The 57,671-nt window shown below is 62.4% G+C and carries 48 protein-coding genes, 1 tRNA gene and 1 pseudogene (2 of these 50 running past the window's edge); 8 read left to right on the top strand and 42 right to left on the bottom strand.

Translation table 11 applies throughout. The annotated features are described in order from the left end of the window. The 4 genes from I5R65_RS14725 to I5R65_RS14710 form a co-directional block, all read left to right on the top strand. Positions 1-469: the 3' portion of a branched-chain amino acid ABC transporter permease gene (locus I5R65_RS14725; protein ID WP_180668370.1), read on the top strand. The gene continues 407 nt to the left of window position 1, outside the view; only the last 469 of its 876 coding nucleotides appear in the window; its start codon lies beyond the left edge, outside the window; it ends in the stop codon at positions 467-469. Continuing rightward, positions 469-1,230, top strand: a complete 762-nt coding sequence (locus I5R65_RS14720; RefSeq protein ID WP_006463333.1) for an ABC transporter ATP-binding protein — start codon at positions 469-471, stop codon at positions 1,228-1,230. The genes I5R65_RS14725 and I5R65_RS14720 overlap by 1 nt, the downstream gene beginning before the upstream one ends. Then, positions 1,227-1,967 (top strand): ABC transporter ATP-binding protein, encoded by a 741-nt coding sequence (locus I5R65_RS14715; protein WP_180668369.1) that lies wholly within the window; start codon positions 1,227-1,229, stop codon positions 1,965-1,967. Before I5R65_RS14720 ends, I5R65_RS14715 begins: the two co-directional genes overlap by 4 nt. A gap of 201 nt (positions 1,968-2,168) precedes the next feature. Beyond that, positions 2,169-2,253, top strand: a tRNA-Leu gene (locus I5R65_RS14710). Positions 2,254-2,799: 546 nt separating this feature from the next. Here the strand turns inward: I5R65_RS14710 and I5R65_RS14705 are convergent. The 6 genes and pseudogenes from I5R65_RS14705 to I5R65_RS14680 all read right to left on the bottom strand — a co-directional run bounded on the left by I5R65_RS14705 (position 2,800) and on the right by I5R65_RS14680 (position 13,486). Next, positions 2,800-3,066 carry a hypothetical protein gene (locus I5R65_RS14705; RefSeq protein ID WP_180668368.1) on the bottom strand — a complete coding sequence of 89 codons (267 nt, stop codon included), beginning with the start codon at positions 3,064-3,066 and terminating at the stop codon, positions 2,800-2,802. 321 nt (positions 3,067-3,387) lie between these two features. Next, positions 3,388-3,711, bottom strand: a pseudogene (locus I5R65_RS14700) (penicillin-binding protein 1C); the annotation flags it as partial. 56 nt (positions 3,712-3,767) lie between these two features. Next, the gene (locus I5R65_RS14695; RefSeq protein WP_180668367.1) at positions 3,768-3,992 is read right to left on the bottom strand and encodes a hypothetical protein; all 225 of its coding nucleotides are present in this window, start codon (positions 3,990-3,992) and stop codon (positions 3,768-3,770) included. A 362-nt stretch (positions 3,993-4,354) separates the two neighbouring features. Further along, positions 4,355-6,619 carry a penicillin-binding protein 1C gene (gene pbpC / locus I5R65_RS14690; protein WP_180668366.1) on the bottom strand — a complete coding sequence of 755 codons (2,265 nt, stop codon included), beginning with the start codon at positions 6,617-6,619 and terminating at the stop codon, positions 4,355-4,357. A gap of 11 nt (positions 6,620-6,630) precedes the next feature. After that, positions 6,631-12,459, bottom strand: a complete 5,829-nt coding sequence (locus I5R65_RS14685; RefSeq protein WP_231395183.1) for an MG2 domain-containing protein — start codon at positions 12,457-12,459, stop codon at positions 6,631-6,633. Between the two features lie 145 nt (positions 12,460-12,604). Next, positions 12,605-13,486, bottom strand: a complete 882-nt coding sequence (locus tag I5R65_RS14680) for a LysR family transcriptional regulator (protein ID WP_180668364.1) — start codon at positions 13,484-13,486, stop codon at positions 12,605-12,607. Between the two features lie 134 nt (positions 13,487-13,620). Between I5R65_RS14680 and I5R65_RS14675 the strand changes: the two genes are divergently transcribed. Beyond that, on the top strand, positions 13,621-14,802 hold the full coding sequence (locus I5R65_RS14675; RefSeq protein WP_180668363.1) for an MFS transporter: 1,182 nt from the start codon (positions 13,621-13,623) through the stop codon (positions 14,800-14,802). Positions 14,803-14,909: 107 nt separating this feature from the next. Here the strand turns inward: I5R65_RS14675 and I5R65_RS14670 are convergent, their stop codons facing one another. The 15 genes from I5R65_RS14670 to ndk all read right to left on the bottom strand — a co-directional run bounded on the left by I5R65_RS14670 (position 14,910) and on the right by ndk (position 31,410). After that, complete coding sequence (locus I5R65_RS14670) at positions 14,910-15,440, bottom strand: phosphoribosyltransferase (RefSeq protein ID WP_006463317.1); 531 nt, start codon at positions 15,438-15,440, stop codon at positions 14,910-14,912. A gap of 50 nt (positions 15,441-15,490) precedes the next feature. Beyond that, positions 15,491-16,804 (bottom strand): adenylosuccinate synthase, encoded by a 1,314-nt coding sequence (locus tag I5R65_RS14665; RefSeq protein ID WP_180668362.1) that lies wholly within the window; start codon positions 16,802-16,804, stop codon positions 15,491-15,493. 3 nt (positions 16,805-16,807) lie between these two features. Continuing rightward, the gene (locus tag I5R65_RS14660; RefSeq protein WP_180668361.1) at positions 16,808-17,968 is read right to left on the bottom strand and encodes an ATP phosphoribosyltransferase regulatory subunit; all 1,161 of its coding nucleotides are present in this window, start codon (positions 17,966-17,968) and stop codon (positions 16,808-16,810) included. 292 nt (positions 17,969-18,260) lie between these two features. Continuing rightward, positions 18,261-19,154 carry a protease modulator HflC gene (gene hflC / locus I5R65_RS14655; RefSeq protein WP_180668359.1) on the bottom strand — a complete coding sequence of 298 codons (894 nt, stop codon included), beginning with the start codon at positions 19,152-19,154 and terminating at the stop codon, positions 18,261-18,263. Then, the gene (hflK, locus tag I5R65_RS14650; RefSeq protein ID WP_180668358.1) at positions 19,154-20,512 is read right to left on the bottom strand and encodes an FtsH protease activity modulator HflK; all 1,359 of its coding nucleotides are present in this window, start codon (positions 20,510-20,512) and stop codon (positions 19,154-19,156) included. Before hflK ends, hflC begins: the two co-directional genes overlap by 1 nt. A gap of 89 nt (positions 20,513-20,601) precedes the next feature. Next, positions 20,602-21,726: a GTPase HflX gene (gene hflX / locus I5R65_RS14645; protein ID WP_180668357.1), complete on the bottom strand. Its 1,125-nt coding sequence runs from the start codon at positions 21,724-21,726 to the stop codon at positions 20,602-20,604. A 39-nt stretch (positions 21,727-21,765) separates the two neighbouring features. Further along, entirely contained in the window at positions 21,766-22,005 is a 240-nt protein-coding gene (gene hfq, locus I5R65_RS14640; RefSeq protein ID WP_006463311.1) for an RNA chaperone Hfq, read from the bottom strand. Between the two features lie 139 nt (positions 22,006-22,144). Continuing rightward, a complete protein-coding gene (gene der / locus I5R65_RS14635) occupies positions 22,145-23,488 on the bottom strand; it encodes a ribosome biogenesis GTPase Der (RefSeq protein WP_180668356.1) in 1,344 nt (447 codons plus the stop codon). A 27-nt stretch (positions 23,489-23,515) separates the two neighbouring features. After that, a complete protein-coding gene (bamB, locus tag I5R65_RS14630; RefSeq protein WP_180668355.1) occupies positions 23,516-24,715 on the bottom strand; it encodes an outer membrane protein assembly factor BamB in 1,200 nt (399 codons plus the stop codon). Positions 24,716-24,851: 136 nt separating this feature from the next. Then, entirely contained in the window at positions 24,852-25,496 is a 645-nt protein-coding gene (locus I5R65_RS14625; RefSeq protein WP_180668354.1) for a tetratricopeptide repeat protein, read from the bottom strand. Positions 25,497-25,539: 43 nt separating this feature from the next. Beyond that, the gene (hisS, locus tag I5R65_RS14620) at positions 25,540-26,901 is read right to left on the bottom strand and encodes a histidine--tRNA ligase (protein ID WP_180668353.1); all 1,362 of its coding nucleotides are present in this window, start codon (positions 26,899-26,901) and stop codon (positions 25,540-25,542) included. Between the two features lie 142 nt (positions 26,902-27,043). Further along, positions 27,044-28,306 carry a flavodoxin-dependent (E)-4-hydroxy-3-methylbut-2-enyl-diphosphate synthase gene (ispG, locus tag I5R65_RS14615; RefSeq protein ID WP_180668352.1) on the bottom strand — a complete coding sequence of 421 codons (1,263 nt, stop codon included), beginning with the start codon at positions 28,304-28,306 and terminating at the stop codon, positions 27,044-27,046. A gap of 14 nt (positions 28,307-28,320) precedes the next feature. After that, positions 28,321-29,415, bottom strand: coding sequence for a helix-turn-helix domain-containing protein (locus tag I5R65_RS14610; RefSeq protein WP_180668351.1), 1,095 nt, complete (start codon positions 29,413-29,415; stop codon positions 28,321-28,323). 300 nt (positions 29,416-29,715) lie between these two features. Further along, positions 29,716-30,888 (bottom strand): 23S rRNA (adenine(2503)-C(2))-methyltransferase RlmN, encoded by a 1,173-nt coding sequence (gene rlmN, locus I5R65_RS14605; protein ID WP_180668350.1) that lies wholly within the window; start codon positions 30,886-30,888, stop codon positions 29,716-29,718. A gap of 96 nt (positions 30,889-30,984) precedes the next feature. Then, the gene (gene ndk, locus I5R65_RS14600; RefSeq protein WP_006463303.1) at positions 30,985-31,410 is read right to left on the bottom strand and encodes a nucleoside-diphosphate kinase; all 426 of its coding nucleotides are present in this window, start codon (positions 31,408-31,410) and stop codon (positions 30,985-30,987) included. A 279-nt stretch (positions 31,411-31,689) separates the two neighbouring features. Between ndk and I5R65_RS14595 the strand changes: the two genes are divergently transcribed. Beyond that, positions 31,690-32,379 (top strand): Bax inhibitor-1/YccA family protein, encoded by a 690-nt coding sequence (locus I5R65_RS14595; protein WP_180668349.1) that lies wholly within the window; start codon positions 31,690-31,692, stop codon positions 32,377-32,379. Positions 32,380-32,466: 87 nt separating this feature from the next. On the opposite strand, the gene rlmD is transcribed toward I5R65_RS14595, so the two are convergent. From rlmD to I5R65_RS14490, 21 genes are all read right to left on the bottom strand, one after another. Then, positions 32,467-33,828: a 23S rRNA (uracil(1939)-C(5))-methyltransferase RlmD gene (gene rlmD, locus I5R65_RS14590; protein ID WP_180668348.1), complete on the bottom strand. Its 1,362-nt coding sequence runs from the start codon at positions 33,826-33,828 to the stop codon at positions 32,467-32,469. A gap of 184 nt (positions 33,829-34,012) precedes the next feature. Further along, on the bottom strand, positions 34,013-35,026 hold the full coding sequence (gene rpoS / locus I5R65_RS14585) for an RNA polymerase sigma factor RpoS (RefSeq protein WP_180668347.1): 1,014 nt from the start codon (positions 35,024-35,026) through the stop codon (positions 34,013-34,015). Positions 35,027-35,029: 3 nt separating this feature from the next. Continuing rightward, positions 35,030-36,010 (bottom strand): peptidoglycan DD-metalloendopeptidase family protein, encoded by a 981-nt coding sequence (locus I5R65_RS14580; protein ID WP_180668346.1) that lies wholly within the window; start codon positions 36,008-36,010, stop codon positions 35,030-35,032. 231 nt (positions 36,011-36,241) lie between these two features. Beyond that, positions 36,242-37,207, bottom strand: coding sequence for a protein-L-isoaspartate(D-aspartate) O-methyltransferase (locus I5R65_RS14575; protein WP_180668345.1), 966 nt, complete (start codon positions 37,205-37,207; stop codon positions 36,242-36,244). Continuing rightward, complete coding sequence (gene surE / locus I5R65_RS14570) at positions 37,204-37,941, bottom strand: 5'/3'-nucleotidase SurE (protein ID WP_180668344.1); 738 nt, start codon at positions 37,939-37,941, stop codon at positions 37,204-37,206. The genes I5R65_RS14575 and surE overlap by 4 nt, the downstream gene beginning before the upstream one ends. A 72-nt stretch (positions 37,942-38,013) precedes the next feature. Beyond that, positions 38,014-38,961 carry a flagellar brake protein gene (locus tag I5R65_RS14565; RefSeq protein WP_180668343.1) on the bottom strand — a complete coding sequence of 316 codons (948 nt, stop codon included), beginning with the start codon at positions 38,959-38,961 and terminating at the stop codon, positions 38,014-38,016. 1 nt (position 38,962) lies between these two features. Continuing rightward, a complete protein-coding gene (locus tag I5R65_RS14560; protein ID WP_180668392.1) occupies positions 38,963-41,080 on the bottom strand; it encodes an ATP-dependent DNA helicase in 2,118 nt (705 codons plus the stop codon). A 254-nt stretch (positions 41,081-41,334) separates the two neighbouring features. After that, positions 41,335-41,541, bottom strand: coding sequence for a YdcH family protein (locus tag I5R65_RS14555; RefSeq protein ID WP_006463294.1), 207 nt, complete (start codon positions 41,539-41,541; stop codon positions 41,335-41,337). A gap of 101 nt (positions 41,542-41,642) precedes the next feature. Continuing rightward, positions 41,643-42,533 (bottom strand): hypothetical protein, encoded by an 891-nt coding sequence (locus I5R65_RS14550; RefSeq protein WP_180668342.1) that lies wholly within the window; start codon positions 42,531-42,533, stop codon positions 41,643-41,645. An 11-nt stretch (positions 42,534-42,544) separates the two neighbouring features. Continuing rightward, a complete protein-coding gene (gene zapE, locus I5R65_RS14545; protein WP_180668341.1) occupies positions 42,545-43,642 on the bottom strand; it encodes a cell division protein ZapE in 1,098 nt (365 codons plus the stop codon). Positions 43,643-43,770: 128 nt separating this feature from the next. Continuing rightward, positions 43,771-45,198: a dihydrolipoyl dehydrogenase gene (gene lpdA, locus I5R65_RS14540; protein WP_180668340.1), complete on the bottom strand. Its 1,428-nt coding sequence runs from the start codon at positions 45,196-45,198 to the stop codon at positions 43,771-43,773. A 212-nt stretch (positions 45,199-45,410) separates the two neighbouring features. Continuing rightward, positions 45,411-46,652: a 2-oxoglutarate dehydrogenase complex dihydrolipoyllysine-residue succinyltransferase gene (gene odhB, locus I5R65_RS14535; protein WP_180668339.1), complete on the bottom strand. Its 1,242-nt coding sequence runs from the start codon at positions 46,650-46,652 to the stop codon at positions 45,411-45,413. Positions 46,653-46,736: 84 nt separating this feature from the next. Beyond that, the gene (locus I5R65_RS14530; protein ID WP_180668338.1) at positions 46,737-49,601 is read right to left on the bottom strand and encodes a 2-oxoglutarate dehydrogenase E1 component; all 2,865 of its coding nucleotides are present in this window, start codon (positions 49,599-49,601) and stop codon (positions 46,737-46,739) included. 376 nt (positions 49,602-49,977) lie between these two features. Continuing rightward, the gene (gene gltA / locus I5R65_RS14525) at positions 49,978-51,279 is read right to left on the bottom strand and encodes a citrate synthase (RefSeq protein ID WP_180668337.1); all 1,302 of its coding nucleotides are present in this window, start codon (positions 51,277-51,279) and stop codon (positions 49,978-49,980) included. Between the two features lie 159 nt (positions 51,280-51,438). After that, positions 51,439-51,723 carry a succinate dehydrogenase assembly factor 2 gene (locus I5R65_RS14520; protein ID WP_008329929.1) on the bottom strand — a complete coding sequence of 95 codons (285 nt, stop codon included), beginning with the start codon at positions 51,721-51,723 and terminating at the stop codon, positions 51,439-51,441. A gap of 132 nt (positions 51,724-51,855) precedes the next feature. Continuing rightward, entirely contained in the window at positions 51,856-52,566 is a 711-nt protein-coding gene (locus tag I5R65_RS14515; RefSeq protein ID WP_180668336.1) for a succinate dehydrogenase iron-sulfur subunit, read from the bottom strand. Positions 52,567-52,577: 11 nt separating this feature from the next. Beyond that, complete coding sequence (sdhA, locus tag I5R65_RS14510; protein WP_180668335.1) at positions 52,578-54,356, bottom strand: succinate dehydrogenase flavoprotein subunit; 1,779 nt, start codon at positions 54,354-54,356, stop codon at positions 52,578-52,580. Positions 54,357-54,358: 2 nt separating this feature from the next. Continuing rightward, positions 54,359-54,724, bottom strand: a complete 366-nt coding sequence (gene sdhD / locus I5R65_RS14505) for a succinate dehydrogenase, hydrophobic membrane anchor protein (RefSeq protein ID WP_006463279.1) — start codon at positions 54,722-54,724, stop codon at positions 54,359-54,361. 2 nt (positions 54,725-54,726) lie between these two features. Next, the gene (gene sdhC, locus I5R65_RS14500; protein ID WP_102661865.1) at positions 54,727-55,137 is read right to left on the bottom strand and encodes a succinate dehydrogenase, cytochrome b556 subunit; all 411 of its coding nucleotides are present in this window, start codon (positions 55,135-55,137) and stop codon (positions 54,727-54,729) included. Positions 55,138-55,299: 162 nt separating this feature from the next. Continuing rightward, the gene (locus I5R65_RS14495; RefSeq protein ID WP_180668334.1) at positions 55,300-56,085 is read right to left on the bottom strand and encodes a GntR family transcriptional regulator; all 786 of its coding nucleotides are present in this window, start codon (positions 56,083-56,085) and stop codon (positions 55,300-55,302) included. 188 nt (positions 56,086-56,273) lie between these two features. Further along, positions 56,274-56,528, bottom strand: a complete 255-nt coding sequence (locus tag I5R65_RS14490; RefSeq protein WP_180668333.1) for a hypothetical protein — start codon at positions 56,526-56,528, stop codon at positions 56,274-56,276. A gap of 21 nt (positions 56,529-56,549) precedes the next feature. On the opposite strand from I5R65_RS14490, the gene I5R65_RS14485 reads away from it, so the two are divergent. Both I5R65_RS14485 and I5R65_RS14480 read left to right on the top strand, forming a co-directional pair. Beyond that, entirely contained in the window at positions 56,550-57,539 is a 990-nt protein-coding gene (locus tag I5R65_RS14485) for a malate dehydrogenase (protein ID WP_180668332.1), read from the top strand. Positions 57,540-57,659: 120 nt separating this feature from the next. After that, positions 57,660-57,671, top strand: partial view of a CoA ester lyase gene (locus I5R65_RS14480; RefSeq protein WP_180668331.1) — the start only. It continues 990 nt past the right edge of the window; 12 of the gene's 1,002 nt are visible here — the first part of the coding sequence; the start codon lies at positions 57,660-57,662; the stop codon falls past the right edge of the window.

Below are 57,671 nucleotides of genomic sequence, written 5' to 3'. Positions count from 1 at the left end.
GCTGATCCTGGGCGTGACCATCTACGCGCTGGCGCGCCTGCGCCGCTCCAAGACCGGCCGTGCCTTCGAGGCCATCAAGGAAGATGAAGTGGCTGCCCGCCTGATGGGTGTGAACGTGGCCGGCTACAAGCTGCTGGCCTTCGTCATCGGCGCCGCCATCGCCGGCGTAGCCGGTGGCCTGAACGCCCACTACACCTTCACCATCGGCCCCAACAACTACGGCTTCGAGAATGCGGTGGACATCCTGACCATGGCCGTCTTCGGTGGCACCAGCAACCTGATCGGACCGATGATCGGCTCGACCATCCTGTCGTTGCTGCCCGAAGTGCTGCGCCATTTCAAGGACTTCCGCCTGGCCATCAACGGCCTGATCCTGATCCTGGTGGTGCTGTACCTGCCCAAGGGTATCTGGGACCCGCGCCGCATCCGCGCCTTCCTGGGCCGCAACGCTGAGAAGAAGGTTAAGTAATGCTTTTACAACTGAACGACATCAGCAAGAACTTCGGTGGCCTGCAGGTGCTGCAAGGCGTGAACTTCAACGTCAAGGAAGGCGAGATCTTCGGCCTGATCGGCCCCAACGGCGCCGGCAAGACCACCGTCTTCAACCTCATCACGGGCCTGTTGCGCGCATCATCGGGCAGCATCCGCTTCAACGACGACGACATCGGCGCCGTCGCCCCGCACAAGATCACCGAGCGCGGCATCGCCCGCACCTTCCAGAACATCCGCGTGTTCAAGGAAATGACGCTGCTGGAAAACGTCGTGGTCGGCATGCACGAGCACCTGAATTATGGCGTAGCCAGCATGCTGTTCAACCTGGGTGGCTTCCGCAAGGCAGAGAAGGAAGCCCGCGAGCGTGCGCTGGAACTGCTGTCCTGGGTGCGCCTGGACCACAAGGCACACATGCTGGCCGACAGCCTGTCCTACGGCGAGCAGCGCAAGCTGGAGTTCGCGCGGGCGCTGGCCACCAAGCCCAAGCTGTTGCTGCTGGACGAACCGGTGGCTGGCATGAATCCGGCCGAGAAGACCGAGTTGATGAGCGAGATCGTCAACATCAAGCAACGCGGTTTCACCATCTTCATGATCGAGCACGACATGCGCTTCGTCATGGGCCTGTGCGAACGGATCGCCGTGCTCAACTTCGGCAAGATCATCGCCGAAGGCACCCCGGACCAGATCAAGAACAACCAGGAAGTGATCGAGGCCTATCTCGGCAAGGAAGAAGCATGAGCGCCAGCGGTAACAAGCAACCCATCCTCCAGGTGGAAGACCTGGCCGTGGCGTATGGCCACATCGAAGCCGTCAAGGGCATCAGCCTGTCGCTGAACGAGGGCGAGATCACCGCCCTGGTCGGTGCCAATGGTGCCGGCAAGAGCACCTCGCTGCTGGCCATCTCGGGTCTGGTGAAGGCGCAGCGCGGCCGCGTGCTGCTCAATGGACAGGATGGCCAGGACCTGCTGCAGATGTCGCCGCACCGCATCGTCGAATCCGGCGTGGTACAGGTGGCCGAGGGCCGTGCCACCCTGACCACGCTGACCGTGGAAGAAAACCTTTCCCTGGGCGCCTACACCCGTCGCGACAAGGAGGGCGTGGCGCGTGACCTGGAGTGGGTGTACTCGCTCTTCCCGGTGCTGAAGAACCGTGCCGCCGGGCTGGCCGGCAATCTCTCCGGCGGCGAGCAGCAGATGCTGGCGATCGGCCGCGCCTTGATGGCCAAACCCAAGGTGCTGTTGCTGGACGAACCTTCGATGGGCCTGGCACCGCTGATCATCCAGGAAATCTTCCGCATCGTGCAGGAGATCAACAAGACCGGCATGACGGTCTTGCTGGTGGAGCAGAACGTGCGCCAGGCACTGCGCATCGCGCAGCGTGGTTATGTGCTGGAGACCGGCAAGATCGTCCTGCAGGACAGCGGCGCCAACCTGCTGGGCAATCCCAAGGTGGTGGAAGCCTATCTGGGCGGATGAGCTTCATCGGCCTCTGATGCGGCACTTCAAAACGGCGGCCCGAGGGTCGCCGTTTTTGTTAGTTTTTCGGGACCTGTTGCAGGTGGAGGCAGGCAGGCGAAAAATAATAAAAGATTTTTCAATTAAGTGTTGACCACCTTCCAGATAGGCCTTAATATGCAGCCTCTTTCAAGCACAGCAGCTTACCGCTGATGCCAGAAGGCCCACGTGGCGGAATTGGTAGACGCGCATGGTTCAGGTCCATGTGCCGCGAGGTGTGGGGGTTCGAGTCCCTCCGTGGGCACCAGACATAAAAGGTCGATTGATGAAAATCAATCGGCCTTTTGCGTTTTAGGGTCTACGCGTAAGGCACCTGCACACTTTGCAGGACGGGCGAGAACGCACGTCCCCCCAAGAGGTTCGCTGACAACGCGCCAAGGGCTCGTACAGTGCATGAGAGAGTTCTGGCATGGAGTCCGGGCCGCGGTCGTTGAAAGCGGTCCACACATGACGCGACTGGACTTTGTGCTGGATGACCCGAGAGGTCGCATTGGATTTTTGCGAGTCTTTACACCTGCCCCGTCAGGAGCGGTGGTTGGCGCGCAACGCGCCATCCTGACAGGTCACGACCAAGGAGACGGCGCGCCGGTGCTAGCTATATGGCGTTTTCATTGTGCAGCGGAGTTTGCCCCAAGCCCGCTCAACCACTCAAGTGATCAGGCGAGGTCGCAACGCATTTTGGAACAGCTTTACTCGACGGATTGACCACGGGCGTCGTCATGCATCCCGTCTAGACTTCAATCTAAAGACCTGACACCGCCCGACTGGGCATGTGGTATCAAGGTCGGCCAACTCAGCGTTCTTTCACGAAGGCAAATGTGAGTGTCTCAACTGGTGCTTGCAGGGGTTGCCCGTCGAGTCGCATGATCTCCAACTCCATCGGCGTTGCATCGCGGTCAAGCGTTAAAACAGCCTGAATCGGCACACCATCGACATCAACCGCATCGCCAACAAATGGAGATGCCACAGCACCAAGGCGCCGATCCATTTCCCGCCCGCGTAAGACGAGTTGCCAGCAGCCCACCTCGCTACTCGGCATTTCAAGTAGCTGATCGATCAACGATGGGCAGTCATTCGGGCCTGGGCCCTGCAGCAGAGCCCTAATCAAGGCTCGCTTCCAATTCGACAATGGACTCCACCTTCTATTCATCATTCACGGCCCCGGTCGCGTTCGAATTGAACCAACATTTATCGTCTTGTCGGAAAACTTGAAGGCCGAATACCAGACCGTCGTCCCTTCCACATTCACAGGGTTATGCCCTCCAAGCCCACCAGGCGATCGCAGAGTTCGCAACTTATCACGATAGCCAAGATGAGAGGTAGTGGTCTTCCCTGCTCAAACTGCACCGACCAGGCCGCATAATTGCATTTAAGAAATTTTTTATTTAGACAACAGATCGTTCTTCGTCCGTTCCACCGCCCCCCTCACCTCAAATCGCAGACTATCGAGCTCCTTGCCCGACGCATCCTGCAAGGCCAGCACATGCCGCCCCGGCCAGGGCATCCAGTCGAAACCGAGTTCTTCCACATCGTTCTGCTGCGATGAAGCAGCGACCTTCTCCGCCTTGACCCGCCCTGCCTGCATGACCGACTCGGGCATGCGTTTGCCGTCCAGCACCCAGCGGCTTCCTGCCGGCGCACCCTGGGCGCGGAAGCGGATGCGCTGGCGTGCCGGTGGGATGTCCGGGTCCAGCGCTACCAGCATGTCACGGGGAAGGCCTTAAAACTGAAGACCTTAGCCGATGACACTGAAGCTGCGTACTACTCGTCAAAACCCAGGATCCGAGGTAGCCGCTTCCACATCAGCACCACAACAAGCAATCCGACAGGCAATCCAACAAATAACAGCGCCTGCACCTCTTGGAGGCCGAACAAGAAGCGACCGCCGAATGCGCCCAACATACCCCATGCGATGCCGAGAGCTATAGCTGAAGAAACAACCGAGACGTAGCATCGAAGGGTTCCTAACCAATCCATCTTGTTCACTGACCACTCCCCGCTGTTTTGTTGATTTCCAAGCCAAAGCCAAATACTTTGTCAATTGCAGAACCTGTCAACATCATTTGATTGGCAGACTTCGACAAGAACAGGCCGAACTTATCTGCGGCGTTGTTCCATTAAGTAGCAACTCCCCCGAAGTGGGCTCTCGTCCGCCCAATCCCGTCAGAAGCGCCGACGATCAGTGGGACCTTGGCATTCAAGGCGCCCGCGCACAAACTGATTATTCAGTTAAGCCTCAGGCTATCGCAAAGTTAGCAACTTATCACGAAAGCTAAGATGAGATGGTTGTGATCTTCCCTTGTTCAAACCGCAGCGGCGAGGCCGCATAGCTATATTTAAGAAATTTTTTATTTAGACAATGGATCGCTCTTCGTCCGCTCCACCGCCCCCCTCACCTCAAATCGCAGACTATCGAGCTCCTTGCCCGACGCATCCTGCAAGGCCAGCACATGCCGGCCCGGCCAGGGCATCCAGTCGAAACCGAGTTCTTCCACATCGCTCTGCTGCGATGAAGCAGCCACCTTCTGCGCCTTGACCCGCCCTGCCTGCATGACCGACTCCGGCATGCGTTTGCCGTCCAGCACCCAGCGGCTTCCTGCCGGCGCACCCTGGGCGCGGAAGCGGATGCGTTGGCGTGCAGGTGGGATGTCCGGGTCCAGCGCTACCAGCATGCCGGCGGTCGGATAGGTGATGGCCGGACGGATTTCGCGCGCGTGTGCGATGCGGATCTCGGACTGCGCCGTGCCGGGCAGGAAGTATTCGGTGCGGGCGGCCTCCACATCCTGTTCATAACGTATCGTCTGGGCCTGTACGCCGGCCGGTTTCTGCGGCGGGCTGTTGCGGTCATCCCGACTGCCGCCGCGGCCGCGTTCATGCAGGTACTGCATCACCTCCTGCCACACCGGTGCGGCGCCGGTCACACCGGAGACATCCCACATCGGGGCACCGGAGGCATTGCCGACCCACACGCCGACGGTGTAACGCGAGGAATAGCCGACGCACCAGTTGTCGCGCATGTCCTTGGAAGTGCCGGTCTTGACCGCGGTCCAGATACGGGTGGACAGCGCGTTCTCCAGGCCGAAGGTGCGGGCGCGGGCGCTGCGGTCGGAGAGGATGTCGCCGATGATGTAGGCGGCATCGGCGTCCATCACCGGTACCGGGCGCGGCGCGGTGCGGGCGTCATCCAGTCGCATGCGCAAGGGGGAGTAGCGGCCCTGGTTGGCCAATGCGCGATAGGCATTGGCAAGGTTGGCCAGAGTCACGTCGGCACTGCCCAGGGCCAGGCTGTAGCCGTAGTAGTCGCCACTCTCGCGCAGGTTGAAGCCGAGTGCCTGCAGGCGGCGGAAGAAGCGTTCCGGCGTGACCATCACCAGCGTGCGCACGGCCGGGATGTTCAGGGAAGAACCCAGCGAGGTACGCAGGCTGACCAGCCCCTTGTATTGCTTGTCGTAGTTCTGCGGGATGTAGAGTCCGGCGCTGGTGGCGAGATTGACGGGAGAATCGTCCAGCAGCGAGGCCGCCGTGAGCCACTTTCTTTCGATCGCCAGTTCGTAGAGGAAAGGCTTGAGCGTCGAGCCGGCCTGGCGCTGCGCGACCACGCCATCGACATTGGCGGCCGCCGACAGGCTGCCACTGGAGCCGACCCAGGCCAGCACCTCACCGGTGGCGTTGTCGATGACGATGATGGCGCCATCCTCGATGTTGCGTTCGGCCAGGCCGGCCAGTTGATGGCGCAGGGCTTGCGAGGCGAAGCGCTGCAAGGGCGCGTCCAGCGTGGAGCGCACTTGCTGGCCGGCCGTGTTCAAGAGCTTGCGCGCCAGGTGGGGGGCCAGCTGCGGTGCATCGCTGGCGCCCGGCAGGTCGCGTTTGGCGGCGGCACGGGCCAGGACCAGTTCGGTGCGGCCATCCATGCCATTGCATTGTTCGGCGGCGCCCTGTTCCTTGAGGATGGCGCAGGCGCGCTCGGCCACGCGGCGCGGGGTGGCGTTGGGGGCGCGGATCAGGGCGACCGCGATGGCGGCTTCACCCTGGTCCAGTCCACTGGGATGCTTGCCGAACATGACGCGCGACAAGGCATGCACGCCCACCAGTTCGCCCCGGAAGGAGACCAGGTTGAGGTAGGCCTCCAGGATCTGGTCCTTGCGCCAGCTGCGTTCCAGCGATTGCGCGATCCACGCCTGCGAGACCTTCTGCGTCAGCGTGCGTGCGCCGGATTTGCGGCGCAGGTCGTCATGGAGCAGACCCGCCAGTTGCATGGTGATGGTGGAGGCACCGCGGGTCCGGGTATTCCAGAGATTGCCCCAGGCCGAGGCCGCGACGGCATTCCAGTCGATGCCGCTGTGCTGATAGAAACGCCGGTCTTCAGAGGCGATCAGGGCCTGGCGCAGCGCGGGGGAGACATCTTCCAGCTTCACCCAGGGGAGCTTGCGTTCGTCCATGTTCACACGCAGACGCTGCAGCAGCTCGCCGCTGCGGTCCAGCAGACTGGCCTCGGAGGGGAGGAAGTCGCGCTGCACCTCGGCAAACGAAGATACCGCGCTCGCGCTGACCGGCAGCAGCAAGGCCAGCACCAGCACCAGCGCACAGCCTACGCCGGAGCGGGACCAGGGCATGCCGCTGGCGATCACGGTGCCGCCTTGACGACCAGTTTGGCGTTCGGCACTTCGCCAAACATTTCCGGCGCATACATGGCCTCCACCCGCGTGGGCGGCAGGTTGAATTCGCCGGCATTGTTCAGGCGCACGGTGTAGCTGATGCTGGTGCGGCCCTTGGGCATGGACTCGTAGTAGGCGCGATAGGCTTCGAAGCTGCGTTCCTCGTAGGCCAGCCAGCCCATGCCGCGATCACGCGGGCTGTCCTGTTTGCCCTGGGCGATGGTGGAATCACGCCCCAGGCCGGAACCCAGCAAGGTCGCGCCGCCCGGTACCGGATCGCTGACGACGACCCAGGTCATCTCGCTCTGGGCATCGATGTCCAGCGTCACCCGCAGCACATCGCCACGGGTATAGACGCCAGCCTGTTTCTGCTCGATGGCCTCGACCTTGCGGCTGATGCGATAGCCGGCCGCAAATGGCTGTTTCAGGGGGACGGCGGCCAGGCTTTGCAGTGTGACCCAGGGCTTGCCATTGCCCTCTTGCGTAAAGCGCACGCTACCGCCTTGCGCATTACCGTCCGGCCACGGCAGTTGCAGCTTGCCGCCGTTGGCTGCACTGCTCCAGGCCAGACTTTGAGCAGCACTGGTCGCACTGCTGCCGCCCCCCTGCTCCAGCGTGGCGCGGGTGCTGCCAGTGACCGGTTCGGATTCGAACTTGCGGGCGAATTTCTCCAGGGCCAGGCTGCCCCAGACGTTGGCGGTGGTGGTGCTCCAGTGGCCGCGCTGCTGGCGGCCGATGGCGCCGGCCACCAGGCGCGGCAGGTCGTCGCGCCAGGCCGGGTTGTTCAGTTCCAGCAGGATCAGGCGGTTGGCGTTGGCGTCGCCGCTGCTCATGAGCCACCACCAGTAGTCGCCCTCTTCATTGGAGAAGCCCATGCGCGTGCCCTGGAAGTTCAGGCGGGCGCGCAGGATCTGGTCCGCCTCGTCGAGCTTCTTCTGGCGCTCGGGGATGGCGGTGACCCGCTGCAGGATGGCGATCCAGTCCAGCAGGCCGGAGGTGGGCCACTGGTTGGGGTTGAGCTGGATCGATCCGAGCATGGCAGGCTGCACGCGGTTGTAGCGCGACAGGGCTTCCAGTGCGGCCAGCTTGCGCACGTCCAGGTCCTTCTGCGGCGACCAGAATTCGCGCATCACCTTGCCCTCCACGAAGCCGGCCAGGCCGTCGAGCATCTTGTCGCGGCTGGCTGGCGGGATGGCATAGCCAGCCTCGTTGGTGGCCGCCAGCAGGTAGGCGGTGAGCGTGTCGCTGCCACGCCGCGCGCCGCTGTCGCTGGGCGGGAAGTAGTAGGCCAGGCCGTCGCCGTCGAGATAGGTCGGCAGGTCGGCCACGATCTTCTGCCACGCCGCTTCATCGCGCAGGCCGATGGCCTTGGAGGTCTTCTGCTCCAGGCAGGCAAAGGGGTAGTTGACGAAGTAGCGGGTCAGCGCATCACTGCCACCGGCCAGGCTGGGCTTGAGCGAGATGGCCAGGCCACCGCGTCCGGGGAGGCTGTCGGCCGGGCGGGAGACGCTGAGGGCGGCGCTCTTGTCCAGCTGGAACAGGGTGGCCTGCTGCACCGTCACCGGGACCGCCGGTACCACGCGCTGGCTGAACTTCATGGCGTCCTTCGCCTTCTGGCCGCCCTGCTCCTGGGCGCTGATTTCCCAGGCCAGCTGGCTGATGCCTTCCGGCGTCTGCACCGGCCACATCACTTCGGTAGCCTGCCCTGCAGCTATGTTCACTTCCCGCTCGGGCAGGATCAGCGCAGTGGCCGCTGTGCCGCCCTGCGCGCGCGCGGCGACCTTGATCTTCATATCACGGCTGGTGGTGTTGCGCACCGTGACTGACCCGTTGAAGCTGTCGCCTTCACGCACCAGTGGCGGCAGGCCGGAGATGACCTGCACATCCTGGGTGGAGCGGATGCTGACGCTGCCGGTCCCGAAATCGCTGATGCCATTCTCGGCAATGGCCACGATGCGGAAGGAAGTCAGCGCATCGTTCAACGGCACCTCCAGTTGCGCCCTGCCCTCTGCATCCAGGGTGACATTGGGGTTCCATGCCAGCAGGGTGTCGAACAGTTCACGCGTGGGCGCGCGACCACCGCCGCCACCGGCCGGGGTGGCCTTCTTGCCGTAGTGGCGCTTGCCGACCACCTGCATCTGGGCGGTGGAGGTTTCCACGCCATAGCTGCGTCGTTGGAGCATGGCGCGCAAGACATCCCAGCTGCCATTGGGCTGCAGTTCCAGCAAGGCTTCATCGACTGCGGCCAGGGCGAATTCGCCACCGGCGGCCGGTTTGCCGTTGGGCAGTTTCACCTGCACTTGCACCTTGGCGATGGCGCGGATGGGATAGGTGGGCTTGTCGGTCGTCACCGCCACCTGCAGGCGATGGCCGGCGTCGCCAACGTTGACTTCGGCGATGCCGAACTTCCATGCCGGCTTGGAGAGATCGACGATGGGACCGGGTCCCTGATAGGTACGGAATTCATGCCACCAGTTGACCGGCTCCTTCCAGCCCCAGACGAAGAAGGAATACCACGGCACCTCGCGCATGCGACCGCGCACGGCCAGCACCGAGACATAGACGTTGGGACCGTACTCGGCCTTCATCGGCACGCTGATGGTGGGGTCCTGGCCGGACAATTGCACCACGCGGGTGTCGATGACACCTTCGCGCTCCACGGCAATCAGCGCGGTGGCGTGACGGAAAGGCATGCGCACCTGGAAGGTGGCGGTCTCGCCGGGCTGGTAGTTCTTTTTCTCGGGCAGGATGTCGATGCGGTCCTGGTTCTCGCCATCGAACCAGACTTCGCCACGCCCGGTGACCCACACCGAGGAACGGGCGGCAGCCGCATTGCCATTGCCATCCCTGGCGCTGGCGATCAGTTCCACATTGCCGGCCTCGGAAAGTTCGGTGTCGCAGGTGAACATGCCGTGCTGGTCGCTCTTGCCGGCGCAAAGCTTGCCGAGGTCTTGCTTGCTCTCGTCGTTTTCGTAGGCGTAGAAGCCGCCCACCATGCGCTTGCGGTGCGAATTGGTCTTGCGCGCCAGGCCACGGATTTCCACCGGCACACCGGCCTGCGGCTGACCGGCGGTGTTGAGGGTGACGGCGGTCAGCGTCAGCTTTTTCTTGACCGACACCCAGTTGCCCGTGCGCAGGCCCACCACCACCGCCGATGGCCACAGCGGCGTGACGCTGGAGATGGTCTGCACCTCGCCATTGGGGTCGCTGTAGGTCATCTCGGTGAGCAGTTCCTGCGGACGTTGCAGCACCGGCAGCTTGCCGATGACGGCGCGACCGCTGCCGTTCTTGTCGAGGGTGACGGCGAGCTTGTCGGCGACGATCTTCTGGTCGTCGGCATTGCTGTCATCGTCGCTACGTGGGGCGTCGAAGGAGAAACCATCGTAGCCGGTGATGCTCACCCCGCGCGAACGCAGCAGCGACGACACGCGCACAGCCTGGTTGGCCGCGCCACCGCCGTTGATGTAATTCAGTTGCAGGTCCAGCGGCAATTCCTTGATGGCGACCTGGGCGCCCTTGGGCGGCGTGATGCGGCCCTGCATCAGCGGCAGGCGGAATTCTTCCACGCGGAAGCTGCCGGTGACGTAGGTGCCGCGTCCGTAGCCCTCTTCGGTCTCACCCTCGCCCGACCTGGCGCCGGTATCGACCTTGCCCTGATCCAGCACCACGTCATAGGTCCCCAGCTTGGCTTCCTTGGGCAGCACTAAGCTGGTCTCGGCGCTTTTGTTGCCGCGCCAGGTCAAAGGGAACTGGTATTGCTGGCCGCTGCCCAGATGGCTGATGCGCACGCGCGTGGGCAGGTCCTCCTTGCGCAGCAGGCCGAAGCCCTGCTGGGTCTCGGTGCGAATGACGTGCTTCATCGAGACCGTTTCGCCGGCACGGAACAGGCTGCGGTCGAAGATGGTGGTGGCACGCACGGTGGCGGTGCGGTCCATGTCGGTGGGCAGGTTGAAGCGCCAGGATTCGATGCCCTCGTTCCACGATGTGAGGGCGAAGGCCATGTCCTGGCGGCCCTTGTCGTCGGTCTTGCGGGCGCTGACGAAGAGGCCATTGATGCTGTCGGCATTGTCGGCGCTGTAGGGCCGATTGACGCATGCGTCTTCCAGCGCCGGCATCATCGCCACGCCGTTGGCATTGGTCTTGCCCTGCCAGAGCGGCGTGCCTTCGCAATTGGAGACGCGGATCTCGGCGTCGGCCACCGGCCTGGCGTCATCCAGCCGGGTCACCCAAACGGCGCCATTGGCGCGGCCCAGCTTGACATGGACGGCCAGGTTGGTCACCAACGCGCTGGTGCGCACGTACATGGGCTGTGGCTTGCCCAGCAGGGAGGCGCCCAGTTTCTGCGATTCCAGTTCGACCACGTAGAAGCCGGGGTCCCTCAAAGGGATGCCGATGACTTCGAAGGGCCACTCGCCATCCTTGGCCTCCTTCTGCTCGGGCAGGTCGAGCTTCTTCGCGCCCGGTTCCTTGGCCAGCAGGCTGACGCTGCGCGAATCGACCTTCTTGGGGTCGCCCCATTTCTCGTGATATTTGTTCAGGCGCGTGAGCCAGGCGATCACCGCCTGGTCGCCATCGACCTTGAGATCGGCCACCTTGCCGGGCATGGCGCGGCCATCCTTGCCGCGCACCTGCAAACCGGCTTCGACCCGGCGCAGGGTCACCGGCAGCGTGGGATCGGCGTTGAGTTCGATGATGCCGAAGGGCGCGGCCGGGAATTTGGCCAGCGGCGGGAAATCGGCCAGGGCTGATTTCAGCGGGAAGGCGGCGGCATTGGAGAGCGTGCGGCCATCCTCGTCCTTGAAACCGGAAGGCAGGCTGATGCTGAAGTCGGATTTCTCCGGGAACGGCGGCTTGAAGCGCAGTTCGCGCACGGCGGCGTCCTTGTCGCCGTCCAGGGCGGGCTTGATCTTGCCGGTGCTGGCGTTCATCACGATCTGCTCGGCCAGATTGCGCGGCACCGGGGCCGAGAACGACAGGGTCACCGGCAGGATGGGCGAGCAGGCGGCATTGGCGTTTTCGCGCTGGCAGGACAGGCTGGCCGTGAATTCGCTGCGCACCTGGAAGCTGAAGACCTGCGGCTTGCTGGTAACGATGGCCGGTGCGGCCGCGGCGGCGATACCGCGATCCCAGACCAGCTTGACGTGCGCTTCATTGGGCAGGCGCTGCTGGCACTGGACGATGGTCACCGAGGCCGGATCGACGCCCTTGGCGAACTGCTGCAGCAAGGCCTTGCGGTCGGACTCACCGACTGCCTTGGTGGGGATGCGCTCGTTGATACCCTCGGCTTCGCAGTACAGGTGTTGACGTACCGAGGCTTCGGTGGCCGGGCCATTCTGGTAGAGGATGAAGGCCTGGTCTTCGGTGATGCGCGCATCGTCATAAGGCTGTACACGGCTCACGGCCGGTCCGCCGGTGCTGAACTGGAAGCGGGTCTTGCCGGCCACCGCATTGCCCGCTGCCGAGTGGGCATCGCTGCGCAGAGTGAAGCTGCAGCGGGTACCGGGCGGCAGGTCGCGTTCGAAGTCATAGACCCAGTTCTTCTCATCGGCCCAGCGGGCAGTGCCGGTCACGGCGCAATCGGCGTCGAAGGGCGAGGCGGCCTTCGGGTCGCCGAACCTGACCATGGCTTCGGAGAAGCGCGCCCTTACCTGGCTGATGCGCTGGACCTCGCCCTGGGGCGAAAAGGTCTGCACGCTGGCAGCGGCGGCACTGGCGGACGGCGCCGGCAGCAGCAGCGCAGCTGCGAGGGTAAGCGCGGCCGGCAGCAGGGAGCGGGCCTGCCGCTGCCAGTTCGTCATCCATGGGCGCCCTGCGGCCCCGCCGATTGGCTTGTGCTTCATCTTGTTCTCTCCGGATCAATCTTGTGTGATGGCAGCCACAGGTCGCGTCCCCCTTGCGGCGATGTTCGCGCTCAGACTTGGTTTACGGCAAAACGTTTCCGATTTAAAGCTTGCACTGCAAAAAATCGAGGAAGCAGCTGATGCGGCGGGAGAGCTGGGTGTTGTGGTAATAGACCGCTGAAATCTTCTGGCGAAAGCCGCTATCGTGCTGGTCCAGCAGGCGCACCAGGCGACCGGCGGCGATATCGTCGTCGGTCATGAAACTGGAGAGGCAGGCAATGCCCTGCCCCTGCAGCGCCAGATGGCGGATGGTCTCGCCGCTGGAAGCGCGCAGCGCCGGCCGGGTCTGGTAGCGATCGCCGGCGTGGTGGCGCAGGGGCCAGTGATTGAGGATTTCCGGCTGCGAAAAGCCGATCAGCTGGTGCTGTTCCAATGCCTCCACCGATGCCGGCGCGGGGTGCCGCGCCAGATAGGCGGGACTGGCGACGATGTTGAGCCGCGCCGAACTGAGGGCGCGGGCATGCAGGGTCGAATCCTGCAGCTCGCCGATGCGGATGGCGATGTCGGCACGCTGCTCCACCAGGTCGATGAAGCGGTCGTTGGTGGTGAGCTCCAGTTCGATGTCGGGATAGGCCTCGCGAAACGCGCCGACATGCGGCACGATACAGTGCAGCATGAAGGGCACGGCGGCGTCCACGCGCAGCTTGCCGACCGGCTTGCGGGTGCGCATGCGCACCGTTTCTTCAGCCTGCTCCATGGCCGCGAGGATGGCCCGGGCCTGTTCCAGGAAGGCCTCGCCCTCTTCGGTCAGCTCCATGCGGCGGGTGGTGCGGGTCAGCAGGCTGGCGCCCAGTTTTTCTTCCAGCCGCGACAGCGCGCGGCTCACGCCCGAGGTGGTCTGCTCCAGCACTTCGGCCGCCGCCGACAGGGTGCCGGCCTCGACCACGGCGACGAAGGTACGCAATTCCTCGGACTGGATATTCATTGTTGACTCCGGATCAAATATTCTTTGATTGTAACGGCATTTTTCTCAACAAAGACTGCGCGCACAATCCTTCACATCGCTGGCAATCCAACTGGAGAAGCCGGCCTACTCCACACCACAACAAGAGGATTGCCATGCCAATTGCACTTTGGGCGCTGACCATCAGCGCATTCGCCATCGGGACTACCGAGTTCGTCATCATGGGGCTGCTGCCGGAAGTGGCCTCCAACCTGGGCGTGAGCCTGTCCTCGGCCGGTCTGCTGGTGACCGGCTATGCGCTGGGCGTGTTCGTGGGTGCGCCGCTGGTGACCGCCACCACCGGCCGCCTGCCGCGCAAGACGCTGCTGATCGCGCTGATGGTGGTGTTCGTGATCGGCAACCTGGCCTGTGCCATTGCCCCGGGCTACGCCACGCTGATGCTGGGCCGGGTGGTGGCCTCCTTTGCCCACGGCGCGTTCTTCGGGGTCGGCTCGGTGGTGGCCACCAGCCTGGTGCCAAAGGAAAAGCAGGCCTCCGCCATCGCGCTGATGTTCACCGGCCTGACGGTGGCCAATGTGCTGGGCGTGCCCTTCGGCACCTGGCTGGGTCAACACTATGGCTGGCGCTCCACCTTCTGGGCAGTGACCGTGATCGGGGTGATCGCCCTGGCCGCCACCGCCGTGCTGGTGCCGCGCTCGCAAGGCGGCGAGGAGGCCGACTTCGGCAAGGAAGTGCGCGTGCTGATGCGCCCGCAGGTGATGCTGGGCCTGCTGATGACGGTGCTGGGCTTCGGTGGCGTATTCGCGGCCTTCACCTATATCGCCCCGATCCTGACCGACATCAGCGGCTTCCCGGCGTCGGCGGTGTCGCCCATCCTGTTGCTGTTCGGCCTGGGGCTGGTGATCGGCAACCTGGCCGGCGGCAAGCTGGCCGACAAGCGCCTGATGGCCACGCTACTGGGCAGCCTGGTGCTGCTGGCAGTGGTACTGGTGCTGTTCGGCCTGACCAACGGCAACAAGATCGCGGCCATCGTCGGCGTCGGCCTGATGGGCATGGCGGCCTTCGCCACCGTGCCGCCGCTGCAGATGCGGGTGCTGGAAAAGGCCACCGGCGCGCCCAACCTGGCGTCCTCGGCCAATATCGCGGCCTTCAACCTGGGCAACGCCGCCGGCGCCTGGCTGGGTGGCGTGACCATTGACCACGGCCCGGGCCTGCATGCCGTTCCCTATGTGGCCGCCCTGCTGCCGCTGGCGGGCATCGCGGTGGCCTTGCTGAGCTGGAAGATGGATGGCAAGCCGGTGCGCACCTCCACCTCCAAGCGCGTAGAGACCTGCTGAGCGCAGGACGGTACGAATAGCGGGCTCCCGACAAATCAAAGGCGAAAAAAAGAGCTTGCCGCGGCAAGCTCTTTTCACATCTGAAGCATCGTTGGTGAAGACGATACTCAGGCGCCCTTCTTGATCCAGGCCGCCAGCTGGTGCGGGCCCAGACCGTCGTACTCTTCGAAGGGCTGGTGGATCCAGGGATTGGTGGGCAGGTAGTCGATGTGGAAATCGGGTTCCACGACCGAGCAGGCCTTCCACCACAACACGGCACTCTTGATCTCGGTGACGGCCGGATAGTGTTCCTTCAGGTGCAGCATCACCTTTTGCAGGGTGACGCCGGAATCGACCAGGTCGTCCACCAGCAGGATGCGGCCACCCAGGGTTCCCTTGGTGATGGTGATGTACTTGGCGATGTCCAGCGAGCTGCGGATGGTGCCGGCGGCTTCGCGATAGGAGCTGGTCGAAAGAATGGCCAGCGGGACATCGAAAATGCGGGACATCACGTCACCCGGGCGCAGGCCGCCGCGCGCCAGGCACAGCACCTGGTCGAACTGGTAGCCGGATTCATAGACCTTCAGCGCCAGTCGTTCGATCTGGCGGTTGTAGTCATCCCAGGAGACCCAGAGGTCTTTATCGTCAGAGATCTTCATATTATTGATTGCTTCGTGTTGCTTTGTTACGTGTTACGGCGATGGCCTGATTACTTGAACGGGTGACGCAGGACGATGGTCTCTTCGCGGTCGGGACCGGTGGAGATCATGTCGATGGGCACGCCCACCAGTTCCTCGATGCGCTGGATGTAGGCGCGGGCGTTGGCCGGCAGTGCATCCAGCGACTTGGCGCCGACGGTGGTCTCGGACCAGCCCGGCATTTCTTCGTAGATCGGTTCGCAGGCAGCGGCTTCTTCGGCGCCGACCGGGAAGATGTCGACGGTCTTGCCGTTCAGCTTGTAGCCGGTGCACAGCTTCAGCGATTCCAGGCCGTCCAGCACGTCCAGCTTGGTCAGGCACATGCCGGAGACACCGTTGATCTGCACCGAGCGCTTCAGCAAGGCGGCATCGAACCAGCCGCAACGGCGCGCACGGCCGGTGACGGTACCGAATTCATGGCCGACCGACGCCAGGTGCTTGCCGGTGCCGGCATCGGTGGGCAGTTCGGCCGGGAACGGGCCGGAACCGACGCGCGTGGTGTAAGCCTTGGTGATACCCATGATGTAGTGCAGCATGCCCGGGCCCACGCCCGCACCGGCGGCGGCATTGCCGGCCACGCAGTTGCTGGAGGTGACGAACGGGTAGGTGCCGTGGTCCACGTCCAGCAGGCTGCCTTGCGCGCCTTCGAACAGGATCTTGCCGCCAGACTTGTGGACGGCGTACAGGTCGCTGGAGACGTCGGTGACCATGGGCTTGATGCGCGGCACGTTGGCCAGGGCTTCGTCCAGGGTCTTCTGGTAGTCCACAGGCTGGGTCTTCAGGTAGTGGGTCAGGACGAAGTTGTGGTAGTCCAGGTTGGCCAGCAGCTTTTCGGCAAAGCGCTTTTCGTTCAACAGGTCGGCCACGCGGATGGCGCGACGGGCGACCTTGTCTTCATAGGCCGGGCCGATACCCTTGCCGGTGGTGCCGATCTTGGCGTCGCCACGGGCGGCTTCGCGGGCCACGTCCAGGGCCACGTGATAGGGCAGGATCAGGGGACAGGCGTCCGACACCTTCAGGCGCGAACACACTTCCACGCCGGCGGCTTCGAGCTTGTCGATCTCGCGCAGCAGGTCGGGCACCGACAGCACCACGCCATTGCCGATGTAGCAGGCCACGCCTTCGCGCATGATGCCCGAGGGAATCAGTTGCAGCGCAGTCTTCTTGCCGCCGATGACCAGCGTGTGGCCGGCATTGTGGCCGCCCTGGAAACGCACCACGCCTTGCGCGTGATCGGTCAGCCAATCGACGATCTTGCCCTTACCTTCGTCGCCCCATTGCGTACCGATGACGACGACATTCTTTGCATTGCTGTTCTGTAACATGACTCAACCCAAGTTTTTGATAATCCAGTTTCCATTGCTGAATTCGAGTGCACGGTCGCAATCGAATTCGTCCTGATCGTGTTCGTGGCCGGGAAGGCTTTGGATCACGATCTCTCCCGCTTGCCGCAATTGCGCTATTTTCTCACGCAGACCGGCGTCCCTGCCCCAAGGGGCAAGGATGGCGCGTTTTCGTTCTGCGCCTGGCATCAGTCGCGCCAGCTCACGCAGGTCCAGGGAGAAGCCGGTGGCCGGCCGCGCGCGGCCGAAGGCTTCACCCACATGGTCGTAGCGGCCGCCGCGCACCACCGCATTGGGCAGGCCCGGCACATAGGCGGAGAACATCACGCCGCTGTGGTAATGATAGCCGCGCAGGTCGGCCAGATCGATGGTGATGGCCGCGCCCTCATGGCCGGCGGCCAGTTCCACCAGGGCCTGCAACTCGTCCAGCGCCTGGCCGATGCCAGGCAGCGCCGGCAGGGTGATGCGGGCGCGGGCGATGACGGAGATGTCGCCGTACAGGTTGGGCAGGGCCAGCAGCGCGGCACGGGTGCCTTCCTGGAAGCCGGCGGTGATTTCCTGCAGGCCAGGCAGGTCCTTGGCCTGCAACAGGCCGAACAGGTTGGCTTCCTGGCGCTTGGCGGCGGGGTCGTTGGCGATGATGGCGCGCAGTACGCCCACGTGGCACAGGTCCAGGCGGATGGTGCGCATGCCGGCCAGGGCCAGCGAATTCAAGGCCAGCTCCTGGATTTCGGCATCGGCTTCGATGCCGGCATGACCGTAGATCTCGGCGCCGATCTGGATCGGTTCACGGGTGGCGTGCAGGCCGGTCGGGCGGGTATGCAGGACGCTGCCGGCATAGCACAGGCGGGTCACGGAGGCGCGATTGAGCAGGTGGGCGTCGATGCGGGCCACCTGGGTGGTCATGTCGGCGCGCACGCCCAGGGTGCGACCGGAGAGCTGGTCGACCAGCTTGAAGGTGCGCAGGTCGGTGTCCTGGCCGGCGCCGGTGAGCAGGGATTCAAGGTACTCCAGCAGCGGCGGCATGACCATTTCGTAGCCATAGAGGCGGAAATTGTCGAGCAGACGGCGACGCAGTTCCTCGATCTTGCGCGCTTCGGAGGGCAAGACATCGGCGATGTTTTCGGGAAGAAGCCAGTTAGGCATAAACAAAAGTCAAAGCTAAAAAAAACGGATACGTGGAACGGCGATGTGCATTGCCATGACAATCATGGCGATGGCAAACGCGGCAATAGCAAGCGGCCAGACGAAAAACCGGGGCGGTACAGGAAAACTGCCGCCCCTTTTCTTGCATTCCGGGAAAATTGCATCCTGGAACATTGTGTCCGACCAAAAAAGGAAAGATGCCCTTTACCAGCGGCATCCATCCTGTTCGCCCTGCCCGCTTCACTCGGAGGCGGTGCAGGAAGCTTCACATTATCGCCTGTTCGGCGGATTTTTACTTCTTTGCCGCGCTGGCGGCGCTGCCGCCCACACCCTTGAAGTATTTGAAGAATTCCGAGCTCGGGTCCACCACCATCAGATCGTGGCGGTTCTTGAAGCTGGCGCGGTAAGCCTCCAGGCTGCGATAGAACTTGTAGAAATCAGCATTCTGGCTGAAGGCCTGGGCATAGATCTGGGAGGCCTTGGCGTCGCCGGCACCGCGAATCTTTTCGGATTCACGATAGGCTTCGGCCAGGATGACCACGCGCTGGCGGTCGGCATCGGCACGGATCTTTTCCGATTCGGCGGCACCGGTGGAACGCAGCTCGTTGGCCACGCGCACGCGTTCGGACTTCATGCGCTCGAACACCGAGGCGTTGATCTGGTCCACATAGTCCACACGGCGCAGACGGACGTCGATGACTTCCACGCCGATCTGCTTGGCCTCGTTGGCCACGCGGGCCTGGATAGCGTCCATGACGTTGTTGCGCTGGCTGGAGATGACCTCGCGCACGGTGCGCTTGGTGATTTCGTCGTTCAGCGCAGCCTTGACGATCTGCGACAGGCGATCCTGGGTGCGACGTTCGTCGGCGCCGAAGCTGACGAAGTACAGGCGCGGATCGACGATGCGCCACTTGACGTAGGCATCGACCAGCACGTTCATCTTTTCAGCCGTGATGAAACGGTCGGCATCGGGGGTATCCAGGGTCTGGATGCGCTTGTCCAGGTACATCACGTTCTGGAACGGCGGCGGCAGCTTGAAGTGCAGACCGGGCTCGTTGATGACCTGCTTGACCTCACCCAGGGCGAAGACGATGGCCGAGGAGCGCTGGTCGACCACGAAGATGGTGGACGAGGCCAGCCAGATCGCGACGACGGCGATGATGACGGAAGTGACGAGGCGGCCCATCAGCGCACCTCCCTTTCACGCGACTCACGGGGATCGCGGTTTCTGGTATCACGCATCAGCTCGGAAGAATACACAGTGTCGTTTCCTGCAGTCGAATTGGTGGATGCAGCGCCCGAAGAAGACTGGCTGGCCGCGGGCGCCTGCTGCTTGCCGGCGGCCGGAGCCGCATCGCTGCCACTTTGCTGGATCAACTTGTCCAGCGGCAGGTACAGAAGGTTGCTGCCTGACTTGGCATCGACCATGACCTTGGTGGTATTGGCGAAGATCTGCTGCATGGTCTCGATGTACATGCGGTCGCGGGTCACGGCCGGGGCCTTGGCATAGGCTTCCTGCACCTGGGTGAAGCGCGAGGCATCACCTTCGGCGTTGGCCACCACGCGGGAGCGGTAGGCTTCGGCCTCTTCCAGCAGGCGCGAGGCGGCGCCGGAGGCGCGCGGGATCACGTCGTTGGCATAGGCCTGGCCTTCGTTCTTGAGACGTTCACGGTCCTGGCCGGCCTTGACGGCATCGTCGAAGGCAGCCTGCACCTGCTCGGGCGGTTGCACGCCTTGCATGGTGACGTTGGTGATCTGCACGCCGGACTTGTAGCGGTCCAGGATCTGCTGCATGCGCTGGCTCACGTCCAGCGCGACCTTTTCACGGCCTTCGTAAAGGACGAAGTCCATCTTGCTGCGACCGACGATCTCGCGGATGGCGGTTTCTGCCACCTGGCGCACGGAATCGTCCGGATCGCGGTTGTTGAACAGCCATTCGGCGGCGTTCTTGAGCTTGTACTGGACAGCGAACTGGATGTCGATGATGTTTTCATCATCGGTGAGCATCAGGGATTCCTTCAGCTGCTTGTTGCGCACGCTGCCGCGATAGCCGATCTCGGCGGTACGCACCTGGGACATGTTGACGATCTCATGGCCCTGGATGGGGTACGGCCAGCGCCAGTTGAAGCCCGGCAGCGTGGTGTGGCTGTAGCGGCCGAAGGTGGTGATCACGGCGGTCTGGCCTTCCTGCACGATGAAGAAGCCGCTGGCCAGCCAGAGGAAGGCGACGATGACGGCGATGACGCCCACACCGATGCCGGCGCCCTTGACGTCGCCGCGATTGAAGCCGCCGCCACCGTTGCCACCGTCGGAGCCACCACCACCCTTGCGGCCGAGCAGGCCGGCGATGCGCTGGTTGAAGTCGCGCCAGAGCTGGTCGAGGTCGGGCGGGCCGTCGTTGTTGCCGGACGGTTTTTCGGGCCGTTTGTCGCCGTTACTTCCGTTATTCTGATTCTCGCGGTTGTCGTTTTGCGAACCACGTCCCCATTGGGGGTCGTTCAACGAAAACTTGACACCGATTTTCCTGAATAAAGACACAAGCATGCGTTTGCGATCCGTCTGAAGTGATGGATTAAGAGAATCAAGGAGGAATGCGCGCCGGGAACGTGCGAAAGGCCGTCCCCTCGAACGGCTCAGGCGTGCATGTCTACGGAATCGACTGGCGTGGAACGGCTGCGACCCCTGGCCTCCAAGGCGGCCTTGAGCGAAGCGGCGATCGCTTCGCGCAGCAGATCCAGGCCAGCGCCAGACTTGGCACTGACGAAAACCCGCTGGATTTTACCATACTCGTCATACTCGACCGCCGGTTCCAGGCCGGCGGCGTCGATCTTGTTCCAGACCAGGATCTGCGGCACGTGGTCGGCGCCGATTTCCCTCAAGACCAGGTTGACCTCGTCGATCTGCTCCATCCGCACCGGGCTGGCGGCATCCACCACGTGCAACAGCAGGTCGGCATGGATGGTTTCTTCCAGTGTGGCACGGAAGGCTTCCACCAGTTGGTGCGGCAGTTCGCGGATGAAGCCGACGGTGTCGGAAATCACCACGTGCCCCACCTCGCCCAGGTAGACGCGACGGGAGGTCGTGTCCAGCGTGGCGAAGAGCTGGTTGGCCGCATACACGCCGGCCTTGGCCATGGCGTTGAAGATGGTCGACTTGCCGGCGTTGGTATAGCCCACGAGCGAGACCGAGAAGGTTTCGCTGCGCCCGCGCGCGCGGCGCTGGGTGGCATGCTGGCGACGCAGCTTGGCCAGTACGGCGCGCAGCGCCTTGACGCGCTCACCCAGGAGGCGGCGGTCGGTTTCCAGCTGGGTTTCACCGGGACCGCGCAGGCCGATACCGCCCTTTTGCCGTTCCAGGTGGGTCCAGCCGCGAATGAGGCGGGTCGAGAGATGCTGCAGCTGGGCCAGTTCGACCTGCACCTTGCCCTCGTGGCTCTTGGCGCGCTGCGCGAAGATATCGAGGATCAGGCTGGTACGGTCGAGCACACGCACCTTGAGCAACCGCTCCAGGTTACGTTGCTGGGCCGGCGACAGGGCATGGTTGAAGATGACCAGTTCGAGCTGGAGGTCGGCGACGGCGTCGGCGATTTCCTGTGCCTTGCCGGTACCAACGAAGAGAGCGGCATCCGGACTGGCGCGACGACCGGTGATGGTGATCACCGGTTCTGCACCAGCCGATTTTGCCAAAAGGAAGAGCTCATCCAGACTTGCGGCGAAGTCGTTCTTGCCGAAGTCCAGGCCGACTAACGCGGCACGCATGTCAGAATGCCCACGGCGTCAAGCCGGCCAGGTAGACCATTATTCGTCGGACGAGGATTCGAGACTGAGGTTGACCGCACGTGCAGGCACGACGGTGGAGATGGCGTGTTTGTAAACCATTTGCGTAACAGTGTTACGCAGCAGGACCACGTATTGATCGAAAGACTCCACATGGCCTTGCAGCTTGATGCCGTTGACCAGGTAGATAGAGACGGGAACGTGCTCTTTTCTCAATGCGTTCAGGAATGGGTCTTGTAACAATTGCCCTTTGTTGCTCATGGCAGCTCCACGGTGTTGTTGTGATTAGGACTTGGAGGCACTTCAAGGAATATCAAGTGCTTTACCAACTTTATGCTATTCAATTTAAACGATTTTCGCTCCAACGCCAAAAACATTGATCGAATAGCAGGTTTACGATTTATTTTTCCTGCCGGATGAAAGGATTCTTGCCCGACCTGAACTCGATACGCAGTGGAGTGCCCACCAGAGAGAAAGTTTCCCGGAAGTGCTTTTCCAGATATCTCTTATAGTTGTCGTCGATGGCTTCCAGGGCATTGCCGTGGATCACCACCACCGGCGGGTTCTGGCCACCCTGGTGCGCGTAGCGCAGCTTGGGACGGATCGAGCCCTTGCGACGTGGCTGCTGGTGCTCCAGCGCCTCTTCCAGCGCACGGGTCAGGCGCGGCGTGCTCAGCTTGGCCATGGCGGCGGCGTAGGCCGAATCGATGGATTTCATCAGCGGGCCGATGCCGGTGGATTTCAGCGCGGAGATGAAGTGGAACTTGGCGAAGGACAGGAAATTGAGCTTGCGCTCCAGATCCATCTTGATCTGGTCGCGCTGGTCGCTCTGCATGCCATCCCATTTGTTCACCCCGACCACCAGCGCCCTGCCCGACTCCAGCACGAAGCCGGCAATGTGGGCGTCCTGCTCGGAGATATCCTGCTGGGCGTCCAGCAACAGCAGCACGACATTGGCATCTGAAATCGATTTCAGGGTCTTGACCACCGAAAACTTCTCGATGGCTTCGAACACCTTGCCACGGCGGCGGATGCCTGCGGTGTCGATCAGGGTGTAATGACGGCCTTCCCGCTCGAACGGAATCTCGATCGAGTCGCGGGTGGTGCCGGGCATGTCGAAGGCGATCACGCGCTCTTCGCCCAGCAAGGTGTTGACCAGGGTCGACTTGCCGACGTTGGGACGGCCGACGATGGCGATCTTGGTGCCGCGTACGGCAGCCGCTTCCGGCTCCGGCTCCTGGGCGCGCTGGGCCTCGATCTGGTCCAGTGCTTCCTCCACCAGATCGGCCACGCCATCACCATGGGCAGCGGAGATCACATAAGGATCGCCCATGCCCAGTTCGTAGAAATCGGCGGTGACCGAGGTGTACTTCATGCCTTCGGACTTGTTGACCACCAGCATCACCGAACGTCCGCATTTGCGCAGGAAGTCGGTGATGGTCTTGTCGTGCGGCGTCAAGCCCTGCCGACCATCGACGATAAACACCACGACATCGGCCTCGACCACGGCTTGCTTGGTCTGCTTGGCCATTTCATACATGATCCCGTCCTTGGCGACGGGTTCGAAGCCACCGGTATCGATCACCAGGAACGGACGTTCGCCGACCCGGCCTTCGCCGTAGTGACGATCGCGCGTCAGGCCGGGCAGGTCCGCCACCAGCGCATCGCGGCTGCGGGTGAGCCTGTTGAACAACGTCGATTTGCCGACGTTGGGACGGCCTACAAGTGCAATTACCGGTTTCATTTCTTTTCTTTAAGGGTCGTTCGTCACTTATTCAGCGACGACGGAGACCACTGTTCCTGATTTGGTTTGGAAAACGACAGACGACCCGGTCGAGACCGGAGGCGCCTGGATTGCGCTACCGTCGGTGGAAAGACGCGCCACGAAGGCACCATCTTCACGCGACAGGAAGTGAATATAGCCCTGGTAGTCAGCCACTGCCACTGCCTTGCCCACGGCGATCGGGGCCGACAGCATGCGATTCTTCAGACGATCGTTGCGCCAGATGACGGCACCGGTATCGCGGGCGAATTCGGTGACGGCACCACCGATATCGGCGGCATAGACATAGGCATCGTCCAGATTGACGCCGACGTCACTGGAGAACTCCTTGATCCAGCGCACATTGCCATTCAACAAGTCGAAGCAACCGATGCGGCCCTGGTAGGACGCGGCGCAGATATCACGCGAACCCAGTGCCGGCACACCGGACACATCGGAAATTCGTTCCAGCTCGGTAGTACCGCGCGGGTCACCAACCGGCACTTCCCAGCGCGGACCGCCGTTATTCAGAGCCAGGGCCGATAGACGGCCACCCGGCAGCGCCACGAAGGCGGTCTGCGAACCGATCGCGATGCCGGGCGCATTGCGCAGCGTCAGCGAGGGTACGTTACGCTGGACCATCCAGCGCTGGCTGCCATTGTCGGCATCATACGCCGTCACGCGGTTGTCGATGCTGCGAATGACCACCAGGCCTTCGCCCACTGCCGGCGAGGATAGCACTTCGCTGGGCGCCTGGGCGCTCCAGGTGGGCTTGCCGGAAGCGGCGTCGAAAGCCTGGATGCGGCCCTTCTGGCCCACTACCACAACGGTGCTGCCATCAGTGCCGACACCGGCCGTCAGGTCCATGTCGGTGCGGCTGCGCCACAGGGTCTGGCCGTTCTGGGCATTGATACGGACCACGCTACCGTCATTGGCGGCGGCAAAGATGCTGCCGGCGGCGTAGGCCGGGCTGAACTGGAAGCTGCCGGATTTGCCCACCGAGACCGACCAGGCGGTCTGTACGCGCAGTTTCTGCGTGAATTCGACCAGCGGTGCCGGCGGATTCGGATCCTTCTTGCTGGAAAACAGCGAGCAGCCGGACAAGGTAACCACGGCTGCAACCGCAGCCAGCTTCAGCACCAGCTTACCGGTACGACGGGAACGAGCAATGGATGTTGCCTGGGCAGCGGTGGCTGTCACACTACGCATATTCTGTTTCCTCTAAGCGATGAATGGATTCGCGGTGGGATTGCGGTTCAATTCCAGGGCTGCCCTTTGCGGCCCTGGCGGCAGGCATGACTGCCGCCGTAGCGGACCTCATGCCGGCACGATCTCAGTCAGCCGTTCAGGCCTTGGGCGCTTCGCCGCCGATGGCGTCCAGCTTGATCTGGATGAGCTGGCGACCGGGGTCCTTGGCGTCACTCTTTTCCAGGGCCAGCTTGTAGGCGGTGCGCGCTTCGTCGCGCTTGCCCTGCGCTAGCAGTACATCGCCCTTGCGGTCGGCAATGGCGCCGGCAAACTGGGCCGGATAGTCACCGGAGAGCAGCTTCAATGCTTCATCATAGGACTTGGCATCCAGCAGCACGCCGGCCAGACGCACCGCGGCGATGGCCTTGTATTCCTTGCCACGACCGTGGTCGATCACCCATTGCAGCTGCTTCTTGGCGGTGTCGGTGTCGTTGGCATCGAAAGCCGACTTGGCCGCCACCAGCGCGCTCATCTCTGCGTAGGCCGTGCCGCTGAACTTGTCCTGGATGTCGCTGGCGGCGCGCTGCACCTTGGCATTGTCCTTGGCAGCAAACGACTTCTGCTGCTCTTCATACAACACCGAGGCCTGCGCCGATTGGCGACCCTGGTAGGTATTCCAGCCCGTCCAGGCGGCATAGGCGGCCAGCGCGATGATCAGCGCCCAGGTCACCAGATTGCCGTATTTCGCCCACCAGGCCTTGATGGAATCAAGCTGTTCTTGTTCTTCGAGATCGTATGCCATGTAACTCTGCGATTAGAAAACTGTGTTGACGGATGACGCTTGCTCAGGGGTGGTAGTGCACGTGGTCATGATCATGATCGTGGTCATGATCGCCGACGATCTGCTCCACGATGTAGTCGACCACGGCATCGAATGCCATGTTGCTCTGGTTGGCGCGCCCTTCCTCGGCGTTGCCTTCGCGCATGTGCTTGACGGTGGCGGTGCCTGCCTTGAGCTCATCCTCGCCGATGATGATGGCGAAGGCGGCGCCACTGGCGTCGGCGCGCTTCATCTGCGCCTTGAAGGAACCACCACCATTGGACGATGCGCAATGTAGCACAACATCGAGCCCGGCAGTCCGCAAACGTTCCGCCAGGACGAAAGATTGCAATTGGGCATCATCGCCCTGATGGACCAGGTAGACGTCGCACTGGTTGGGCGCGTATTGCTCGCCGTTGGCCTTCATCAGCTCCAGCAGACGCTCCACGCCCATGGCGAAACCGCAGGCCGGCGTAGGTTTGCCGCCGAACATTTCGATCAGCGGGTCGTAGCGACCACCGCCGCAGACCGTGCCTTGCGAACCCAGCTGGTCGGTGACCCACTCGAACACGGTACGGTTGTAGTAGTCCATGCCACGCACCAGGCGCGGGTTGATGGTGAAAGGAATGTTGTTGTGGCGCAGGATCTTCTGCACGCCTTCGAAGTGCGCACGCGACTCCTCACCCAGGTAGTCCAGCAGCTTGGGGGCGGCGTTGACCATGTCCTGCATGGTCGGATTCTTGGTATCGAGGATACGCAGCGGGTTGGCGTGCAGGCGGCGCTGGGCGTCGGTGTCCAGCAGCTCCTTGTGCTGCTCGAAGTAGGCGATCAGGTCGGCGCGGTGCTTGTTGCGCTCTTCGGCGTTGCCGATCGAGTTCAGTTCCAGGCGGATGTCGGACAGGCCAAGGTCATCCCACAGGCGCTGGCACATCATGATCAGTTCGGCGTCGATGTCCGGGCCGCTGAAGCCGACCGCCTCCGCCCCCACCTGGTGGAACTGGCGATAACGACCACGCTGCGGACGCTCGTGACGGAACATGGGGCCGACGTACCACAGGCGCTTGGGGCCGTCGTAGGTCAGGTTGTGCTCGAGGGCGGCACGCACCACGCCGGCGGTGTTTTCCGGACGCAGGGTCAGGTTGTCGCCGTTCATGGAATCGGTGAAGGAGTACATCTCCTTCTCGACGATATCGGTCACCTCGCCCAGGCCGCGTGCGAACAGTGCGGTCGGTTCGACGATGGGGGTGCGGATCTGCTGGAAACCATAGCTCTTGAGCACCGATTGCACGGTGTTCTCGAACAGTTCCCACAACGGCGCATCGGCGGGCAGGATGTCGTTCATCCCTTTGACGCCAACGATTTTTTCGACTTTCTTTTGTTCTGACATACCGAATACCGGAGAGTGTTTTCTTGAAACTTCAATTCTGAATGCTGTCACCTGTCGCATCATTCATGCGAGCAGTCCAGCGCAAGTGTAACGCATGGCTTGCCGCCTCCAGCCGCGCTGGGCGGCCCAAGCTGCAGCTCAATCAGGCATGACCGCCCTGGCCATAGTGTGATTCGACGTATTGCAGCACCACGTTCTGGAATTCCTCAGCGATGCGTTCACCCCGCAGGGTCATCCTCTTTTCACCATCGATGAACACCGGCGCCGCCGGGGATTCACCCGTGCCAGGCAGGCTGATGCCGATATTGGCATGCTTGGACTCACCCGGGCCATTGACGATGCAGCCCATCACGGCCACGTTCATGGCTTCCACGCCAGGATACTTGCCCTTCCACACCGGCATTTGCTCGCGCAGGAAGGTCTGGATCTTGTCTGCCAGGTCCTGGAACACGGTGGAGGTGGTGCGGCCGCAACCGGGGCAGGCAATTACCATCGGAGTGAACTTGCGCAGGCCCATGGTCTGCAGGATTTCCTGACCGACCACCACTTCCTTGGTACGGTCGCCACCCGGTTCGGGGGTGAGCGAAATGCGGATGGTGTCGCCGATGCCTTCCTGCAGCAGTATCGACAGTGCTGCAGTGGACGCCACGATGCCCTTGCTGCCCATGCCGGCCTCGGTCAGGCCCAGGTGCAACGGATAGTCGCAACGGCGCGCCAGTTCGCGGTAGACCGCGATCAGGTCCTGCACACCGGAGACCTTGCAGGACAGGATGATCTTGTCTCCCGCCATGCCCAGCTCTTCGGCGCGCTGGGCGTTTTCGATCGCGGAGGTAACCAGTGCCTCGTACATCACGGCCTGCGCCGACCAGGGCTCGGCACGACCCGCGTTCTCATCCATGATGCGCGCCAGCAGCGCCTGATCCAGGCTGCCCCAGTTGACGCCGATGCGCACCGGCTTGTCGTACTTGCAGGCTACCTCGATCATCTGGGCGAACTGGGTGTCGCGCTTGGCGCCCTTGCCGACGTTGCCGGGATTGATGCGGTACTTGGAGAGGGCCTGGGCACACTCGGGATAGTCGGTCAGCAGGGTGTGGCCGTTGTAGTGGAAATCGCCCACCAGCGGCACATCCACGCCCATGCGGTCGAGTTGCTCGCGAATGGCCGGCACCGCTGCTGCCGCTTCGGGTGTATTGACGGTCAGACGAACTATTTCGGAGCCGGCACGCGCCAGGTCCTTGATCTGGATCGCCGTCCCGATGGCGTCGGCGGTATCGGTGTTGGTCATCGATTGCACCATCACCGGCGCACCACCACCGACAACGATCTCCCGCGCACCGTGGCTGATGATCACGCGGCGGCTGTTGCGGCGGGCCAGCGGCCCGGAAGCGATCGGGGAGGAAGACATGATAGGCAGACGGTTCAGTTCAGGTTCAGCCGTGCGACGTTGCTGCCGCCCGGGGATTTCAGGTCCAGCGGCTGGCCGCGCAAGGTGGCGTCGACGCCGGAGGCATTGCCGATGATCAGGGTCGTGGCGTCGGAGACGTCGAAGGTTTCCGTCGTACCCGCCTTGAGCAGCCGCGAAATCACCGTGGTCTTGTCGGCACGCCGGATCTCTACCCAGGAGTCCTCACGGAAGGTCAGTCGCAGCAGGTCCTTGCTGTTGACGATATTGAGGCCACTGGGGACGCTGGACGAAGCCATCTGGGCGGACGAAGTGGACGAAGACGACGAGGCCACTGGCGCGGTCGCCGATGGGCTGGCAGTCGACGCTGGTTGTGCCGCGGCCGGGGTGGCTGCCTCCACAGGGGCGACGGCAGTCGCCACCGGGGCAGCCGGAGCGACCGCAGTAGCCGCGACAGGCGAGACTTCCTTGGCGGCGCCCTTGTCCGCCTCTTCGCCAGTCGACGCGGCAATCGTATCGACGCGTGCGTTGACCGGGGTATCGGAGGATGCGACTTCCGTATTCTGCACGGCTTCCGGCGCCGACACTTCGCTACGGTGCGACTTCAGCCACGCAAGTTGTGGCACCGCTGCACCCAGGTCGGTCCAACGCACTGCAGCCGCACCGGCCAGCAAGGCGACCACAATCACCCCCGCCACGATGGGCAAGGCCGAGCTATTGCCCCGCGTGCTCATCATCATGGCCGGCAGCGGCCCTTCCGAGAAAGGCGTGGACAGTGAATACTGCGGCACGATGTGATCGCGCTGTGCCACGGCCGACTCCTGCGGCATGGCTGCGGCCATGGCGTTGACGTCCAGGCCCAGCACCTTGGCATAACTGCGCACAAAACCACGCGCCACGGCCAGGCCCGGCAGGGCCGCGTAGTTATCGGCTTCGATGGCCTGGATCTGGCGCGGCGCCAGCTTGACCAGACTGGCCACCTGCTCCACCGACCAGCCTTTCTGCTGACGGGCGGCGGCCAGCATGGCACCCGGCAAGAGCGTGGTCTGGGACGATTGACCTGCATCTTGCGGTTGTTGCGACGACATTTCGTTCATTTGTTGATCACTCATCAAATGCTCCACATGGAAAAGCTTTTTTTAACCGGCCCTGGCCGGATTCTTCTGGAGCGTCCCTGCGCGACCGGCGTCGCGCCCCTCCCGGGAATTTCGACCACTTCAACCTGCCCTGCCGACGAACGGCAGCGCGGGCAATCATTTCGACAAAAACACAAAAAGGACGTGCGATGAATGCGCCCCAGCGCAACATCGACGCCCCTGCAACAGATTCGAAAAAAAGAGGTGCATCTCCCCTCGCCACGTTGGCAAGGGCTGGTGAAACGCAACCAGCAAGGGTATTCAGGCCCCCTGCCGTCACCCGGAGATCTCCACGATGCGGCCGAAATCCCGACCGTACTTGTCCTGATATTCGGCCATCTTCTGCATGCGCTCCTGCACCCGGGTACGATCCTTGACTTCGCCGGCCAGTTGCCCGCAGGCGGCGTCGATATCGTCGCCACGCGTCTTGCGGATGGTGGTCACGATACCGGCGTCCATCAGGATTTGCGCGAACGCCTTGATGCGCGGATTGTGGGAACGCTTCAAGCCCGACTCGGGGAAGGGATTGAAAGGGATCAGGTTGAACTTGCACGGGATGGCAGTCTCGCCTTGCTTCACCAGCGCGACCAGCTCGCGTGCATGGGTGTCGGTGTCGTTGACGCCATCGAGCATGCAATACTCGAAGGTAATGAAGTCACGCGGGGCGAATTCCAGGTAGCGCTTGCATGCCAGCATGAGCTCGCGCAGAGGATGCTTGCGGTTCAACGGGATCAGCGAATCGCGCAGCGCGTCGTTGGAGGCATGCAGCGAGACCGCCAGCGCCACCGGGCATTCCTGGGACAGCTTGTCGATCATCGGCACCACGCCGCTGGTAGACAAGGTCACGCGGCGGCGCGACAGGCCATAGGCATTGTCGTCCAGCATCAGGCGCAAGGCGGTCACGGTCGGCTCGAAATTGAGCAGCGGCTCGCCCATGCCCATCATCACCACATTGGTAATCTGGCGCTCGCCCTTGGGACCACCTTCGATACCCTTGGTCTTGCGCAGCTCGAATTCCGCCATCCACAGCTGGCCGATGATCTCGGCAACCGTCAGATTGCGGTTGAAGCCCTGCTTGCCGGTCGAGCAGAAACGGCAATTCACGGCACAGCCCGCCTGCGTTGAAACGCACAGCGTGCCGCGGTTTTCTTCAGGGATGAACACGGTTTCCACCGCATTGCCCTGGCCCACGTCGACCAGCCACTTGCGTGTACCGTCGGTGGAGGTATGGTCACTGATGATGGCCGGCGCGCGAACTTCGGCGCGGGTCCTCAACTTGTCGCGCAGCGATTTGGCCAGATCGGTCATCTGATCGAAATCAGACACCCCGAACTGGTGTATCCAACGCTGCAACTGCTTGGCACGAAACGGCTTCTCACCCAACTCGCCGCAGTAGGCGACGAGTTGCGCGGGATCCATATCCAGCAGATTGGTGAGAGCTGTAGTCATGATGCTTGCGGCCGGGACCAGGGTGGAAAGACGCGACAGGGATTGCAGCGCCGGTTTCCGCTCCGATCCGGAAGACCGATGGAAAACAGGAACAGATTAACGCGAATAGACGTTCAGCGCCGGGAAGAAATAGGCGATTTCGCCCTTGGCGGTTTCTTCAGCGTCCGAGCCGTGCACGGCGTTGGCATCGATGGAGTCGGCGAAGTCGGCGCGGATGGTGCCCTTGTCAGCCTTCTTCGGGTCGGTAGCGCCCATCAGATCGCGGTTCTTCAGGATCGCGCCTTCGCCTTCCAGCACCTGGATCATCACCGGGCCGGAAATCATGAAGTCCACCAGATCCTTGAAGAAAGGACGCTCGCGGTGCACGGCGTAGAAGCCTTCTGCCTCAGCGCGCGACAGTTGTGCCATGCGGGCAGCGATGACCTTCAGGCCAGCGTTTTCGAAACGGGTGTAGATCTGGCCGATCACGTTCTTGGCGACGGCGTCGGGCTTGATAATCGACAGGGTGCGTTCAATTGCCATGAGAAAAACTCCAATAAAAATAATGGCTTAAAGCCAAGAATTGATAATTCAATGAACCTTGTATTTTAGCATGAAACCATCAGATATCACGTCAATTCACCTCCTTTGAGATGTCAAGCACACATCTTTCGCAGCATGCACTGCAGTGGGGCATGACTTGGCAGGACAAGTGTCAGAACAAGTCGGCAAAGTGCGTGCGAACCAGAGAGAGGGAAGACTTGTCTTAACATCGAGCCGCCGTGCTATTCTCTGGCTCGCATTCAACGCTTCGGAGGACACATGAACCAACTGGACACGACCTTCGGCCACTCGACCACGAGCCTGGCCACCCGCAACCGCGTACTGCGCAACACCTACTGGCTGCTGGCGCTGTCGATGATCCCGACCGTGCTGGGCGCCTGGCTGGGCGTGCAGATGCACTTGAACCTCTTCGCCGCCAGCCCGATGATCGGCTTAGTGCTGTTCCTGGCGATCGCCTTCGGTTTCTTCTACGCCATCGAGAAGACCAAGAATTCCGGCTGGGGTGTGGCCTTCCTGCTGGGTTTCACCTTCTTCATGGGCCTGATGCTGTCGCGCCTGATCGAGTTCACGCTGGGCTTTTCCAACGGCGCCGGGCTGATCATGACGGCCTTTGGCGGCACCGCGATCATCTTCTGCGGCATGGCCACCATCGCCACCGTCTCCAAGCGTGATTTCTCGGGCCTGGGGAAATTCTTGTTCGCGGGCGTGCTGGTGATCCTGGTGGCTTCGCTGGCCAACATGTTCCTGCACCTGCCGGCGCTGCAACTGACCATTTCGGTGGTGGCCATCGCCATCTTCTCGGCCTATATCCTGTTTGACGTGCAACAGGTGGTCAACGGCGGCGAAACCAACTACATCTCCGCCACGCTGGCGATCTACCTGGACGTGTACAACGTCTTCGCCAACCTGCTGTCGATCCTGGGTATGGTGGGCGGTAACCGCGACTGACAAACGATGCTTCTTGCATCCTGAGCAACAAAAAAGCCGGCGCAAGCCGGCTTTTTTGTTGGTACGCCGGATCGCCCGGCCCCGGATTTACTCCGGCAGGTCGAACACCGCGATCGACTCGACGTGGGCGGTGTGCGGGAACATGTTCACCACGCCTGCATACTTGAGTGAATAACCGCCCAGATGCACCAGCATTCCGGCATCACGCGCCAGTGTGGCGGGATTGCAGGAGACATAGACGATACGCCTGGGCTTGAGGTGCTGTTGCTCCGGCGGCAACTCCACCAGGGCCTTGCAGACTTCCATGGCACCTTCGCGCGGCGGATCGATCAGCATACGGTCGAACTTGCCCAGGGCCACGAAATCCTCAGGCTTGGCCTCGAAGAGATTGCGGCAGTAGAAGCTGGTCTTGGCATCCACACCATTGACCTTGGCGTTATCCAGGGCACGCTCGGTCAACGCAGTACTGCCCTCGATGCCCACCACTTCACGCGCCAGCGTGGCGATAGGAAGCGTGAAGTTGCCCAGGCCGCAGAACAGGTCGGCCACGCGGTCTTGCGGCTGCACATCCAGCAAACGCAGTGCCCGCGCCACCAGTACGCGGTTGATCTGGTGGTTGACCTGGGTGAAATCGGTAGGCTTGAAGGGCATGCGGATGCCGAATTCCGGCAGCGTGTACTGCAACTTCGATTGCGCCGGATAATACGGAGCGGCCGTGTCCGGGCCCTTGGTCTGCAGCCACCATTCGATCCGGTACTGGTCGGCGAAGGCCTTCAGCAAGACCTCATCGGCCGGAGCCAACGCCTCCATGATGCGCAACACCAGCACGGTGACCTTGTTGCCATCATCGCCTTCGCCCACGGCCAGTTCGATCTGTGGCATGCGATCGCGGATGGTCAGCGCAGCCACCAGTTCGCGCAGCGGCACCAGCATGGCAGAAACGTTGGGGGGCAGGATCTCGCAGGTCTTCATATCGGCGATGAAGGAAGAGCGCTTTTCGTGGAAACCCACCAGCACCCCGCCCTTCTTGGCCACATGGCGCACCGAGATGCGGGCGCGGTAACGATAACCCCAGGTCGGACCATAGATGGGCCGCAGCATCACCTCGGCCTTGGTCTTGCCCAGATGCCAGAGGTTGTCCTCCAGCACACGCTGCTTCATGGCGACCTGGGCCGAGGGCTCCAGATGCTGCATGGCGCAGCCGCCGCACGTACCGAAATAGTCACAGCGCGGCTTCACCCGCAGCGAGGATTCGCGGTGCAGCGCAGTCATCTCGCCGGCTTCCCATTTCGGTTTCTTGCGATAGGACTGGAAACTGACCCGCTCCCCGGGCAGCGCGCCTTCGACGAAGATGACCTTGCCTGGCGTGCCATCCTCGTTTTCGAGGTGACCAACGCCGCGCCCGTCCATATCGAGCGACTTGATTTCAATGATGATGTCTTGTTGCATGAGGGAAACCACAGGGATGGGACCGAAGTCCGCGGCCAAAAACAAAAGCGGTATTGTCCGCGATCCGGGACCGGGAGGGAAGCGCGCCGCACATCCGGACACAGCTGGATGAAGGAAATCGAAAGAAATCAGCGGGAATGCGCAGCTAGAAAGGCCGACCTACAGCGCGACACCATTCAGAAACTCAGAACAAGGCGTCCCGCCCCACTCCGCGCGAGGTCAGCAGGCGCTTGAGCTTGACCAGCGCCTCCTGCTGCACCTGGCGCACGCGCTCACGGGTGATGCCCATCTCGCCGGCAAGCTGCTCCAGGGTGGATGGATCGTCGTTGTCCAGGCCAAAGCGACGGGCTACGACCACACGCTGCTTTTCGGACAGGCTCTTCAACCACTCCCTGATCAACAAGGCGGCTTCCTGGCTTTCGGCGCGGGTATCGGGATGCTCCTCCACTGCGCTGGGCAAGAGGTCCATCAGGCTGGCCTGGGGATCGTTGTCCAGCGGGGTATCGAGCGAGGCCGCATGTTCGGACAAGGCCAGCACGTCCTGCACCTCTTCCACCGGTCGCCCCACCAGATGGGCAATATCTTCCGCCCCGGCGTCGCGGCCGTCCCGATGCTGCGCCTCCAGGTGGTACTTGGCACGCAGGATCTGGTTCAGCTCGCGCACCATGTGGACCGGCAGGCGCACCGTGCGTGCCTGGTTCATGATGGCGCGTTCGATGCTCTGGCGTATCCACCAGGTGGCGTAAGTGGAAAATCGGAAACCGCGTTCGGGCTCGAACTTGTCGATGGCGCGCATGAGGCCGAGGTTGCCCTCCTCGATCAGGTCCAGCAGGGCCACGCCACGATTGATGTAGTGCTTGGCGATCGACACCACCAGTCGCAGGTTGTGCTCGATCATCTTCTGGCGCGCCACGAACTCGCCCTGCTTGGCCAGGGTGGCGAAATGCAGCTCCTCGGCCGCCGTCAACAAGGGCTTGGCGCCGATCTTGTTGAGGTAGTGCTGGGTGGTATCGGTGGAGAGTTCGGCGGCCAGCACCTTCTTGAGCTCGTCCACCCCCTCGGCCGGAGCCGCCTCCTGGGGCTGCTCGGCAGCATCGCCGTCGATCACTTCCGGTTCGTCGATCTCATCAATGGGATCGTCGATGTCCTCTTCACGAGGGTCCTGGTCTGGCAAGTGATCGCGGCGATTGCTTGTCATACGCTAGCGTGGCGGTAAGTATTTGGAGGGATCAACAGGTTTGCCCTGTTGGCGGATCTCGAAGTGCAGCTTGACGCTGTCGCTGTCGGATTTACCCATCTCAGCGATCTTTTGCCCCTTGGTCACACTCTGACCTTCCTTCACCAGGATGGTCTTGTTGTGGGCATAGGCCGACAACAGGTTGTTGGTATGCTTGATGATCACCAGGTTGCCATAACCACGGATGCCGCTGCCGGCATACATGACCTTGCCACCAGCCGCCGCCAGCACCGACTGGCCATCCTTGCCGGCGATATCGACACCCTTCTTGCCGCCGTCGAAGGTCCCGACCACCTTGCCGTCGGCCGGCCACATCCAGGACACCCCTTCATCATCACCGGCGGCCGACTGGCTGGCTGCTGCCGGCTTGTCGGCTGCATGCGCTGCCTCAGGCTTGGCCCCGGCTGCCGCCGGAGCTGCTGCAGCCGGGGTTGCATCCGGCTTTTCCAGTTCGGCCAGCGCGCTGTCCGAATAGGCACGCTTGTCACCACGCGGCCCGGTCTTGTTGCCGCCCGAAGCCAATGGCGCAGATGCTGCAGGTGCCGCTGCTCCTGGTGCACCCAGCGGCCTCACATCCAGCCCGGCGCCCGGTGCCGCGACCACGGCAGCGGTCTGCGGTGCACCGCCGGCGCGATCAGGGGGGGCTACCCGCAACACCTGGTCGACCTTGATGTCGTTCGGGTTGGTCAGGTTGTTCCAGGCCACGATGTCACGCCAGTTCTGCCCGACATCCAGGGCGATGCGATACAGGGTATCGCCCTTCTTGACCGTATAGTAGCCACGCCCAGAGGGGACCGGAGCAACCGCCGCGACGGCATTGTCGACCGGCTTGACGGTGCTGGTGGTGCGCTCCACGACGGGCGCCGGCTGCTGATTCGGTGTCGAGCCGCAGGCGGCCAGCAGACTGACGACACTGCCCATTACAGCCAAACGAATTTTCTTCATGCTCTTACGTAAGATTTTGTACGACGCTAGTTGACACGCAGCCAGCGCCAGAAGTTCATCAGGGAAATGCGGCCCCCTTGCCTGCCCATCCGCTCTCTTCATCGATCCGCGGCTTGGATGCTTGTGCTTGTTGCCGCCCGTTCCCTGTTTCGATGATGCTTGGCGGATCCTGACATCCGCCGGTGCTGCCTTGCCACATCAGGCCGTAACCTGCGTAAGCGGGTTACCGCGTCACACCGTACCCGGCCGCAATGGCACGAAATGGCACTGTTCCAGGGTACTACGGCGCCAGTCACGCTGGCCGACGCGTTCTATCAATTCCAGCACCTGCTGGCGTTCGCCTACCGGGGCTACCAGCCTGCCACCGATGGCGAGTTGCTCCAGCAGGGCCTGCGGCACTTCAAGTCCGGCCGCGGCGAGGATGATGCCGTCGAAAGGCGCCACTTGCGGCAGGCCAAGCATACCATCTCCGTAATGCAAGCGGATGTTTGCTATCCGCAATGGACGCAGATTGGTCTTGGCCAGTTCATGCAGGGGCTTGATGCGCTCGATTGAATAGACTTCGCCCGCCACCCGCGACAGTACCGCGGCCTGGTAACCGCAGCCGGTACCGATTTCCAGCACCCGGTCCAGACGGCCGCCATGGCGGTTCTGGCGCATGATCTCGATCATCCGCGCCACGATGTAGGGCTGGGAAATGGTCTGGTGATGGCCGATCGGCAGCGAAGCGTCGATATAGGCCTGGCTGGCCAGTCCCGGCTCGACGAACATGTGCCGTGGTACCGCCTCCATCGCGGCCAGCACCTTGGCATCGGCCACGCCCTGCTTGGCCACGCGCGCCACCATGGCTTTGCGCACCGCTTCGGAGGCCAGCGGCGAAGCATGATGGGAGCCATTGGTCTGGGTCACCGTCATCACATTCTTGATCGCCGTACGCGGCGCCGGTGCGGCACTGAGCAGGCGCTGGGCCGGTACCACCGGGGCCCGTGGCGGCACCGGCGGCGCGCGCAGGGCTTGCGCCAGACCCTGCTGCACCGGCTTGAGCGCGGCCCGCTGGGATGACTGGGCCGCGTTCTTGGCCGCAGTCTGGGTGGTTGCCTGGGGCCTGCCAGCCGTGTCCCGGCCGGCGCCGGCGGTCTTCTTCTTGTCGACCACCGAGGACAGGCTCAGAGGAAAGCGGCTGGACTTGTCGCTCATGCAAGCGCTTTCTTGAGATTGTCCAGCTGGGTCGTGTGGGTCAGGTCGATCTGCAACGGCGTGATCGAGACATAACCATTGGCAGTGGCATGGAAATCGGTACCGTCACCGCCATCCCGAGCAGCACCGGCCGGACCGATCCAGTACAGATCGCGACCATGCGGATCGGTCAGCTTATGGACCGGCTCGGACATGTGACGCTTGCCCAGCCGGGTCGCCAGGCTGCCCTTGATCTGCGCATACGGCAGATTGGGGATGTTGACATTGAGCAGATACGGCTGCGGCAAGGCATCGAAACGGCGTTCCACGATCTCGCGGGCAATGCGCGCTGCTGCATCCAGCTCGGCCCAGCCCTTGTGGAGTTGCGAAAACGCAATCGATGGAATCCCGAACAGGAAACCCTCGGTGGCCGCTGCGACGGTGCCCGAATACAGCGTATCGTCGCCCATGTTCTGACCTTGGTTGATCCCGGAGACAATCAGGTCCGGACGTTCCTTGAGCAAACCGGTCAGCGCCACGTGGACGCAGTCCGACGGCGTGCCATTGAGGTAGTGGAAGCCGTTGGCGGCCTGCTCTACCCATAGTGGACGATCCAGGGTCAGGGAATTGGAGCTGCCGGAACGGTTGCTGTCCGGCGCGACGACGGTAATGTCGGCGATGGGGGCGAGCGCCTCGGCCAGGGCAATGATGCCCGGGGCGAGGTAGCCGTCGTCGTTGCTGATGAGGATTTTCATGGCCTGAATTTTAACCGAAGCCGGGCTTTGGGCAGTCCCCGCCAGCGACATTCTTGGCACCGTGATGCCGCCCTACTCTTGCTGGCTCAGTTCTTGGTAGACATAGGCCGCCAGCACCAGTTTGTCGCGCACGCTCAGGCCGGAAAATTCCACGCCGTACTGGTGGAAATCGGCCTCGCCCAGCGCCTCGACAGCGCGCAGCACCACCCGCAGGTCCAGACTCAGTTGCTGGTCGGCTACGGCGGCCACGAAACGCAATTGCCCCACCACTCCCTTCTGCGCCGCCACTTTGCCCGACAGCGAGGTCGCCACCAGCGAGGCACCGCCCAGACTGAGATCGATCACGCTGGCCGGCAGCGGATTGGCGCCATCCAGCGCCAGGTAGCCTTCGGCGCCCACCGCTACCCGGGTAGCCTGGCGGATCACGGTGGAGCGCACTTCCTTGGGCAGTGAAAGGTGGAGGTAGACGAACGGCGTCTGCTGGTACTTCAGCAACTGGGCTGCAAAGGCATAGGCGCGACGACCGGACAAGGCGCGTACCACAAAGGGCTGACCATCGCGCACGAAGAGCTGCTTGCCTTCCTTCTGCGGCGCGGTGACCAGGATACTGCGATTGGGTAGGCAGCCCACCAGCGACACCGCATAGCGCTGGGTGGCGTCGTCGGCAAACTGCAACCACAGGGTATCGCCGATATTCCAGCGTACCTCGTCGACCGTGATCACGCTTTCCTGTCCACGCACTGTGGCCGCCGGCCTCAGGGATTTCTTGCCGCCCTGCTTGCGACGCAGTACGTCACGCGCCTGCGGCAGCGGCACCGATTCGGTATCGGGCTCGGCAATCCAGCGAGCATTGCGATAGAGGCCATTTTCGATCAGGCCGGTCAATTGGTCGACCGTGTCGATCAGAGTACCGCGCGCCAGCAACAACTTGCCGGCTTCGTTGTAGATCGGCCAGGGAGCCGGCTTGCCCACCATCAGCGCGGAGGCCCGCACCGGCACCAGGGAGGTCAGGTCGGCCATCTCAGCCGGCTTCCGAGGTACCGCCCTCGCCCGCTGCAGCGGCCGCCCGGCGGGCATCCTGCTCGCGGAAGAAGGCCTGCACCATGTCCAGCTCGCGGGTGCGCTTGAACGGCGGCAGGCTCTGCCAGATGCGACGGCCGTAGTTCTTGGTGATCAGGCGCGGATCGCAGATCATCAGCACCCCGCGATCACCCTCGTCGCGGATCAGGCGCCCGGCACCTTGCTTGAGATTGATGATCGCCGCCGGCAACTGATGATGCACGAAGCCGTTCAAGCCCTGCTTTTCCATCTCGCTGATTCGTGCTGCCAGGACCGGATCGTCCGGCGGCGAGAACGGCAATTTGTCGATGATCACCAGCGATAGCGCGTCGCCACGCACGTCCACGCCTTCCCAGAAACTCTGGCTGCCGATCAGCACGCCATTGCCGGCGGCACGGAAGCGGTCCAGCAGTTCGGTACGACCGGCCTCGCCCTGCACAAACAGGGGAAACGCATGCCCGCGTGCCTCGAACTCCGCCCGCAGGCGCTCGGCGGCACGGTTGACGGCACGCAACGTGGTACACAGGAAGAAACAGCGCCCACCCGCAGCTTCGATGGTCGGCAGCGCGGCATCGATGACGGCGTCGGTGTATTCGTAGGAATTGGGCTGCGGCAGGTTCTGCGGCACATACAGAAGACCCTGCTCGCCATAGTTGAAGGGACTGGGCCAGGATTGGGCAGGCGCATTCCACAGGCCCATCTGGGCCGCGTAGTGATTGAAATCCTTCTTCACCGCCAATGTGGCAGAAGTGAAGATCCATGAGCGCGGGGTTCCTTCGCGCTGCTTGTTGAAGATGGGTGCAATCGACAGCGGCGTGCGATGCAACTGCAGCGACGACTGGAAGGCCTCGATCCACAGTACATAGAAGGGCTTCTGGACCGGCTCGGTGCCGGCCTCGCCAGGCTCGCCGTCGGACTTGGCGGCAGCCGATGCCTTGGCAGCCGCTTCGGCCTGCGCCTTGGCAATTTCGTCGGGTGTGCCCCAGTTTTCCAGCTGGCGCAGCAGTTCATTGGCGCGATCACGGCATTGTTCAATGGTCTCGGCACGCTCGGCCTGCTTGTCGAGCACGGCGATCATGTCGTCCATGCAATCCTTGAGCGTGTCGAGGGCCGGGAAGAAGGCGCTGGACGGGGCAATCTGGTTCAGGGCCAGGCGGATCGAATCTTCCGGGAAAGCCAGGCGCAGGTCGCGCGCGGCGCGCTCCACCGGTGCGACCAGGCGCGCCCAATCGGCGCCATCGCGGGCATGGCTCAGGCCTTCGGCCAGCACGTCGCGGCACAGCTCCAGCATCTGCGAGGTGGAAATGGTCTCGCCGAAGAACAAGGTGGCCGTATCCGGCAACTGGTGCGCCTCGTCGAAGATGACGGTATTGGCCGAGGGCAGCAACTCGGCGATACCGGTGTCCTTCAGCGCCACATCGGCGAAGAACAGGTGATGGTTCACCACCACCACGTCGGCCTGCTGCGCTTCCTTGCGCGCCTTCATCACAAAGCAATCCTGGTAATACTGGCATTCGGCGCCAAAGCAGGTATCGCGGGTCGAGGTCACCAGATTCCACACCGAAGCGGTTTCAGGGACCTTGGTCAGTTCGGCCTTGTCACCGGACGAGGTGGATTTGACGAAGCGTGATATCTCGCGCAGATAACCGACATCCTCGCGCGCGGTCAGGCGGCCGTTCTGCAGCGTGCGCTCCAGGTGGAAATGGCACACGTAATTGCTGCGCCCCTTCAACAGCGCTACCGACACCGGCGCATGCAGCGCCTTGCGCACGGTAGGAATGTCGCGGTTGAAAAGCTGGTCCTGCAAGGTCTTGGTACCGGTGGAGACGATGGTCTTGCCGCCCCACAACAAGGCGGGGACCAGGTAAGCGAAGGTCTTGCCGGTCCCGGTGCCGGCCTCGGCGATCAGCGTTCCCTGCTCGGAAATGGCCGTGGCAATGGCCTTGGCCATCTCGGTCTGGGCATGGCGTGGCCGGTAGCTGCCCACGGCACCGCCCAGCGGCCCGCCAGCACCGAAAAGGCGATCGATTTCGGCATCATGCACGCCAGGCGACGCATCCCGGTCACCGGCGGGAACCATGGTGGCGCTGCTATCGACGATATCGGTGGGAGTTTCTGGGGCAGTCACTGCGGCAAACCTGTAGAAAAAACGAGGAAGGCGGGCTTGATCAGCTACCTGCGGCTTCAGCACGTCAATGGAAGAAGCCGCTATTCTACGCGGACTCGGCTGGCCACTTCGAACTGGTGAGAAAGCGCTAGCGCCGCACTAGCGGCAATTCGAGGCAGAGCCCCGCGGCCGGCGCGCACCACGGTGGTGGCACCGGCAACAGGCGCTCAGGCGGGAATGTCGGGAACCAGCTGCATCTTCAGCAGGGCGATGTGATCCTTCAATTGCAACTTGCGCTTCTTGAGGCGGCGCAATTGCAGATCCTCGGAACGGGCATCGCGGATGAGCATATCGATCACGCTGTCGAGATCACGGTGCTCGACTTCAAGTTCGATGATGCGGCGCTGGATGTCTTCGCGATGCGTACTGGTCATGATGGCTGGCTGGTTGCGGATGTGCTTGCTAGTGTAATGCACCAGCTCGCGCACGCCAATCGACGCGCGCAAGTGGCAGGTCGGCCGACCTTCATGGCCAGTTACTGAGCAGCCGGGGCAGTGGTCGACGAATCCTGCTGCTGGTTCTTCTTGCGCTCGGCACGTTCGCGCTCGTTCTCGGCCTTCTTGCGCTCCACTTCCAGACGATGCTCTTCTGCTTCCTGGATGCGCCGCTGGCGCTGCGCGGCATTGGCTGCGCGCTCCGGTGCGCGGGCTGCCTCGTCGGCTTGCTGACGACGCACCTCGGCTTCATGCTGGCGCACGCGGAAATCGGCCGGCACATCCTTGTTCTGGTCGATACGCTGCTGGACTTCGCGATTCTTGGTGTTGCTTTCCTGCACCTTGCGCGCCGAACTGGCTTCCTTGTCCTTCTGCTCCTGCTGACGGCGGGCGACATCCTGCTCGTCCTTGGCACGTTGATCGGCCAGCGAACGGTCACGGCCATCCACCGTGGCCTGGCGCTGGAAGACCTTGGCTTCGTATTCCACCTGCTTGGTGCGCTTGTCCGCCAGGCGCTTGCGGTCGCGGGCCGCTTCCAGGCAATCGGCCACCAGGAACTTGGGGTAGCAGGCGCGTTGGTCCAGGATGTAGCGCAACTCCGCCGCCTGCCGGTCTTCGGCGGCTTCGTCCAGCGCTTTTTGCGCCTGTTCGTCGGACTTGATGCTACCGGCCGGGAAACGCGTGGTGATCGGCGCACGGGCTTCCAGCGCATCGAAACGCTCGCGATCCATGGGTACTGCGGCTGCAGGTACTACGGGCGTGACAGGCGCTGCTGACGGCACCGACGAGGGAGCCGTTGCCGGGCGGGCGGCAGTCGTCCCCTGTGCCTGCGCCACGCAGGCAGCACTGGCCAGGGCCAGCATCAGGCCGCACAGGGAAGAGGTGACGCGCTTGGCATCGGCGAAAAGACCTTGCATGTGGTTCTTGTCCATCAGGTAGTTGTTCAGGAGAGGCTGTCGGCAATTGAGCGCCGGTCCGAGTCCAAGTATTCCTTCGATTGCATCTCAATGATACGTGAAACGGTACGGTGGAACTCGTTGGACAAGGTCCCCACCGTGTAAAGCTCGTCCGGCTCCACGGCGGCCGACATGATCAGCTTGACCTTGTGGTCATAGAAGACGTCGATAAGCCAGGTGAAGCGGCGTGCCTCGGAGGACATGGCCGCCGACATCTGCGGGATACCCGACAGGATCACGGTCTGGAAGCGGCCGGCCAGCTCCAGGTAATCGTTCTGCGAACGCGGGCCACCACACAGGGTGGCGAAATCGAACCAGATGGCAGTGCCGGCGCGACGCAGGGCGCGGATCTCGCGCGCCTCGATATGCACGCGCGGATCTTCATCGGCCGCCTCCGCCACTGCCGCGAAGGCGCTACGCAACTCTTCATCGGTCTTGGCGTTCAAGGGCGTGTGATAAACCTTGACCTGCTCCAGCACGCGCTTGCGATAGTCGATACCGGCATCGATGTTCATGACATCCAGCTTTTCCTTCAGCAGCGCGATGGTGGGCAGCATGCGGTCGCGGTGCAGCCCATCCGGATAGAGCGTACCAGGCTCGTAGTTGGAGGTCATGACGAAGGAGACGCCATGATCGAACAAGCCCTTCAACAGGTTGTAGAGGATCATCGCATCGGCGATGTCGGAGACATGGAATTCGTCGAAGCAGATCAGGCGGTATTTCTTGGCGATGCGCTTGGCGACCTCGTCCAGCGGATCGGCGATGCCCTTCAATTCGTCCAGCTGGCGATGCACATCGCGCATGAATTCGTGGAAGTGCAGGCGCGTCTTGCGCACCACCGGCACCACCGAATAGAAGCTGTCCATCAGGAAGGATTTGCCGCGCCCCACCCCGCCCCACATGTAGACGCCACGCGGCACCGCCGGGCGGCTGATCAGGCGCTTGAAGGCCGAGGCACGCTGGGCCTTGTAGGCGATCCACTCCTCGTAGGCGCGCTGCAGGCGCTCAATGGCGCGCAACTGCGCCTCGTCGGGTTGATAACCGCGCTGGGACAGCGACTGTTCGTAGAATTGACGGACATCCATGGTGTAGTCTTGTAAAACGACAATGGGCGAGCCAGGCTCGCCCATTGGGTTGGCATCTCAATGCTCGATACGCGGGCAACACAAGCGTGGCAGGTGCAGGCGACGCGTATTGTCGCATTGATCGCGCATCAGAAGTTCAATGCGCGCTTGTCGACGGCCAGGGCCGCTTCCTTGGTCGCTTCGGACAGCGACGGGTGAGCGTGGCAGATACGGGCGATGTCTTCGGAGGAAGCACGGAACTCCATGGCCACCACGGCTTCGGAAATCAGCTCGGACGCCATCGGACCAACGATGTGCACGCCCAGGATTTCGTCGGTCTTGGCATCGGCCAGGAACTTGACCATACCCGAGGTATCGCCCAGCGCGCGGGCGCGACCGTTGGCCAGGAACGGGAAGGTACCGGCCTTGTACTGCACGCCGTCGGCCTTCAGTTGCTGCTCGGTCTTGCCGACCCAAGCGATTTCCGGCGAGGTGTAGATGACCCAGGGAATGGTGTTGAAGTTGACGTGACCATGCTGGCCGGCGATACGCTCGGCCACGGCAACGCCCTCTTCCTCGGCCTTGTGGGCCAGCATCGGGCCGCGCACCACGTCACCCACCGCCCACACGTTGGGCAGGTTGGTCTTGCAGTCGCCGTCCACGGCGATGAAGCCGCGCTCATCCAGCTTCAGGCCCACGCCTTCGGCGTTCAGGCCGATGGTGTTGGGGGTACGGCCGATGGAGACGATCAGCTTGTCGAACTCGCCCTTGTGCGCTTCACCCTTGGCATCGGTGTATTCCACCGAGACGCTGTTCTTGCTGGTCTTGATGGTACCGATCTTCACACCCAGGTTCACCGCCAGGCCCTGCTTGGTCAGCAGCTTCTGGGCTTCCTTGGCGATCTGTTCGTCCACCGCACCCAGGAAGGTCGGCAGGGCTTCCAGCACGGTCACTTCCGCGCCCAGGCGACGCCAGACCGAACCCATTTCCAGGCCGATCACGCCGGCACCGATCACGCCCAGCTTCTTGGGCACTTCGGAGATGGCCAGTGCGCCGGTGTTGGAGAGGATCAGCTTTTCGTCGAACTCGGCGCCCGGCAGTGCGCGGGCGTTGGAGCCGGTCGCGACGATGACATGCTTGGCGATGATGGTTTCTTCGGCAGCGCCGGCCACCTTGATCTCGTAGCCGTTGGCGTCACCCTTGACGAAGGAGCCGCGGCCGTGGAAGAAGGACACCTTGTTCTTCTTGAACAGGTACAGGATGCCGTCGTTGTTCTGCTTGACTACGGTGTTCTTGCGACCCAGCATCTTGTCCAGGTTCAGGCCCAGGCCCTTGACTTCGATGCCATGCTCGGCGAAGCCGTGGTTGGCATGCTCGTAGTGCTCGGAGGATTGCAGCAGCGCCTTGGAGGGGATGCAACCAACGTTGGTGCAGGTACCGCCCGGTGCGGGGCCGCCCTTCTCGTTCTTCCATTCGTCGATGCAGGCGGTATTGAAGCCCAGCTGGGCTGCGCGGATGGCGGCGATGTAGCCGCCGGGGCCGCCACCGATGACGACGACGTCAAAATTCTTGCTCATGTCATTTCCAATTCTGTTTGTCGCGGACAAGCTATCCGCGGATACAAAAAAGCGCTGAACGCTTTGAGCTTTTCAGCGCCTAGTTGACTCTGTGGGCCGTCGGAGGGGCGTGGCGAGCAGCCCGCGATCGCTGCGAGAAGCGCAGCCGTACTGTCGTACGGCGAGCATCGCAGCAGCGAGATCGGGTTGCGCAATAGCCCCTCCAGCGGTCATTACAGGTCCAGCAGCAGGCGGGCGGGATCTTCCAGCGCTTCCTTGATGGCCACCAGCGACAGGACGGCTTCGCGGCCATCGATGATGCGGTGGTCATAGGACAGCGCGAAGAAGTTGATCGGACGCACCACGACCTGGCCGTTTTCGACCACTGCGCGTTCCTTGGTGGCGTGGATGCCCAGGATCGCCGATTGCGGCGGGTTGATGATCGGGGTCGACAGCATGGAACCGAAGGTACCGCCGTTGGAGACGGTGAAGGTACCGCCCGACAGTTCTTCGATGGACAGCTTGCCGTCCTTGGCCTTCTGGCCGAATTCACCGATCTTCTTTTCGATGTCGGCGATGGACATCTGGTCCGCATCACGCAGGATGGGCACCACCAGGCCGCGCGGCGAACCGACGGCCACGCCGATGTCGAAGTAGCCGTGGTAGACGATGTCGTTACCGTCGACCGAGGCGTTGACGATCGGGTACTTCTTCAGGGCGTGCACGACCGCCTTGACGAAGAAGGACATGAAGCCCAGCTTGACGCCGTGTTCCTTCTCGAACTTGTCCTTGTACTTGTTGCGCAGGTCGATGACCGGCTGCATGTTGATTTCGTTGAAGGTGGTCAGGATGGCGTTGGTCGATTGCGACTGCACCAGACGCTCTGCCACGCGGGCACGCAGGCGGCTCATCGGCACGCGTTGTTCCGGACGGCTTTCCAGACCGGCCTTGACCGGTGCGGAAACAGCCGCCAGGGCCGGCTTGGCGGCAGCAGCGGGAGCCGCGGCAGGTGCCGACAGCGCGCCCAGGACGTCGCCCTTGGTCACGCGGCCATCCTTGCCGGTGCCGGTGACTTGCGCGGTCGACAGGTTGTTGTCGGCCAACAGCTTGGCGGCGGCGGGCATGGCGACATCGCCCTTGGAAGCCAGCTCGGGAGCAGCCACCGGAGTCGGTTCGTTGGTCGATTGCGGAGCGGGAGCGGCCTTGACTTCGGTCGGGGCCACTTGGGCGGAGGCGTCGGTATCGAGGATGGCGATCACTTCGCCGGCCACGACGGTGGCGCCGTCAGCCTTGATGATCTGGGTGATGACGCCGGCATCCGGCGAGGGCAGTTCCAGGACGACCTTGTCGGTCTCGATGTCGATCAGGTTTTCGTCACGGGCGACGGGTTCGCCGACCTTCTTGTGCCATTGCAGCAGGGTCGCTTCTGCGACGGATTCAGACAATTGCGGGACTTTTACTTCGATTTGAGCCATTAGGGTTCTCCGATTTTCGGGTGATTCGTTGTGATGGAAACAGGGACGTACTGCCCTCGCAGTACGCCCCGTTCGCAACAATGCTTACTTGGTCAGGACAAAGCCCTTGAGCTTGGCGAAGGCGGTCTCGATCAGCGCCTTTTGCTGTGCGTAGTGCTTGTCGTAGTAACCGACGGCCGGCGAAGCGCTGGCCGGGCGGCCTGCATAGGCCAGCTTCTGACCTTCGGAGAGATTCTCGAAGATGTTGTGCTGGATCTGCAGCCACGAGCCCTGGTTCTGCGGCTCGTCCTGCGCCCATACCAGTTCGTTGAAGTTCGGGAACTGCTTGAGGGCAGCCGCGAACGCCTTGTGCGGGAACGGATACAGCTGTTCGACGCGGATGATGGCGGTATCGGTCTGGCCGCGTTCCTTGCGGGCGTTGACCAGGTCGTAGTACACCTTGCCCGAGCAGGCGACGATGCGCTTGACCTTCTTGGCGTCGATGGTTTCATCGACTTCCGGGATCACGGTCTGGAACGAACCCTTGGCCAGGTCAGACAGGGGCGAACCGGCATCCTTGTTACGCAGCAGCGACTTCGGGGTCATGATGATCAGCGGCTTGCGGAACAGGCGGATCATCTGGCGACGCAGCAGGTGGAAGATCTGCGCAGCGGTGGTGGGCTGCACGACCTGCATGTTGTTGTCGGCGCACAGCTGGAGGTAACGCTCGATACGTGCCGAGGAGTGTTCCGGACCCTGGCCTTCGTAGCCGTGGGGCAGCATCTGCACCAGACCCGAGGCGCGGCCCCACTTCACTTCGCCGGAGCTGATGAACTGGTCCATGACGACCTGGGCACCGTTGGCGAAGTCGCCGAACTGGGCTTCCCAGATGGTCAGGGTGTTCGGTTCAGCAGTCGAGTAGCCGTATTCGAAGGCCAGCACCGCCTCTTCGGACAGCACCGAGTCGATCACGGTGAAGGTGGACTGGTTCTCGGCCACGTTCTGCAGCGGGATATAGGTACCGGCATCCCAACGCTCGCGGTTCTGGTCGTGCAGCACCGAGTGGCGGTGGGTGAAGGTGCCACGGCCGGCATCCTGACCGGTCAGACGCACGGCATAGCCGGAGGAGACCAGGCTGGCGTAGGCCAGGTGTTCACCCATGCCCCAGTCCAGGTTCATCTCGCCACGGCCCATGGTGGCGCGGTCGTTCAGGACCTTCTCGACCAGCGAGTGGACCTTGAAGCCTTCCGGCACGGTGGTGATCTTGGCAGCCAGGCGCTTCAACTCGGCCATCGGCACGGCGGTCTCGGCAGCGTCGGTCCACTTGCGGTTCAGGAACGGCAGCCAGTCGACGGCGTACTTGCTCTTGAAGTTGGTCAGCACCGGGTCGATGGCGTGCTTGCCGGCATCCATCGCGGCGCGATAGGCCTTGACCAGCTCTTCGCCGCCATCGGCGGGGATGGTCTGCTGGGTCACCAGCTTGTCGGCGTACAGCTTGCGGGTACCGGGGTGCTGGGCGATCTTCTTGTACATCAGCGGCTGGGTCAGAGCAGGCGTGTCCTGCTCGTTGTGGCCCAGCTTGCGGAAGCAGATGATGTCGACCACGATGTCCTTCTTGAACTTCATGCGGTAGTCGACAGCGATCTGGGTGGCGAACACGACGGCTTCCGGATCATCGCCGTTGACGTGCAGCACCGGGGCTTCGATCATCTTGACCACGTCCGAGCAATACAGCGTCGAACGGGAGTCGCGCGGGTCGGAGGTGGTGAAGCCGATCTGGTTGTTGATGACGATGTGGACGGTACCACCGGTGCCGTAGCCACGGGTCTGGGCCAGGTTCAGGGTTTCCATCACCACGCCTTGGCCGGCGAAGGCGGCGTCGCCGTGCACCAGGATCGGCAGCACTTGCGAACCATCCTTGTCGCCGCGGCGATCCATACGGGCCTTGACCGAACCTTCGACCACCGGGTTGACGATTTCCAGGTGGGACGGGTTGAAGGCCAGCGACAGGTGGACCGGGCCGCCCGGGGTGGACACGTCCGAGGAGAAGCCCTGGTGGTACTTGACGTCACCGGCCGGCAGGTCGTCGGCGTGACGGCCTTCGAATTCGGAGAACAGTTCCTGCGGGGTCTTGCCCAGGATGTTGACCAACACGTTCAGACGGCCGCGGTGGGCCATGCCGATCACGATTTCCTGCACACCCTTTTCGCCGGCGCGCTGGATGGTTTCATCCAGGGAGGCGATGAAGGATTCGCCGCCTTCCAGCGAGAAGCGCTTCTGGCCGACGTACTTGGTGTGAAGGTAACGCTCCAGGCCTTCGGCGGCGGTCAGGCGTTCCAGGATGTGCTTCTTCTTGTCGGAAGAGAAGCTGGGCACGGCACGGGTCGGCTCAAGGCGCTCTTCCAGCCAGCGCACTTCGGCCATGTCCGAGATGTAGGTGAACTCGGCACCGATGGAGCGCGTGTAGGTGTCGCGCAGCATCTGCAGCAGGTCACGCAGGGACGTGGTTTCCGGGCCGAAATAGGTGTTGTTGATGTTGAACACGATGTCCATGTCGGCATCGGTGAAGCCGTAGAAGGCGGGATCGAGTTCAGGGATATTGGGGCGTTCCTGGCGCTGCAGCGGGTCCAAGTTGGCGAAACGGGAGCCGAGGTCACGGTAGCCCGCGATGAGCTGGGTAACAGCGACGCGCTTGCGGCCCATGTCGGAGTCGGCGGAAGCGATGACGGTGCGGATCGGGCCTTGCTTGGCACGTTCGGCGAAGGAAGCGATCACCGGAGCGTGGGCCACATCGGGACGGGTGGAGCCGTCGGTAGCCGGGACGTGTTGCACGGCGTCGAAGTAAGCACGCCAGTTATCGGGGACCGAGCCGGGATTGTTCAGGTAGGCTTCGTACAGTTCTTCGATGTACGGAGCATTCCCACCGAACAGGTAGGAGTTGATGTTGTATTGCTCGTAGAGCTTTGTCATTTGCTCACCTTTCTTCGCGCTTCGCGAGATTAGCGGGTTTCTACACCTTCCGCGACACGGCCTGACCGGTTAGCGGATTGCATCAAGTTGTGGGGAAGGACTTTGTCTACCTGAACTTCTGTACGTCATCCAGTCAGCGCATCGGAATTATATCTCCTAATATCAAATAAAAAAGCGAATCCTTAGGGATTCGCTTTTTTATTTAAAACCAGAAGCAACGGGCGTTTCCAGCAACCAACGCCTGCCTGCAAAGCCTTGTCGCGCGGGCTTTCCCCCTCCCCTCAACAACTCCCGGGGGACGGGATTGATCACCCTTGCGCAAGGCCTGTTGTCGACCCGGCAACGGGTCGACAACGGCAGGCAAGGTGCAGACCGATCAGCGCTTGTCCATCGGCGGCACGTCGCGACGCGGCGAACCGACGAACAGCTGACGCGGACGGCCGATCTTCTGTTCCGGATCCGAGATCATTTCGTTCCACTGGGCGATCCAGCCGATGGTACGGGCCATGGCGAAGATGCAGGTGAACATCGAGGTCGGGATGCCCAGGGCGCGCTGCACGATGCCCGAGTAGAAGTCGACGTTCGGATAGAGCTTGCGGGAGACGAAGTAGTCGTCTTCCAGCGCGATCTTTTCCAGCTCCATGGCCAGCTTGAACAGCGGGTCGTCGTGCAGGCCCAGTTCGTTCAGCACTTCGTAGCAGGTTTCGCGCATCAGCTTGGCACGCGGGTCGTAGTTCTTGTAGACGCGGTGACCGAAGCCCATCAGCTTCACGCCGGAGTTCTTGTCCTTCACCTGCTTGATGAACTCGGGGATGTTTTCGACCGAGCCGATCTGCTCCAGCATGTTCAGTGCGGCTTCGTTGGCACCACCGTGGGCAGGACCCCACAGGCAGGCGATACCGGCGGCGATACATGCGAACGGGTTGGCGCCGGAGGAGCCGGCCAGGCGCACGGTCGAGGTCGAGGCGTTCTGTTCGTGGTCGGCGTGCAGGATCAGGATGCGGTCCAGCGCGCGCACCAGCACTTCATTGACCTTGTACTCTTCGCACGGGTTGGCGAACATCATGCGCATGAAGTTGGCGGTGTACGACAGGTCGTTGCGCGGATAGACGAACGGCTGGCCGATGCTGTACTTGTAGGCCATGGCCACCAGGGTCGGCAGCTTGGCGATCATGCGGATGGCCGACACTTCGCGGTGATTCGGATTGGAGATGTCCAGCGAGTCGTGGTAGAAGGCCGACAGCGCGCCTACCGAGCCGGTCAGCACGGCCATCGGATGGGCATCGCGACGGAAGCCACGGAAGAAGAAGTTCATCTGCTCGTGGACCATGGTGTGCTGGGTCACGGTGGTGACGAACTCGGCCTTCTGGTCGGCAGTGGGCAGCTCGCCGTGCAGCAGCAGGTAGCAGGATTCCAGGAAATCACAGTTCACCGCCAGCTGTTCGATCGGATAGCCACGGTACAGCAGCTCGCCCTTGTCGCCATCGATATAGGTGATGGAGGAGTTGCAGGAAGCGGTCGACATGAAGCCGGGGTCGTAGGTGAACTTGCCGGTGGCGCCGTACAGCTTGCGGATATCGATCACATCAGGACCGATGCTGCCCTTGTAGATAGGAAAATCTACGGACGGAGACCCGTCGGAGAACGACAGGGTAGCTTTGATATCGGTATTGGACATAGCTTTTCCTTTTGCTGGGATGGTGAAACCGTTAATCAAAAGCCGCGACCGCAAGCCGGGCGGCATCATGGTTCGGATGCGCCGGGTGGCGAGTTGGAACAGGCCGCGATCGAGCAAAATCGGTCTGGCTTGTGGCCAGGCGCAATATTCGTGCAACAGTCAGGCAGTACGCAGTTTCTTCAGCAACGCATGCACCTGGGGCAGATCAACCGCCGCTTCCGGCTCCTTGCGGGCCAACAGCAGGTCCATCAGGTCGTTGTCGGTCAGGTCCATCAGGCGCGAGAAAGCATCGACCTCGTCGTCGCTCATCTGTGCCTCGTTGGCATCCAGATAGCGCGTCAGGATCAGATCGTTCTCCAGCAACCCGCGGCGCGCGCGCCAGCGCAGTCTTGCTCGCTTGGCCGGATCATCCTGGTGACGCTGTTCAGTCATGAACTCGCTCATTTCTTGTCTTTCTATTCACTTCAACCGGACCAAACCTGAAGGAACCGGTCGGGGAAGCCGCTTCCAGCCCTGCTTCCCCTTGCTGCAGCCCGCCATGCGCGGCGGCTCTGGCAGGCATCACACCCATTCGGCTTACACCGAACGGCGCACCATCAGTTCCTTGATCTTGCCGATGGCCTTGTTGGGGTTCAGACCCTTGGGGCAGACATCGACGCAGTTCATGATCGAACGGCAACGGAACAGACGATACGGATCTTCCAGGTTGTCCAGGCGCGCGCCGGTGGCTTCGTCGCGGCTGTCGGCGATGAAGCGGTAGGCTTGCAGCAGGCCGGCCGGGCCGACGAACTTGTCCGGATTCCACCAGAACGACGGGCAGGAGGTCGAGCAGCAAGCGCACAGGATGCACTCGTAGACGCCGTCCAGCTCTTCACGCTGCTCGGGCGACTGCAGGCGCTCCTTCTCGGGCGGGATGCTGTCGTTGATCAGGTAGGGCTTGATCGAATCGTACTGCTTGAAGAAGTTGGTCATGTCCACGATCAGGTCGCGGATCACCGGCAGGCCTGGCAGCGGCTTCAGAACGATGGGTTCGCTCAGTTCGTTCAGGTTGGTGATGCAGGCCAGACCGTTCTTGCCATTGATGTTCATGGCGTCGGAGCCGCACACGCCTTCGCGGCAGGAGCGACGCAGCGCCAGCGAATCGTCCACATCCGACTTGATGCGTTGCAGGGCGTCCAGCAGCATCTTGTCGGTGGGCTTGAGCTCCACCGTCAGGTCTTGCATGTACGGCTTGTCGTCCTTGTCCGGATCGTAACGATAGATCTTGAATTTCAGGGTGCGAGTCATGTTGCGACCTCTTAGAAAGTACGTGCTTTAGGTTTGAAAGTCTCGACGGTCAGCGGCTGCAGGTTGACCGGCTTGTAGTCGAGACGATTCCCCTCGGAGAACCACAGCGTGTGCTTGAGCCAGTTCACGTCGTCGCGCTGCTCGTGGTCGCTTTGCGCGTGGGCGCCGCGCGACTCCTTGCGGGCTTCGGCCGAAGTGATGGTGGCCTTGGCGGTTTCGATCAGGTTGTCCAGCTCCAGCGCTTCCACGCGGGCGGTGTTGAAGACCTTGGACTTGTCCTTGAAGGAGACGTGCTTGCGACGCTCGTCCAGTTCCATGATCTTTTGGTAGCCTTCCTTCAACAGGGCATCGGTACGGAACACGCCGCAGTACTTCTGCATGGTGGCACGGATGTCGTTGGCGACGTCCTGTACGCGCTCGGAACCGGTGCTGCTTTCCAGGTGGGCGATGCGTTCCAGCGAACGGTCCAGGGCTCCGGCCGGGATGGGCTTGTGGCTCTGGTCCTGCAGGCGGCTGCCCACGATGTGGTTGCCGGCAGCACGACCGAAGACCACCAGGTCCAGCAGCGAGTTGGTACCCAGGCGGTTGGCACCGTGCACCGACACGCAGGCACATTCGCCGATGGCGTACATGCCCTGCACCACCTCCTTCATGGAACCACCCTTGGGCACGACCACCTGGCCATGGATGTTGGTGGGGATGCCACCCATCTGGTAGTGGATGGTCGGCACCACCGGGATCGGCTCCTTGGTGGCGTCCACGTTGGCAAACTTGTGGGCGATTTCCAGGATCGAGGGCAGACGCTTCTTGATGGTGTCGGCACCGATGTGACGCAGATCCAGCAGGACGTGGTCCTTGTGCTGGCCAACGCCACGGCCTTCCTTGATTTCCTGGTCCATCGAACGCGAGACGAAGTCGCGCGGCGCCAGGTCCTTCAGGGTCGGCGCATAACGCTCCATGAAGCGTTCGCCGTTGCTGTTGATCAGGATGCCGCCTTCACCACGCACACCTTCGGTGATCAGCACGCCCGCGCCGGCCACGCCGGTGGGGTGGAACTGCCAGAATTCCATGTCCTGCAGCGGCAGGCCGGCGCGTGCCGCCATGCCCATGCCGTCGCCGGTGTTGATGAAGGCGTTGGTCGATGCGGCCCAGATACGACCTGCACCGCCGGTGGCGAACAGGGTGGTCTTGGCGTGCAACATCATGATTTCGCCGGTTTCCATTTCCAGCGCCACCACACCGAGGACATCGCCCTCTTCGTTGCGGATCACGTCCAGCGCCATCCACTCGACGAAGAAATGGGTCTTGGCGCGCACGTTGCGCTGGTACAGGGTGTGCAGCAGTGCGTGACCGGTACGGTCGGCCGCAGCACAGGCGCGCTGCACCGGCTTTTCACCAAGGTTGGCGGTGTGGCCGCCGAACGGACGCTGGTAGATGGTGCCATCGGGGTTGCGGTCGAAGGGCATGCCGAAGTGTTCCAGCTCGTAGACGGCCTTCGGTGCTTCGCGGCACATGAATTCGATGGCGTCCTGGTCACCCAGGTAGTCCGAACCCTTGACGGTGTCGAACATGTGCCAGTACCAGTTGTCTTCCGACATGTTGCCCAGCGAAGCGCCGATGCCGCCTTGGGCAGCTACGGTGTGCGAGCGGGTCGGGAAGACCTTGGACAGGACAGCGACGTTCAGGCCAGCTTCGGCCAGTTGCAGCGAGGCGCGCATGCCGGAACCACCGGCGCCGACGATGACCGCGTCAAAGCGGCGGGTAGTGATGGCGGATTTGATTGCAGCCACGATTAGTTTCTCCAGAGAATCTGCGCAGCATAGCCAGCGCAACCGATCAGCCACAGGATGGTGGCAACTTGCAGGACCAGACGAATGCCCACGGGCTTGACGTAGTCCATCAGCGCATCACGCACGCCGATCCAGGCGTGGAAGAACAGCGCCATGAACACGGCAAAGGTGGCGACCTTGAACCATTGATGCGAGAACAGCGCTGCCCAGCCCTGGTAGCTGAAGTTGGTCGAGGTGAAGAAGCACACCAGCAGGATCACGGTGTAGACCGCCATCACGACGGCGGTGGCGCGCTGCGCCAGCCAGTCGCGCAGGCCATAGTGGGCGCCGACGACCAGGCGCTTGGGTCCGATATTGTTATCAGCCATTTTTAGAATGCTCCGAACAGTTTCAATGCGACCAGGATCATCAGCGCGATGCTGATCACCAGAACAGTTGCCGAGGACTTGCGTGCGCTGTCCTTGTCCAGACCGATGTGGTTATCCATGATCAGGTGGCGGATGCCGGCGCAGAAGTGATGGAGGTAGGCCCAGGACAGGGCCAGGATGACCAGCTTGACGAACCAGCCCGAGGTGAAGCCCTTGAGGTAGTCGAAGGTACCTTCGGAGAGCAGGCTGCTGTCCAGGAGGTACAGGATGAAAGGCAGCATCAGGAACAGGAACAGACCGCTGATGCGGTGCATGATCGAGACGATGGCAGCCAGAGGCATGCGGTAACCGGCAATTTGGGTTAGGTGTATGTTACGAAATTGCGGCCGTTGTGGTTTAGCGGCTTCAGACATACAAGGTTCTCCTCAGTTTAAAACAATGTGCAATTTTCGCCGATTTTCTAAATCACCATCAACTTTTATTGCGCTTCGCAGCATGCCGACAGGGCGTCGCGCCCGGTCCCTAGCGCTGCACGGGCGGTTGCCGCCGACCCGGGACAACACCGCGTCGTCCGCTCAGCTCAACTCGCTTTGGTAATGATGATTCGTCGTCAGGTACAGCCCGCGCCGCATTTCCACCGGCTTGTCGCCATAGGTGAATGAAGCCCGTTCCACACTCAGCAACGGCGTTTGGGGCGCCACGCCCAGAAACTCTGCCGCATCCGTATCCGCCCCGACGGCCCGGATGCGCTCTTCGGCGCGGATCATGCGCGTGCCGAATTCCGACTCGAACAGGCCATACAGGGGCCCGCGGTATTCCACCAGGCGCTCGGCCGTCAGCCCCTTGAAGATGGCGCCAGGCAGCCAGATGTCTTCGAGGATGATGGGAACGCCATTGAACGATTTTACCCGGCGAATGAAAATGACGGAGTCGCCCGACTTCATGTCGAGCTGACGGGCCACTTCGGCCGATGCGCGCACGCGCTTGACTTCGACGATCTTGTTCTCGGGACGCTGCGGCTCGTCGCTATCGGCCATCAGCCGCAGGAAGCGGAACTGCGCCTGGGTCTCATGATGGGTGGCAACAAAGGTACCCTTGCCCTGGCGGCGCACCACCAGGTTTTCGGCCGCCAGTTCGTCGATGGCCTTGCGCACCGTCCCCTGGCTGACCTTGAATCGATTGCCCAGCTCCACTTCACTGGGAATGAGCTCGCCGGGCTTCCACTCGCCGGCTTCCAGGCGCTGCATGATGAGCGCCTTGATCTGCTGGTACAACGGACTGAAGGTGGGCGCAGGACTGGCAGCACCCGACCCCGCGGTGTGCGCGTCGGCGTTGTTCGAATTGGGCAGGATCGAGCTCATAACCTCGAATTTCAACACAAAATCCCTTCCGGCGTCCAGCAAAAACTAGGCAATAATATGTCTTATATAAGACATAAGATATTGATTGACAGCGCTCTTTCGCAGGCCTACACTCGCGAGCAACCTGAAGACCCGCAAGGCAGACAGGGTGCGATTTACAGGCCGAAGGCCGCTAACGAGAATCGCTCTCATCCAGCCACATCGACGGTGGCGTTTTCATGCAGGCAGAACACAAGTTTGACAGGTTTTTGATTAGTCGGCAGGACCCGATCCGAAAGCAACTGACTCGCTGCGTTTTCGACGGTATCATGGCGGCCTAACAAGAATTCGAGGAAGTCGCGCAATTTTCTGCGCAAACCAGAAGCAACCGCAGACGGCCCTGCCGCGCTCTCCGCGACGCGACCGCAACGTGCGCTTCTTGCAGTCTGAACGCTTTTTTTCATCACCTCTTTTGGAGATTCAACATGGCTAAAGCCCCCATGCGTGTTGCCGTTACCGGCGCCGCCGGTCAGATCGGTTACTCCCTGCTGTTCCGCATCGCCAACGGCGACCTGCTGGGCAAAGACCAGCCGGTCATCCTGCAACTGCTGGAAATCCCCGATGAGAAGGCACAGAAGGCGCTCAAGGGCGTCATCATGGAAATCGATGACTGCGCCTTCCCGCTGCTGGCTGGCGTGACCGCCCACAGCGATCCGATGACCGCCTTCAAGGATGCCGACGTGGCCCTGCTGGTGGGTGCCCGTCCCCGTGGCCCCGGCATGGAGCGCAAGGACCTGCTGGAAGCCAACGCCCAGATCTTCACCGTGCAGGGCAAGGCACTGGACGCCGTGGCCTCGCGCAACGTCAAGGTGCTGGTGGTCGGCAACCCGGCCAACACCAACGCCTACATCGCCATGAAGTCGGCTCCCAACCTGCCGGCCAAGAACTTCACCGCCATGCTGCGTCTGGACCACAACCGCGCCCTGTCGCAAGTGGCTGCCAAGATCGGCAAGCCGGTCTCGGCCATCGAAAAGCTGTGCGTGTGGGGCAACCACTCGCCCACCATGTACGCCGACTACCGCTTCGCCACCGCCGATGGCGCCTCCGTCAAGGAAGCCATCAACGACCAGGAATGGAACAAGAACGTGTTCCTGCCCACCGTCGGCAAGCGCGGCGCAGCCATCATCGAAGCCCGCGGCCTGTCCTCGGCAGCGTCGGCAGCCAACGCAGCCATCGACCATGTGCGTGACTGGGTGCTGGGCACCAACGGCAAGTGGACCACCATGGGCATCCCCTCGGATGGTTCCTACGGCATCCCCGAAGGCACCATGTTCGGCTTCCCGGTGACCACCGAAAATGGCGAGTACAAGATCGTCCAGGGTCTGGAAATCGACGAGTTCTCGCAAGAGCGTATCAACATCACTCTCAAGGAGCTGATGGAAGAGCGTGAAGGCGTCAAGCATCTGGTCGGTTAATTGACCAGGGCGCGGCGGTCTTCAGCCGCCGCGCCCGTCGTCTTCCTGCAATATCGGCAATACCCGCAATATCGCAATATCGATCGATCCGATAACCTTACCCCAGTCCCATTCGCAGCAATGCATCCTTCC

It is taken from the genome of Herbaspirillum sp. AP02 (assembly GCF_015767275.1).
GTDB lineage: Bacteria > Pseudomonadota > Gammaproteobacteria > Burkholderiales > Burkholderiaceae_D > Herbaspirillum.
The sequence above is the reverse complement of the archived record's forward strand: the minus strand, read 5'-3'. Positions and strand labels throughout refer to the sequence as shown.

Bases quoted from the DNA above. Each gene is read 5' to 3' on its own strand.
- I5R65_RS14720 (WP_006463333.1), top strand. From the start codon at position 469: ATGCTTTTACAACTGAACGACATCAGCAAGAACTTCGGTGGCCTGCAG.
- I5R65_RS14715 (WP_180668369.1), top strand. From the start codon at position 1,227: ATGAGCGCCAGCGGTAACAAGCAACCCATCCTCCAGGTGGAAGACCTG.
- pbpC (WP_180668366.1), bottom strand. From the start codon at position 6,619: ATGCCCTGGTCCCGCTCCGGCGTAGGCTGTGCGCTGGTGCTGGTGCTG.
- I5R65_RS14685 (WP_231395183.1), bottom strand. From the start codon at position 12,459: ATGACGAACTGGCAGCGGCAGGCCCGCTCCCTGCTGCCGGCCGCGCTT.
- I5R65_RS14680 (WP_180668364.1), bottom strand. From the start codon at position 13,486: ATGAATATCCAGTCCGAGGAATTGCGTACCTTCGTCGCCGTGGTCGAG.
- I5R65_RS14675 (WP_180668363.1), top strand. From the start codon at position 13,621: ATGCCAATTGCACTTTGGGCGCTGACCATCAGCGCATTCGCCATCGGG.
- I5R65_RS14670 (WP_006463317.1), bottom strand. From the start codon at position 15,440: ATGAAGATCTCTGACGATAAAGACCTCTGGGTCTCCTGGGATGACTAC.
- I5R65_RS14665 (WP_180668362.1), bottom strand. From the start codon at position 16,804: ATGTTACAGAACAGCAATGCAAAGAATGTCGTCGTCATCGGTACGCAA.
- I5R65_RS14660 (WP_180668361.1), bottom strand. From the start codon at position 17,968: ATGCCTAACTGGCTTCTTCCCGAAAACATCGCCGATGTCTTGCCCTCC.
- hflC (WP_180668359.1), bottom strand. From the start codon at position 19,154: ATGGGCCGCCTCGTCACTTCCGTCATCATCGCCGTCGTCGCGATCTGG.
- hflK (WP_180668358.1), bottom strand. From the start codon at position 20,512: ATGCTTGTGTCTTTATTCAGGAAAATCGGTGTCAAGTTTTCGTTGAAC.
- hflX (WP_180668357.1), bottom strand. From the start codon at position 21,726: ATGCGTGCCGCGTTAGTCGGCCTGGACTTCGGCAAGAACGACTTCGCC.
- hfq (WP_006463311.1), bottom strand. From the start codon at position 22,005: ATGAGCAACAAAGGGCAATTGTTACAAGACCCATTCCTGAACGCATTG.
- der (WP_180668356.1), bottom strand. From the start codon at position 23,488: ATGAAACCGGTAATTGCACTTGTAGGCCGTCCCAACGTCGGCAAATCG.
- bamB (WP_180668355.1), bottom strand. From the start codon at position 24,715: ATGCGTAGTGTGACAGCCACCGCTGCCCAGGCAACATCCATTGCTCGT.
- I5R65_RS14625 (WP_180668354.1), bottom strand. From the start codon at position 25,496: ATGGCATACGATCTCGAAGAACAAGAACAGCTTGATTCCATCAAGGCC.
- hisS (WP_180668353.1), bottom strand. From the start codon at position 26,901: ATGTCAGAACAAAAGAAAGTCGAAAAAATCGTTGGCGTCAAAGGGATG.
- ispG (WP_180668352.1), bottom strand. From the start codon at position 28,306: ATGTCTTCCTCCCCGATCGCTTCCGGGCCGCTGGCCCGCCGCAACAGC.
- I5R65_RS14610 (WP_180668351.1), bottom strand. From the start codon at position 29,415: ATGAGTGATCAACAAATGAACGAAATGTCGTCGCAACAACCGCAAGAT.
- rlmN (WP_180668350.1), bottom strand. From the start codon at position 30,888: ATGACTACAGCTCTCACCAATCTGCTGGATATGGATCCCGCGCAACTC.
- ndk (WP_006463303.1), bottom strand. From the start codon at position 31,410: ATGGCAATTGAACGCACCCTGTCGATTATCAAGCCCGACGCCGTCGCC.
- I5R65_RS14595 (WP_180668349.1), top strand. From the start codon at position 31,690: ATGAACCAACTGGACACGACCTTCGGCCACTCGACCACGAGCCTGGCC.
- rlmD (WP_180668348.1), bottom strand. From the start codon at position 33,828: ATGCAACAAGACATCATCATTGAAATCAAGTCGCTCGATATGGACGGG.
- rpoS (WP_180668347.1), bottom strand. From the start codon at position 35,026: ATGACAAGCAATCGCCGCGATCACTTGCCAGACCAGGACCCTCGTGAA.
- I5R65_RS14580 (WP_180668346.1), bottom strand. From the start codon at position 36,010: ATGAAGAAAATTCGTTTGGCTGTAATGGGCAGTGTCGTCAGTCTGCTG.
- I5R65_RS14575 (WP_180668345.1), bottom strand. From the start codon at position 37,207: ATGAGCGACAAGTCCAGCCGCTTTCCTCTGAGCCTGTCCTCGGTGGTC.
- surE (WP_180668344.1), bottom strand. From the start codon at position 37,941: ATGAAAATCCTCATCAGCAACGACGACGGCTACCTCGCCCCGGGCATC.
- I5R65_RS14565 (WP_180668343.1), bottom strand. From the start codon at position 38,961: ATGGCCGACCTGACCTCCCTGGTGCCGGTGCGGGCCTCCGCGCTGATG.
- I5R65_RS14560 (WP_180668392.1), bottom strand. From the start codon at position 41,080: ATGGTTCCCGCCGGTGACCGGGATGCGTCGCCTGGCGTGCATGATGCC.
- I5R65_RS14555 (WP_006463294.1), bottom strand. From the start codon at position 41,541: ATGACCAGTACGCATCGCGAAGACATCCAGCGCCGCATCATCGAACTT.
- I5R65_RS14550 (WP_180668342.1), bottom strand. From the start codon at position 42,533: ATGGACAAGAACCACATGCAAGGTCTTTTCGCCGATGCCAAGCGCGTC.
- zapE (WP_180668341.1), bottom strand. From the start codon at position 43,642: ATGGATGTCCGTCAATTCTACGAACAGTCGCTGTCCCAGCGCGGTTAT.
- lpdA (WP_180668340.1), bottom strand. From the start codon at position 45,198: ATGAGCAAGAATTTTGACGTCGTCGTCATCGGTGGCGGCCCCGGCGGC.
- odhB (WP_180668339.1), bottom strand. From the start codon at position 46,652: ATGGCTCAAATCGAAGTAAAAGTCCCGCAATTGTCTGAATCCGTCGCA.
- I5R65_RS14530 (WP_180668338.1), bottom strand. From the start codon at position 49,601: ATGACAAAGCTCTACGAGCAATACAACATCAACTCCTACCTGTTCGGT.
- gltA (WP_180668337.1), bottom strand. From the start codon at position 51,279: ATGTCCAATACCGATATCAAAGCTACCCTGTCGTTCTCCGACGGGTCT.
- I5R65_RS14520 (WP_008329929.1), bottom strand. From the start codon at position 51,723: ATGAGCGAGTTCATGACTGAACAGCGTCACCAGGATGATCCGGCCAAG.
- I5R65_RS14515 (WP_180668336.1), bottom strand. From the start codon at position 52,566: ATGACTCGCACCCTGAAATTCAAGATCTATCGTTACGATCCGGACAAG.
- sdhD (WP_006463279.1), bottom strand. From the start codon at position 54,724: ATGGCTGATAACAATATCGGACCCAAGCGCCTGGTCGTCGGCGCCCAC.
- sdhC (WP_102661865.1), bottom strand. From the start codon at position 55,137: ATGTCTGAAGCCGCTAAACCACAACGGCCGCAATTTCGTAACATACAC.
- I5R65_RS14495 (WP_180668334.1), bottom strand. From the start codon at position 56,085: ATGAGCTCGATCCTGCCCAATTCGAACAACGCCGACGCGCACACCGCG.
- I5R65_RS14490 (WP_180668333.1), bottom strand. From the start codon at position 56,528: ATGAAAAAAAGCGTTCAGACTGCAAGAAGCGCACGTTGCGGTCGCGTC.
- I5R65_RS14485 (WP_180668332.1), top strand. From the start codon at position 56,550: ATGGCTAAAGCCCCCATGCGTGTTGCCGTTACCGGCGCCGCCGGTCAG.